Here is a 55,532-nt window from a genome sequence, read left to right as displayed (position 1 = left end):
CAGTGGATTGGTGCCGATCGCGTTGGACGGCAAGATGCTGCGTGGTGCCTTTACGCGCCAAAGCGACAGCCACGCATCTCGTGTCGGTGTTCGCCCACCGTGCCCGATTGGTGCTCGGTCAACTCGCTGTCGCCGAGAAAAGCAATGAAATTCCCTGCGTACGTGCCCTGCTCACGCTGCTGCCGGGTAGCTTGCGGTGGCTGGTCACCGTGGATGCGATGCATACCCAGGTCGTCACCGCGAAGTTGATCTGCGCCACCTTGAAGTCGCACTACCTGATGATCGTCAAGTCCAACCAAGCCAAAACGCTTGCGCGTATCACCGCGCTGCCCTGGGCCGAGGTGCCCACAGCCGCTACCGACGACTCCCGCGGCCACGGCCGTGTCGAGACCCGCACCCTGCAAATCATCACCGCTGCACGAGGAATCGGCTTCCCCTACGCAAAACAAATCATCCGGATCACTCGTGAACGCTTGATCACCGCCACCGACCAGCGCAGCGTGGAGGTGGTCTATGCCATCTGCAGCCTGCCGTTCGAGCACGCCCACCCTACCGCGATCATGACCTGGATGCGTCAACACTGGGGAATCGAGAACAGCCTGCACTGGATACGCGACGTCACCTTCGACGAAGACCGTCAAAGGGCACATACCGGAAACGGCGCACAGGTCCTAGCAACGCTACGCAACACCGCGATCAATCTGCACCGCCTCAACGGCGCCGACAACATCGCCGAAGCCTGCCGGATCACCGCTTTGACCGCCAACCGCCGCCTAGACCTCCTCAATCCACAATTCCCCAGCTCACAAGCCTGCTAATCAACAACGCCGGAGCCCTGCCTCAGTGTTATGACTTACCCTTGGTGCCCTTCGACAAGGCGCCACCGTTCGTGGTGGCCGATGTCGGCGCCAACCCGATGCAGTACGGCAACCCGCAACTGCTCCTGAACTCCGACGCGCTCAAGCAACTGTTGTACGGCCCGATCGATGGTCCACCACGCAACACCATGCAGATCGGGCAACCCGGATGACCGGCTCACGCGCGATGATCATCAAGTTCGGGGCGTTCGCCGCGGTGATGATCGTGCTGACGGTCTTTCTGTTCTTCATCTTCGGGCAGTACCGAACCGGCTCGACAAACGGTTATTCGGCCCTGTTCAACGACGTTTCACGGCTCAAGCCCGGCGAAACCGTGCGGATCGCCGGAGTCCGGGTGGGCACGGTCAACAGCGTCTCGCTGTGGACAGACAAGAAGGTCCTGGTGAAATTCGATGCTGACCGCAACATCGTGCTCACCACCGGCACCCGCGCCGTGGTGCGCTATCTGAACCTGGTCGGTGACCGCTATCTCGAACTGGTCGATGGCCCTGGCTCCACGAAAACGCTGCCCGCCGGATCACAGATCCCGATTGAGCGCACCGCCGGTGCCCTCGATCTCGATCTGCTCTTGGGCGGACTGAAACCCGTTACCCAGGGACTCAATCCGCAAGACGTCAATGCGCTCAGCGCGTCACTGATTCAGATTTTCCAGGGCGAGGGCTCAACACTGGAATCACTGCTGTCCAAGACGTCTTCGTTCACCAACGCGCTGGCGGACAACAACGAAACGGTGCAGGCGCTGATCGACAATCTCAACGTCGTGGTAGACACCGTCAACAGGGAAGGCACCAAGTTCTCCGGCGCTATCGACCGCCTGGAGCGGTTGATCAGCGCGCTGTCGCAGGACCGCGACACCATCGGTGCCGCGATCACCGCGCTGGACAACGGCACCACATCGATCGCCGATTTGCTTGGCCGCGCCCGCGCGCCGTTGGCCGGCACCGTGGATCAACTGAATCGGTTGGCCCCCTTGCTGGATAAAGACAAGAACCTCATTGATATTTCGCTGCAGAAGCTGCCGGACAACTACCGAAAGCTGACGAGGCTCGGTTCCTACGGCGCCTGGTTCCCGTACTACTTGTGCGGACTAGCGCTGCGGGTCTCCGATCTGCAGTACCGGACGGTGGAAGTGGGCATCACCCACCAGGTCACCGGGAGGTGCGCGGAACCGGATGCTTAAGTATCGCGGAGCAGGTCTCATCCGGGCCGGATTCATCGGCGCGGTGCTGATAGTGCTGGTCATCGCCGTCGGGCTGAACCCCGAACAGCTGCTACAACGAGCCACCGCCGTGCGCTACCAGGCGCTGTTTTCTGATGCCGGCGGCCTCGCCGTCGGCAACGATGTGACGGTATCGGGTATCAAGGTTGGCACCGTGTCGGGAATGTCGTTGCAGCGTGGCGATGTTCTGGTGACATTCACCGTCAACGGCGGTGTTGAGCTCGGGGCAGACAGCACCGCGCACATCAGGACGGGCTCGCTGCTAGGCCAGCGGGTGCTCACCGTTGAATCCGCGGGCGGCCACACGCTGCGTCCGATGGCTGTGATCCCGGTATCGCGCACATCATCGCCCTATTCGCTGTCGGAAGCCGTCAGCGACGCGGCGACCGACATCGCCGGCACCAACACCGATGCGCTCAACCAGTCCCTTGACACCTTGTCGGAGACGCTGAATCAGATTGCGCCGCAGCTGGGCCCCTCGTTCGACGGGCTGACCAGACTGTCGCAAGCCCTCAACGGCCGCAACCAGACGCTGGGCGAGCTGCTCAGAGGAGCCGCTGACGTCACCGGCATCCTGTCGCAACGCAGTCAGCAGCTCAACACGCTGATCCTCAACGCCGATGACCTGCTGTCCATGCTGGTGGCCCGGCGGCAAGCGATTGTGCGGCTGCTGGCCAGCACATCTGCGGTGGCCAAACAGCTGTCGGGGTTGGTCCACGACAACGAAAGCAAGCTCGCACCGACACTGGAGCGGCTGAACGCCGTGACCGCGATGCTGGAGAAGAACCGGGACAACCTCGCCAAGGCGTTGCCGGGACTGGCAAAGTACGAGCTGACCCAAGGGGAGACCGTCTCCAGCGGCTTCTACTACAACCCGTTCATCCCAAACTTGTTCACAATTCAATTCTTCCAGTGGTTCATCGACTATGCGTTCGGCTTCCGTGCCCACGGTGCCCCCGGTCAGCCGCCGGACAATGCCGGGCCGCGTGCCTTGTTCCCCTTCCCCTTCAACCAAAACCCGGGTGGGTCGCGATGATGCGGCTCGAAGGCGCTGCGCGCAGCAAGGTCAAAGCTGTGCTTGCGGTGGCCCTGGTCGGGCTAGTCGTCGTTGGTACCGGAGTTGCGCTGCGCAACACCTTCTTTCGTCCCACCACGATCACCGCCTATTTCCCCACCGCCACCGCGATCTATCCCGGCGATGATGTGCGCGTCTCGGGCATGAAGGTCGGCACCATCGCCGCTATCCGCCCCGACGGGACCAAAGCGAAGATGATTCTGCACGTCGACCACAACGTGCAGATTCCGGCGGACGCGAAAGCGGTGATCGTCGCCCAGAACCTGGTGGCTGCCCGCTATGTCCAGCTCACCCCGGCCTACCGGTCGAGCGGCCCCGTCATGGCTGACGGCGCCCTGATACCGCTCGAGCGCACGGCGGTACCCGTCGAATGGGACGAGGTGGAAGACCAACTGATGCGCCTGGCCACCGAGTTGGGGCCCAACAGCAAGGTTTCCAGCCCATCGATATCGCGGTTCATCGACAGCGCCGCCGACGCGCTGGGCAACGGCAACGGCGATAAGCTACGCCAGACGCTGGCCGAACTGTCCGGGGTGGGGCGTATCCTGGCCAACGGCAGCGGAAACATCGTCGACATCATCAAGAACCTGCAGACGTTTATTGGGGCCCTGCGGGACAGCAACGTTCAGATTGTCCAATTCAACGATCGGCTGGCCTCGCTCACCAGCGTGCTCGACGACAACAAGTCCGACTTGGACGCGGCGTTGACCGACCTGTCCAGCGCGGTCGGCGAGGTGCAGCGATTCATCGCGGGCAGTCGTGATGCGACCGCCGAGCAGATCACGCGGTTGGCCGACCTCACTCAGATTCTGGTCGATAACAAGATGGCGCTGAAAAACGTCTGCACGTCACGCCGAACGCGCTTGCCAACGCCTACAACGACTACGACCCGGATGTCGGGAATGTGCGAGGCGGGGTCGGGATCCAGAACCTCACCAACCCGGTGTTCTCCATCTGCTCACAACTCGGCGCCATGGAGAACGTCACGTCGGTCGAGTCGGGCAAGCTGTGCGGCCTGTATCTGAGCCCGGCGTTGAAGGTGTTCAACCCGTTGATGTACTTCAACTTCAACTATTTCCCGATTCCGATCAACCCGATCCTGGCCCCGGCCTTCGACCTGCAAAACGTCGTGTACACCGAGCAGCGGCTGGCCCCCGGCGGCGAGGGGCCGAAGCCCATAGCGCCCGAGTTGCCGCCCGCGGTGTCGGCCTACACCGGGCTGCCGGGCGACACTCCGGAGGCGCCACCGCCCCCGCCGCCGCCGGCGCGGATACCGGGGGCCGCGATGCCGGAGCCGCCGCCGCCGAGCGTGCCGGCCGAACCGTCGCCGCCCCCGGCGAACTTATCGGACATGCTGCTTCCGGCGGAAGGGCCGCAGCCATGACGGCGTCAACCGCGACGCCGGCGCTACGGCGGCTGTTCGTCATCGGATGCTGCGTCATGCTGGGGGTGACCGGATGCGCGCTCAACGGGCTCAACTCGTTGCCGTTGCCGTTGCCGTTGCCGGGTGCGGTGGGGCGTGGGCCGGGAGCCAGCGTCTACCACGTTGAGATCGCCAACGTGGGCACCCTGGAAGCAAATTCGCCGGTGATGCTCAACGACGTCATCGTCGGCAGCATCAGCAAGATGACGGTGCGGGGTTGGCACGCCGACGTGGAGATCTCGGTACGGCGCGGAGCGGTGATCCCGGACAATGCGGTGGCTAGCGTCGGCCAGACCAGCCTACTGGGATCCATGCACCTGGCCTTGAATTCGCCGTTAGGCCAGGTGTCTGACCAACGGCTGCAACCGGGCTCCACCATCCCGCTGAGTCGGTCGTCGACCTATCCGTCGACCGAGCAGACGTTGTCCTCGCTGTCGGTGATCCTCAACGCCGGTGGGCTGGGGCAAATCGGGGACATCATTCACAATTTCACCGCGGCGCTATCCGGGCGTACCAGTGATATTCGTGATCTGCTGGTGCGTCTGGACAGATTCGTCGGCACATTCGACGAGCAGCGCGACAACCTGGTGGCGTCGATCCAGGCACTGAATCGGCTCGCCGGTACGCTGGCCGGCCAGCGCGACGTGATCACCCAGGCGCTGCAGAAGATTCCGCCGGCGCTGGATGTTCTCATCCGGGAGCGGCCGCGGATCACGGCGGCGCTCGACAAGCTCGGGACGTTCAGCGACACCGCCACCAGACTGGTCAACGACGCCGGATCCGACTTGGTGCAGAACCTGCAGAACCTGGGGCCGATGATAAGTGCTCTTGCCGACATCGGACCGGACCTCGACGCCGCCATCGCCTACGCGCCGACGTTCCCGTTCACCCAGGGCTTCATCGATCGCTATATCCGGGGCGACTACGTCAACGGCTACTTCATCATCGACTTGACGAATGCGGGGCTGCGCAAGAGCATCCTGCTGGGTACGCACTGGGGCCGGTTGGGCGCCGAGGGCGTACCGGCTCCGGGGGATCCGGAATACCTGCAGTTCAAGTTCGGAGCTCCGATACCGCCTGGCCCGCCACCGGCGGACGCGCCACCGCCCGGGGACCCCGCGCCCGGCCCCCGCCCGATTCGGCGGTTCCGATTCCGGGCGCGACTCCGGCCGAGGCCGCGCCGACGGACGGGGGTCCCTAGATGTTGACCCGGTTCGTGCGCATCCAGTTGGCGATCTTCGCGATTGTGGGAATGGTAGGTGTGGCGGTGATGGCGGTCTGGTACATCCAGGCCCCGACGCTGCTCGGTATCGGCAAAATGACTGTGACGCTGGAACTGCCGGCCACCGGTGGCCTCTATCGCTTCAGCAACGTGACCTACCGTGGCGTGCAGATCGGCAAGGTCACCGCGCTCGGCCTGACCTCCAGCGGCGCGAAAGCTACTCTGGCTCTGGATGCTTCGCCGAAGATCCCGGCGGATCTGAAAGCCGAGGTGCGCAGCATCTCGGCGGTGGGCGAGTACTACGTGGATCTGCGTCCCCGAACCGACTCCCCGCCCTACTTGCATGATGGCTCGGTGATCGCCAGGGACCGCGCCGTGATTGGCCAGCCGATTGGCCCGGTGCTCGATCAGCCCAGCGCCCTGATCAACAGCATTCCCAAGGGTAAGCTCAGCACGTTGCTCGACGAGTCGTTCAACGCATTCAAGGGGGCCGGTTACGATTTCGGATCGCTGTTCGACTCTTCAGCACAGCTGTCGGGTGACCTCAATGGCATCGCCGATCGTACCCGGACCCTCACCGAAGACAGCGGGCCATTTCTGGACGCGCAGGCGCAAACCACCGATTCAATTCGGTTGTGGGCACGCAGCCTTGCCGGGGTCAGCGGCCAGCTGGCCACCAACGACCCGCAGATACGCACCCTGTTGGAGCGTGGCCCGGGTGCCTTCAACGAGGCATCAAAATTGCTGGATCAGATTAAGCCGACGCTGCCGGTGCTACTTGCCAATCTGACCACCGTCGGTCAGATCGCGGTGACCTACCATGCCTCGGCCGAACAGATCCTGGTGCTGCTGCCGCCGTTCACCGCCGCGATTCAGTCTTTCCTGGGCACCAAGAGCCCGGTCGGCTTGGCCACTGGTGCGTTCAACCTCATCATCAGCGATCCGCCCGCGTGCACGGTCGGCTTCCTGCCGCCGAGTCAGTGGCGTAACCCGGCCGACACCACCATCGTTGACACCCCGGACGGGCTGTACTGCAAATTGCCGCAGGACTCCCCCATCGGAGTGCGCGGCGCCCGCAACTACCCGTGTATGGGTCAGCCCGGAAAGCGGGCGCCGACCGTCGAAATCTGCGAGAGCGACCAACCATTCGAGCCACTGGCGATGCGCCAGCACATCTTCGGTACCTATTCGTTGGATCCCAACCTGATCGCGCAGGGGATCCCGCCCGACGACCGGGCCAACTGGAACCGCGAGAGAATCTTCGGTCCCGTGGAGGGCACGCCGCTGCCTCCGGGCGTGGGCCCGCCGGAGGAAACGGTGATGCCGCCGGGACCGCTGGGCCCGCCATCACCGATGGGGGAGGTTTCGCCGATTGCGCCCATCGACGTGCCGTCCACCCCGCCTCCCGCACCCATCGACGTGCCGTCGGCTGCACCGAGCGGACTCGGCCGGGCTGCGGCACGGCCCGGCCCATCCGTGGCTTTTGCCCAATACGACCCGCACACCGGTAGTTACGTCGCCCCCGATGGTCAGGTGTACCGCCAGACGGATCTGATTGTTCCCGACACGCCCAAAGCGCCCAGAACGTGGAAGGACATGCTTCCCACCTGAAGTCCGTTGCGCGGCTTAGCCGCCGGGCACGCCGGTCAGCCGATCTTGTCCAGGCGGAACGGCTGTTCGACATACAGCGGGGCGTTATTGCCGCACGCGCCGCTGGGGCCGGTGGTCTTCTCGCGACCGGCCAGAACCGGCGAACCAAGTTGGGTTTCACCGGTGTCGGGGTTGGCGGGATAGAAGTAGATGACATCGTGGCCGGTGAAACTTGTTCCTTCGGAACACGTTTCCCAATTCGGCAGGTCTCGTTTGACGGTCCACAATTGGCCGTCATGCATGGTCAGCGGTGCGGTCCAGCCCTGATCGCTGGTGACCTGGCCACTGCAATCCTGGGCGGTGCTGCATGAAGAGGTGATGGTCCAGGTGCTGCGTACCACCGGCTCGTCGTGATAGACGGTATTGGTTCTGGCCCAGTCACCGATCACCGTGGCGGTATAGGTGCCATTGATGGCGGGATCGTAGGCCCATGCCGAAGGTGCCGAACCCACGCCGCCGAGTATCAGTGTTGCGCTTATCGCTACGCCCATGGAACGCATCACTTGCTCCTCGATGCGCTATTTCGCCGATTTCGAGTGAGATTCAAAGACTAACACCGTACGTGCATCCGACGGTATGGCAGAGCATCCAGACATGGCAATCACATGGGATCGAATCTCTCGATAAGCCAAGAACTATTGACCTTTGTCAGCGTTACCCGAATGCTGCTCGACGTCACAATCGGTTCCGGCTTCTGCTTGCTGGCGGTCTTCTGTTTGACAAATACCAGCACGACAGCCGAATTCGGTTGCAGCTCAGCCACCGCCGCCCGGACCACGCTGGCCGTGGTGGTGACTCGGCCGCGCTGCGCGGCGGGGCCGACGACCTGATCTGCGAACTGTCGGTAATACGTCAAATAGTTGTCGGTGAGGCGGGATCTGGCGTTGGCGAAATCATGGTCGAGGGTGTCGGGGGAGTAGGACAACAGAGCCACAGCGCCGTCGCTGGCCGCGGTGACAACCTGTTGTGCCGCCGCATCATCGGTCTGTAGATCCACTCGGTAGACGAAGTAGAAGTAGCCGGCGCCGAAAGCGACTGCCGCCACCAGTGATGTTGTCAGCAGGATTGCGCGCCAACGCCGCAGGCAACGACGCGTCCAGCGCTTAACTGCTGCGGCACCGGCGACTTTCACGGGACGAATTCAACTTTGGAGATCTTGAGCTGGGTGCCGTCGCGTTCGACGTTGACGACGATGCGCCAAGACCGTGTTTCGGGCTTCGTCTGATCGGGCTTGACGATGTCAGACTTAGCCGCAATCAGCACGATTGCCGAGTCGTCGGTCATGGACTCGACGGCGACAGCTTGGACGGCGCCTTTGATATGGACTTTGGACTGCTCGACCGCCTTGACGAAGTCCTCGGCGCTCATCAATATGCCGGCCTTGAATATCCCGGTAGTGCTGTCGACGAAGCGCTGCACGTCGTCTCTGGCCTTGCTCGAGTCAATCGACATCATTGTCAGGACCGCGTTCCGGGCCGCAGCCGAATACGCTGCGGCGCGCTCGCGTTGCGCGACGGCGTTGTGGTGGTGCCACAGTAGAAACCCGCTGGCACTCAACGAGGCGCAGATGACCACAAGCGCGCCCGCGGCCGCCAAGGCCTTTCGGCTGTGGCGACGTCCTCGCCCGCGGCGCGTTGGTGTTCTCGTGGGTTCCTGTTCGTCGGGGGCGGCGCTGGCATCGGGATCGGTTGAGGCCGCTTCGGCGAGTTCGCGAAGCCGGGTGGCGCGGGCACGAGCGGAATCGGCGCGGGCCTGTGCCCACGCGAGTAGGTCTGCTTCGGCAGCCGCGTCGGCTGCGCCGGTGACCCCTGCCTCCGGATCCTCGGTATCGAGCGTCTGTGCTGGAAGCTCGCGCGGCGGCATGGATCACCTCCTGGTCCGCACCTATCGGAGAGCCACATTATCACTGGCAAATAAGAGGTCTGGAGCGATTGCTACCGCCGGTGAATCAGTGGCTCTCCGTGAAACAGAATTTACTTCCCAATTTCAGTCGCCGCTGTGGCAAAGTGATTTTGTGCGATTCATTGTGGCATCGGTCGCCGCAGTGCTGGGTTCAGCAATGTGGGCGGGCCTGCCGGTGGCGCCGTTGGCCGTCGCCGAGCCGAGCACGTGCGACTACCCGGATTGCACACCAGGTATTAGGCCGCACGTTGTGCTCGGTGCGCCGTGTGACAGCACCACCTACTACGTATTCGGGACTGCCGACTATTACGTGTCGTTCGCCACACAGCCGGGGCGGCTGATGTTTTGCGGCTCGCCCAGAAGATATGAGCCCTGGTGGTTCCGGTCGCCGCCAATGGCCGGCATCAAGGACGAGAACTCCTCGTGTACCGATTTCCCGGAGTATTACGTTGCGCAAGCGCCAGATGGGCTGTTCCTGGTGTGTGTTGCCCACGACGGCAGACAAGCCTGGGAGCGCGGCGACACCTAATCCGTGCGAGCGGTGCACGGCCGAAGCTAGGGCAGCATGTTCGGGATCTCGGGCCAATCTTGGAAGGGGCTCGGCCCGAAGTAGTCGCGGTCGTGCAGCGTGCCGTCCATGTCGCGGTGATGAGCGTCATGGCAAGTGGTGGGATCCCATTGCGGTCCCCAGGCCGGGTCGAACGGCTGGCCCGGACACCAGTGGTATCCCACAAACGGCCAGGGCGGATCGTCCGCGTGGGCCCTGGCTGCAGCGCCCACACCGATGAGCCCGAACCCGGTGAGCACCATGGTCGTCGCGGCGACCGACCGAGCGACTTTGCTCATGGTGGAAACGTTACCGGAAAAGGCGTTCCCGTTGGGGGCCGTTGTCGGTTGACTCCGGTTGATGACCGGGACTAGCTGGATTCGAATTCACCTGTAGCGCTGTGGTGTAGGTGATTTGGGGCGGCAGTGGGACTCATCACCCCGGGGCGCTGCTGGGTAACGGGGACGGTGAGGGGGACGGCGATCCGTAGGGCGCGGACTAGCCTTCGCCGGTATCCATCAGCCGACTTGTGATGCGCCGTAGCTGGGTACGCAGCGTCGCGTCGTCGACATCGGCGACCAACGGGTGCAACACGCCGACGGCTATGGCGCCGGACAACATGGCCGCCAGCACGCGGGTGTCTTGGCCCGCATCGCCAATCAGGACGCCATAGAGCCGCTCGATGAACCGCTGAAACGGCTGTTGCTCGGCCAGCAGCCGGACGATGACCGGATCGAACTGCAGGGTGCTGGCGGCGCCGCGACGCTCGACGGCCAGCTCGATGACGCGATCCAGCAGCAACTCACGCGCCTGGGAAGGATGGTCGTGCGCCTCGGCGGCTTCCAAGGTCTCTTCCAAGCCGCCGAGTTCGCGTTCGGTGAGCGCGATGACGATCTGTTCCTTCGTCTTGAACTGGTGATAGACGGCCGCCTTGGTGACGCCGACGGCGTCGGCGATCATTTGCAGCGAGGTCCCGCCCACGCCGTGCTCGGCGATCAAGCCCAGCGCGGCGTCCAATATGCGCACCTGCGCGGCGCTGCGTGTGATGACACGAAACTGGTTGCGGGACTGGGAGGACACCACACCGGGAGCCTAGCCGATCGGCTATTGACCGAAAATAGCCGATCGGCTAGTTTCGCTGACTAGCGGGCCGGGAAGGAGTCACCGGTGGGCGAGGTCGGCGAAAGCCAGGTAGATGCGCGGGGGGTGCGCAGACGCACCGACGGCGAGCTGATTCTGTTGTGGACCTTGCCCGCCGCGTCGGTCATCTGGGTGGCCGCGTTCCTCTTGTTTCCGGGGTTCCTCCCACCCATGTCGCCGATGATGCCCGCGGAGCGGGTGGCCGCGTTCTACCGCGATCCGGCGAACCTGCCACGCATCCGCTACAGCATGATCCTGTTCAACTGGTTCGGCGTCTGCCTCATCCCGATCCTGATCCTGCTCGTGTTGCAGATCCGCAGGATGGCTCATCGCACGCCGATCTTCTCCTACTGCATGCTCGGCTGCGTGGCCGGCGGCCCAACACTTTTCCTCATCGCCAACGTCTGTTGGCTGCTGGCCGCCTTTCGTCCGGAACGGGAACCGCAGCTGACGCAGCTGCTCAACGATTTTGCCTGGATCACCTTCACCACCGTGGTCCCTTTCCTCATCGGACAGAGCGTGATCCTGGCCCTGGCGATCTACTTCGATGACCCCGCGCATCCGGTGTTGGGGCGCTGGGTGGCGCATTTCAACATCGTTGTCGCGGCCGCGCTGACCCCGGCGGCATTCGTTGGGCTGGCATTGACCGGTCCGCTGGCGTGGGACGGGGCGTTGTCGTTCTGGCTGAAGAACATTGCCATCGTGGTGTGGATCGTGGTGTGGATCGTGGTGATGGGCGTGGTGTTGGGCCGGTGCCTCTACCGGGAACAAGCGCAATGCCGGCAGTGAGGGTGTCAACCGGTGACCGGCTGGGGGCGCCAGCCGGGGGTCCCGCGGGGCCACTGCCACGCCGGATCGTCTGGCAGTGTCGGCACAACCCGAAGCGCGAGCTGTGGCTGGCCTGGGGGACACTGGTTGTCTTCTACAACATCTTTTTCGTGGTGTTCTTCCTCGTCACCCGAACCCAGCCGCCGCCGGATCCCGGGTGGGATGACTCCCGGGTCGCGCAGTGGTTCCAGGACAACCACTTTGGGATCCTGGCCGGGTTTGCCGTGATGTTCGTCATCACCGCCATGACGACGATGAGCAACGCCCTGATCGCCTATTCGATGCGCCGGATGTCCATCAGCCGGGCGTTCGCGTATTCCTACCTGATCCTGTACTCGCTCAGCGCGATCCCGGGCATGCTGCTGATGTGCATCGCGCTGACGGTCGCAGCGATGCGCCCCGGCCGTGACCCGAGGCTGACCCACTGGATCTACGACTTCGCCTTCCTGTCGTTCGTCGGCACCATGGGCGTGTTCCTGATCGGCTCGCTGGTGTGGATGCTGGCGATTCTCATCGACCGCAACCGGGTGTTCCCAAAGTGGTTCGGATATCTCAACCTGTGCAACGCACTCACCGAGATCGTCGTGTCGCCGGCGTGGATCTTCCGCGGCGGCGTATTGGCGTGGAACGGTCAGATCGCCTGGTGGCTCGACATGGTGGTATTCGGCATCTATACCGGGGTTTTCATCGTTCTGCTGAGGCGGATGATCCAGCGTGAGGACTTCGGCACCGGGCTGCTGCCGGATCTCCCGGTGCGAGAGCCGGCGTAGCGATGACCGAGTTTTCCGGTACCGGCACGCGGCAGGATGCGGACAGGCAACCCACGTTCGTGCCGGGCCAGCCCGACATGTGGGCGTTTGTACTGTTCGAAACGCTGTTATTCACGGCGTATTTCGGGTTCTACCTGTTCTATCGGGGGCGAAGTCCTGAACTGTTCTCGAGCGCCCAGGCGCAGCTGGACCTGCGCATCGGCACCTTCAACACCCTGGTGTTGTTGCTCAGTTCGTGGTCGGTAGCGCGATGCGTTCAGGCGGCTCGGGCCGGCGCATACCGACGGGGGTTGCGGGACGCCTTGCTCACGGCGTGTCTCGGTCTGGTGTTCATGGTGTCCAAGGTGGCCGAGTGGGCCAAAGCGGCCCCGCTGGGAAACGGACTGGCCGGTAGCGATTTCTTCACGTACTATTACTTTCTCACTGGAATCCACTTAGTCCACCTATTGATCGGCTTCGTAGTCCTGGGCATCATCGTGTTTGAACTACGTGGTCCGGCAACGAGATCGCGGCGAACCCAGGAGCTGGTGGAAACCTGTGCCACCTACTGGCACACCGTGGACTACCTCTGGGTGCTCATTTTTGCGCTGCTGTACGTGGTGAGGTGATCGGTGGGGCAGAAATTCAATACCAGGCTGTTGGTCGTCTGGGTGATTCTGGCGTCGCTCACGCTGACCTATCTGTGGATGGACCGCTACATCGACCCCGGATCGCCAAGTCCCAGCAGGGTGCTCACGGCAAGCGTGATCGTGATCGCCCTTGTCAAGGTGCGCATCATTTTTCGGGAGTTCATGGAGGTGCGTCAGGCCCCGAAACTGCTGCGCCGGCTAACCGACGCGTGGGTGATTCTGATCGGCATCAGCCTGTTCGGGAGCTACGCCGTAGGGCTGGCGCTCGGGTAGCCCGGACGGAATCGAGCGCTAGCCCGCGGGAGTGAAAGTGATGTGGAGTTCGGTGAGTCCACGCAGTATGTAGGTCGGCTCGTAGGTATACCGACGGTCGTCGGCGGGGCCGTGCCGGTCTTCGTTGATGGCGATGTCGTGCATCCGGTCCAGAATGCGCTCCAGCGAGACGCGACCCTCCACGCGTGCCAGTGGCCCTCCCGGGCAGGAGTGCACTCCGCGGGCGAAAGCCATGTGCTCGCGAACATTCGGGCGATCCAAACGAAATTCATGGGGGTCCTCGAACCGGCGTGGGTCGCGGTTGGCAGCGCCGGGCAATACCATCACGACGGTGCCGCTTGCGATATCTAGCCCACCCACTGTGGTTCTCTTGCGAGCCAGCCGGGAGTCGCTCTTGACGGGGCTATCTATCCGCAGTGATTCCTCGATGAAGTTTGTTATGAGGCTGCGGTTTTCGTGTAGCTGGCGCTGGATGTCCGGCCGGTCGCCGAGTACGCGCATGGCGGCGCTCAGCAGCTTGGCGGTGGTTTCCTGACCGGCCGCGAACAGGAAGGTGGCCCATCGAACCACGCCGATGATCTCCGGCGTCGAACCGTCCGGGTAGGTCGCGGTGGCCAACGCTGTCAATACGTCGTTGCGCGGTTGGCGCCGCCGGTCCTCGATGTAGGCACTGAACTTGTCGTCGAGCCACTGCAGTGGGTTGACGCCCACCGATTCATGGTCGAGTGCGCCGACTCGACCCATCCGGTCGGCGCCCAGCACAACACGGAAGTCCTTGCGGTCGTCCTCGGGTACGCCGAGCAGGTCGGCGATCACCAAAGTGGCAAAGGGCTTGGCGTATTCACTGATGAACTCGCATTCGCCGGCGCCGAGAAACTCATCAAGCTGGCGATCGGCCAGCCTCCACATGAACTCCTCGTTCTGTTTGAGCCGGCTGGGGGTCAGTAGCCGGCTCAGAATCGACCGCGCCCGACTGTGCTCCGGTGGGTCCATGGTGACCATGTGCTCGTACATCGGAAACTGTTCGCGATGGGCGTCGATCTGGACGTTGACGTCGTCACCGTTGGGTGTGAAGGGCAGCGGCGGGAACGGGCCACCGAGCGCGACGCAGTTGGAAAAGGAGTCGGTGTCCTTGTATACCGCGGTCGCCTCCTCGTAACCGGTGACCGCGACGACGCCGTACTGAGGTAGCCGCAGTACCGGGCTTTGGCGTCGCAGGTAGTCGAAGTAGGGATGTGGGTCCGGGATCAGGGACGGGTCAGTGAAGAAGTCGATGGATTCGTAGCTGCTCATTGCGTGCGTGCCTCCCATGGCCGGCTGGCGCCGCCGGAGAATCCCATTTCCGCTGCGCTGAGCACCTGCTTAGCATGGCGGTAATGTCACGGTCAAGGGTGCGCGCGGCGATACGATCGTGGCGAGCCGTCCGGTTTCTTGTGGAGAGTACGGAGCAAAGGCATGACATCGGCCCGTCGGATCGGGGCGCCTGACGCGAAGAATCGTGGCGTGCTCCTCGACACGGCCGAACAACTCATGATCGAAGAGGGCTACGCGGCGGTGACGTCGCGCCGGGTGGCGAGTGAGGCCGGACTCAAGCCCCAGCTGGTGCACTATTACTTCCGCACGATGGAGGAGCTGTTCCTCGAGCTGTTCCGCCGCCGCGCCGAAGCGGGTCTGCGTGCGCAGGCCCAAGCGCTGCAGTCACCGAAACCGCTGTGGGCGTTGTGGAGACTGGGCAGCGATCCGGCTTTTGCGCGTATTTCGATGGAGTTCATGGCCTTGGCCAATCACCGCAAGGCGTTGCGGGCCGAAATCGCCCACTACGCGGAGCGGTTCCGTGATGAACAGCGACGGGTGATCACCGCGGCACTGCAGCGCTACGGCGTGGACAGCCAGGATGTTCCGCCGGTGGTGTGGACGGTTCTGATGGCCAGCCTGTCGCGCTTTCTGGTGCTGGAGAAGGCACTTGGCATGTCTGGTGGTCACGCCGAAACGATCGAGTTGGTGGAAAGCTACCTGCGCCGGTTAGAGGGCGAGCCCTAGGTTCACCAGATTCGTAGCGAACAGAGGACGCCGCGGGGTCCGTCTTTGGACACCTTGACCACCCCGTCCACCGCCAGGTCGCAGTGAAACTGCGGCGTGCCCTGTTGCCTGCCGGTGCTCGCGGTGACCACCGCCCATTGGTCGGGGTTGGCCAGCATGACCTGCATGGTCCACGGCTTCCCTGGTGCGATATCGGCCTGGATGTTCGGGGTGAACTGATAGTTGTTGTGGCTGTAGTCGGAGAAGGCTGCGGGGTCTTGGTCCCCGTAATAGATGTCGGCGTAGATGGGGCTCTTGGCGGAGACGGTGTAGGTGACCTGATGCATGGGCGGGTCGTCCGCGTATGACTTGGGCGCGCCGGCAAGTGCACCAGTCATGGTTGCAATCGCGGCGACCGTAACCGATCGCAGGACCGGTTGCCTGTTGCTGGTCATGTCGCTCCTTCGGCTCCCGGTCCACGGTTGGGGGTACGGTTCATCACCCGCTCTGCGGCTTGCCAGTGCGCATCCTCAACCCATAGCCGGGCAAAGGACGCTATCGCCTCATCTGGTGAAGTTCCGTTGATTACGCGTTTGACCTCGGCCGCCGGACGCCGTGCCAGCGATCTGGCCAGCGACCGCCAGCCGCCGTCGGTCGAGTCGAAGGACGCACGCGGGAACACCAGATCCACCAAGCCAATTCGCTCGGCCTCAACGGCATCGAGTGCAATCCCACTGCCCGCCAACAGCAGCGCCTTGCTCTTGCCGACCACCGCGGCCAACCGCTCGGCGCCGCCCCACGCCGGCATGATCTCCAGCAGCACCTGATTGAAGGCGATCTTGATATCGTCGGCGGCCACCCGGATATCGGCCGCGACGGCGACCTCGGCTCCACCCCCGAATGCGTGTCCGTTGAGGGCGGCGATCACCGGTGCCGGAAACGTGGCGATCTGATCGCAGATGGACCGCATCCGCTTCGCCATTGCCGAGGCGTCTTCCAGGGTGCGCAGCGCGCTCAATTCCTTGAGGTCGCCGCCGGAGACGAAAGCTCGATCGCCGGCGCCCTTGATCACCAGGGCCTGTGCTCCCGCTGCCGCGTCGAGTGCATCCTGCAGCTGTGCCATGGTCTCCAAACCGATGGCATTGCGTGCGTGGGGGCGATCGATGGTCAGTACGGCTAGCCCGGTGTCGAGCTCATCAAATTCCAAGTCCACCATGTGGTCAATGCTCCTGAACGCGCCATCAAAGAACAAAATCAGTGCTCGGATAACTGCCCGCCGGTATAGGCATACTCTTCAACGGAGAATAGCATCATCGCTGCAGGTCCAGAAGGCGCGTCGCGCGGAATCGAGGTGGCCGGGTGCGCAATCCGATCAAGCTGGCGTTCGTGTGTCTGCTCGCGTCAGCCGGTCTGACCGGCTGCGGCTCGTCGTCGGGCTCGCAGCTGGCCAGCACGGCGTCGATGACCGTCAACGGCGCCGACGTGCAGCCACGCGTGGTGCGGTGCACCCAGATCGAGTGGTACCGGACCATCCAGATCGGAGACCAAGCCTCCGGGGTCAGGGTCCTGATCGACCAGGGGGCGTGGCCGATGATCGCGAAGTCGGTTCGCATCACCAATCTGGGGGGCTTCACCGGGATGTACGCCCAGGGCGACGGCGGCGACGCGGGCCTGCACTTCAGCGATGGCCGATTCACCATCACCGGGAACGCCGACGGGTACAACACGGACAAGCCCGCCGAGCCCACGACGGCCGCATTTCGGATCAGCGTCAACTGCTGACCGGGCGCAATTGCGGGTAGCACGCGCAGTGACGCCCGTTGCGGCCGCCAAGATATGAGAATAGTATTCTCCTGAATCGCGAAGGAGAATTCCATGTCATCGGCTGCTCTGTCATATCCGCTCTTCGACGCGGACAACCACCTCTACGAAACCGAGGAGTCGCTGACCAAGTACCTGCCCAAGCAGTACCGGGGCGTGATCCAGTACGTCCAGGTCAACGGGCGCACGAAGATCGCCATACGCGGCCAGATAAGCGATTACATCCCCAACCTCACCTTCGAGGTGGTGGCCAGGCCCGGGGCGATGGAGGAGTACTTCCGGATCGGCAACCCGGATGGGAAGAGCCGGCGGGAGATCTTCGGCGAGCCGATGCGCTCGATTCCGGCGTTCCGCGAACCCGGCCCGCGGTTGGAGCTGATGAACGAACTGGGCGTCGACCGATCGTTGATGTTCCCCACCCTGGCCAGCCTCATCGAGGAGCGGATGCGCGACGATCCGCTGCTCATCCACATAGTGGTGCACGCACTCAACGAATGGCTGCACGAGGAATGGGGCTTTCGCTACCAGGACCGGATCTTCACCGTGCCGGTGGTCAGCCTGCCGATCGTGGAGAAGGCCATCGAAGAACTGGACTGGGTGGTCGAGCGGGGTGCCCGCGCGGTCTTGGTGCGCCCGGCTCCGGTGCCCGGATATCGCGGCCCGCGGTCGTTTGCGTTGCCGGAGTTCGATCCGTTCTGGCACCGCTGCGTCGAGCACGACGTGCTGGTCGCCATGCATTCCTCGGACTCCGGGTACGCCCGCTACACCGCCGAGTGGGATGGCGGCGACAAGGAGATGCTGCCCTTCCAGACCAATGCGTTCTCCATGCTCAACGAGTGGCGCCCGGTCCAAGACGCCGTCGCGTCGTGGGTGATTCACGGCGCGTTGTACCGCGTTCCGCGGCTCAAGGTCGCGGTCATCGAGGCTGGCTCCAAATGGCTGTTCCCGTTGCTCGATCAGCTGGCTGATGTTTACAAGAAGACTCCGGAAAGCTTCCCCGGCGGCGACCCGGTCGAAGAGATCAAGAACCGCATCCACATCAGCCCGTTCTACGAGGACGGCATCGCGGATCTGATCAAGCTGATCGGTAGCGACCGGGTGCTCTACGGCTCGGACTATCCGCACCCGGAGGGGCTCGCGCAACCCCGGCACTACGCCGACGCGCTGCAGGACCTCAGCGTCGATGACCAGGCAAAGATCATGGGAGGCAACCTCGCTCGGCTGATGTCGGTGTGAACGAATGGCAGACCATCCCCGAGATGGTCTTGAGCGCGGGTGAGCGTTTCGGCGATGCGGAAGCCATCGTCGACGGGTCGTTGCGGATCACCTTCACCGAGCTGACCGATCGGGTGCGCCGCGCCGCAGGTGCGTTCGCGGCGATGGGCATCGACAGGGGGGACCGCGTTGCCGTCTGGGCGCCCAATTCGGCCGAGTGGATCATCGCCGCCTTCGGGCTGCTGACCGCTGGAGCGGTGCTGGTCCCGGTCAACACGCGCTTCAAGACGGACGAGGCCGCCGACATCATCCGGCGCAGCGGGGCCAGGGCGGTGCTTTTCGAAAAAAGGATTCTTGGGAATGGATTTCACCGTTCCAGACGGCATCCCGGCGATCGATCTGCGCTCCGGCTTCCTGGAGTGCGGCAAGCCGTTCGAGCGTGCGGTCAGTGGATCCGACATCGCGGACATCGTCTACACATCGGGTACCACCGGGCGGCCCAAGGGCGTGATGATGGATCACGCGCAAACATTGCGCCACTACGCCCATTGGTGTGATCGCGCGGATCTGCGCACCGGCGACCGCTACCTGATCGTCAACCCGTTCTTCCACATCTTCGGGTACAAGGCCGGCTGCATCGCGTCGCTGATCAGGGGCGCCACCATCATTCCGGTACGTGTCTTCGTCCTCGACAACGTGCTGGAATTGATTGAACACGAGCGAATTACGATGCTTCCTGGGCCTCCGACGCTGTACCACTCGCTACTGTCCGCTCGAGGTCGGCGGGACCTGTCGTCACTGCGGGCGGGGGTGACCGGCGCCGCGGATATCCCGGTGGAACTGATTCGGCGGGTGCGCACCGAGTTGCCGTTCCAGACCATCATGACCGGCTACGGCCTTACCGAGGCCGGAACGGTCACCCTGTCCAAGCCGGAGGATTCGTTCGAGGACATCGCCACCACCGCGGGTCTCGCGTGCGACGGCATCGAGCTGGCGACCGCCGACGACGGCGAGATCTTGGTGCGCGGATACAACGTCATGAAGGGCTACCTCGACGATCCGGTTGCCACCGCCGAAGCCATCGACGGCGAGGGCTGGCTACATACCGGAGACCTCGGCACCATCGACGAAACCGGCCGGCTGCGCGTGGTCGGCCGCAAGAAGGACATGTTCATCGTCGGCGGCTTCAATGCCTACCCGGCCGAGATCGAGGGCTTTCTGATGGAGCACGAGGCGGTCGCACAGGTGGCCGTCATCGGCGTTCCCGACGAGCGGCTCGGACAGGTCGGTAAGGCGTTCGTGGTTCGCCAGAGCGGCAAAAGTGCGCTCAGCGCTGAGGATTTGCTGGGTTGGTGCCGGGAACGGATGGCGGGATTCAAGGTCCCGCGTTCGGTGCGCTTTGTCGATGCGTTGCCGCTGAATGCGACCGGAAAGGTGGTCAAGGACCTGCTCCGCTAGGGCGTGGCTTCGCGATATGCTGCGCGTCGAGAAGCATATTTCCGCAAGTAAAAGCTACTTTTGTCTTTGGTGTAGCTTTGGACTAGGAGCCGCCTTGGGGGGCCAAACGACAACGTGGCTCTCCAAGGTTCGTCGAGACGAGGGGTCGATGCCGCGAGATGTGAAGTTGCGCAGCAGCGGAATCCGTCGTTGCGCGCCGGCGGTATCGAATCCGGGGGCCGGGCTCGACTCTGCCGATGACCGATTCGGGGTGGCGCAGTTGCGCATCCAGCGATGCACACAGCGCTGCTGTCGGCCGGGTGTGGTGTGAGCACCGGCATCGGAAACGGCGCGGCTGATCCGAGATCCGCCCCGGTGGACGAGGACGAAATCGGCGGCACCGCTGCCGAAATGCGGGCGTTGGCCGACGAGGCTGAGGCCGAAGCCGCAGAAGCGGAGGCCCTGGCGGCCGCCGCCGGTGCCCGTGCGCGCGCCCTGCAACTAAGACGTCGCGCCGAACGCGCCGAGGCCGCAGCGGAAGTTGACGCTGCTTGTGAAGCCACCCATGAAGGCGCGGCGGATGGGCAGGCGACCGCTTCGCGCAACGGTGCCGAAGAGCCGACTGGGAATTCGGCCGATGTCCTCGAGTCCGACGACGTCGCCGAAACCGAAGAGCTGCGCGCCGATGACGACGAGCCGGTAGCCGCCGGCTCGGCCAAGGCCGATGAGTCCGAGGCCGACGAGCTTGCCGATGAGTCCGAGCGGTCACGGCGAGGTCTGCTGAGGCGCCCCAAACTGTCCACCCTCACCGCTGCGCTCGCCGTGCTCGTCATTCTCGCCGCGCTGGCCGGCAGCGCGTACATGGTGCTGCAGCATCGCGATGCGACCCGGCAGCGTGAACGAGTGGCCGAATTCGCCGCAGCGGCCAGGCAGGGCGTTATCACCCTGACATCGCTGGACTTCCAGGACGCCAAGCAGGGGATAGGGCGCATCCTCGACAACTCCACCGGCTCGTTCAAAGACGAACTCCTCAAGTCCTCCGACGACTTCATCCAGGTGGTGCAACAGGCGCAGGTGGTCGAGCAGGGAACGGTCCAAGCCGTCGCCGTCGACAGGAACTCCATGACCGATGACTCGGCGGTGGTGCTGGTCGCCTCGACATCGGAAGTCACCAATGCCGCCGGGGCCAAGAAGGATCCCCGCAAGTACCGGCTGATCGTGATCATCACCCGAGACGGTGATCAGCTCAAGATGTCGAAAGTCGAGTTTGTGCCGTGACCGCAGAGCAGACCTCGGGCGAACAACAGAAGCCTGACGAGGATCCGGGGCCGGAGCCGCTCGAGCGCCGTCGGGCCTGGTTGCACAAGCTGACGCCGGGCAAAGTCGTCGTTGCCGTGGTGGGGCTGCTGGTGGCGGCCGCACTGGGGTTGCTGGCGGCGCTGTTCGTGTTCTCCTACCGGCCAGATCGCGAAGTCGATGCCCAGGCCGCCGGGGCCGCCGTCTCGGCCGCCAGCGACGGGGCGATCGCCATCCTGTCCTATTCTCCGGACACCCTCGACCGCGATTTCTCCTCGGCCAGGTCGCACCTCACCGGCGAATTCTTGTCCTACTACGACCAATTCACGCAGCAGATCGTCGCACCGGCGGCCAAGCGGAAGTCGGTGAGGACCAGTGCGGTGGTGCTTCGCGCCGCCATTTCCGAGTTGCACCCGGACTCGGCGGTGGTACTGCTGTTCGTCAACCAAACCACCCAGAGTGCAGATCGTCCCGAACCGGCATTGACTTCCAGCAGCGTCCTGGTCAAGCTGACGAAAGCTAATGGAAAATGGCTTATCTCATCGTTTGATCCGGTCTAGGTTAGGTCTGGAACCGGTGTAGGGGATGCTGCTGGTGACGGGAACTCGGCGATGACGAACGACATCCACTCGATGGTGATCGCATCGGACTATCGCGTGCCCGATCCAACCAGGGTGTGGCCGCTGCTGGAACGCAACAAGTCCGCGCTCGCCGATATCGGTGCACACCACGTTCTCGTGTACGCCTCAACACATGACTACGGCCGCGTCCTGGTGATGATCGGGGTGCACAGCCGCGAGCCCGTCGTCGAGCTACTTCGTTCGCGGGTCTTCTTCGACTGGTTCGACGCGGTAGGCGTCGACGACATTCCGGCGGTCTTTGCCGGTGAGATCGTGGACAGGTTTGTCGTCGGGGCGTCGGGGTCCGGGGCAGCGGCGGCCCCGGGAGTCGTGGTGGCCGCGATCGCCTCGGTCGACGACGTGGCGACGCTGATCGCCGAAGTCGCCCCGGCGATGGAGCGCTTTGTTGCCGCCGGTATCCGAAAGACCTGGGTCTTTCAGGCTTTCGACGACAGCCACGAAGTGCTGATCCTGCAGGAGTTTCCCGACGAGCAGCGGGCCCGCGAGTGGATCGATCACCCCGACGCCGCGGCCCAATGGCTTCGGGGTGCCGGGATAGGCGCATACCCACCGCTGTTCGTGGGCCGGCTCTCCGAGATGATGCGGATCGCTCCGCAGTGAGTTGATCGCCGCAATGTTCGTGTGCCTGTGCAACGGCGTCACCAGTCAGATGGTGGCCGATGCCGTTGTCGCCGGCGCCACGACTACCCGGGAGGTCGCGCGAGCCTGCGGAGCGGGCGCGGACTGTGGGCGCTGCCGTCGCACCGTTCGGGCGATCATCGCCTCGTCAAGTGGCGATCGGGCGGCCCACCCGGCCTAACCTGTCGGTGCTCGTCAGCTGCGTCCGCCGCACTCGGGCGGTGATAGCGATCCGACGAGTTCGTCGAGCAGCGGTGGAACGTCGAGCCGAGGCAATACCGCCTCGACGACGACCATGCGGTCCCGCTGCTCGGCGGCCGCGGTGAGTGCATCGTCGAGCTCGCCGTAGTTTTCGGCCCGCATCGCCAGGTGGTTGGTGACTCCCAGCGCACCGGGGACATCGGTCCATCTCCAGCTGACAATGTCGTTGTACGTAGCGGTCTCGCCGTGAATCGCCCGTTCGACGGTGTAGCCGTCATTGTTGACCACCACGATGACCGGCGACAGGCCCTCCCGGGAGAAAATCCCGAGTTCCTGCACGGTCAACTGTGCGGCCCCGTCGCCGATCAATAGCACCGTCCGGCGATCGGGATGGGCCACCGCCGCTCCCAGCGCCGCGGGCAGCGTGTAACCGATTGAGCCCCAGAGGGGTTGACCGATGAAGGTGACGCCCTGCGGCAATCGGTGGTCGGCCATGCCGTAGAACGACGTGCCCTGATCTGCCAGCACCACGTTGCCCGGTGTCAGGGCTTCGCAGAGCCGGTTCCACAGCATCTCTTGGTTGAGTGGCTCGTCGCGCCCCGGGGTGGGCGGGCCCGGCTCGGCCGGGGGTACCGCCACCGGGGGAGAGCTGATCCCGCGCTTGGTCAGGATTGTGGCCACGGCCTGCAGCGCGGCGCCCATCTCCAGTGGTGCGAACACCTGGTCCGCCACGCTGCTTTGGTACTGCCCGATATCGATGGTGCGGGCCGGGTCAATCCGCTGGCTGAAGAATCCGCTCACCATGTCGGTGAATACCACCCCGGCTGTGACCAGCACGGGCGCCTGCTCGATGGCCTTGCGCACCGGTTCGGCGCTGGCGGCCCCGGCGTAGATGCCGAGGAAGTTGGCTGAACTCTCGTCTAGCAGGCTCTTTCCCCACATCAAGGTCGCGTGGGGTACCACGTCGGCGGACAGCAATGCCTCTAGCTCCTTGATCGCTTGCAGGCGATGGACCAACAGGTCGGCCAGGACGGTCAGCTGGTGGTCACCGATCAGGTCGGCGGCAGCGCGGGTGAACAGCGACAGCGCGCGTGGGCTGGTTCCGCCGGCCAGCGGAGGCAACGGGGCGCCGGGCGGTTCGGTGGGGAACCGCGCCACGTCGGTGGACAGTAGTAGGTACCCGGGCCGTTTTTGCTCGCGCACCTCGCAGAGCACTCGGTCGATCTCCCGGCATGCCGTCGCTGGCATGAGATTGGCTTGCGCGCAGGTGATTTCGCGGCTGATTCGGAAGAAGTGCTCGAAGTCGCCATCGCCGAGCGAGTGGTGCAACGCCCGGCGGGCGCCCTGGGCGTCCTTGGAGGGTCCGCCCACGATGTGCACCACCGGTACGTGTTCGGCGTAGCTGCCCGCGATGGCGTTGGTCGCGGAAAGCTCGCCGACTCCGAAAGTCGTTACCACCGACGACATTCCACGTAGCCGTCCGTATCCGTCGGCGGCGTAGCCGGCGTTGAGCTCATTGGCGCTGCCCACCCAGCGGATGATCGGATGGGCGACGATGTGGTCCAGGAATTCCAGGTTGTAGTCGCCGGGAACCCCGAAGATCTCCGAGACACCGAGTTCGGCCAGACGGTCGAGCAGGTAGTCGCCGACGGTGTAGACGGGGTCAGTGGCGGCATCATTTTCGAGCAGGGTCACGACGACGACGCTACGCCGTTGAAACTATTCCGGTTGGGCCGCCGCTTCGCTATCGTGCGGGCCATGGCAATCAAAGAAACCCGCGACATCGTCATCGAAGCCAGCCCCCAGGAGATCTTGGACGTCATTGCTGACTTCGAAGCGATGCCCGAATGGTCTTCGCCGCATCAGAGCGCCGAAATTTTCGAGACCGGAGCCGATGGTCGGCCCAGCCAGGTGAAGATGAAGGTCAAGACCGCGGGTATCACCGACGAGCAAGTGGTGGCCTACAGCTGGGGCGACAACAAGGTGAACTGGTCGCTCGTCAGTTCGGGCCAGCAGCGTTCCCAGGAGGGGAGCTACCTCTTGACGCCGGAGGGCGACAAGACCCGGGTAAAGCTCGAGCTGGCCGTCGACGCGGTGGTGCCGCTGCCGGGATTCGTGCTCAAGCGTGCGGTGAAGGGCACGGTGGAGTCCGGCCTCGATGAGCTGCGCAAGCAGGTGCTGAAGGTGAAGAAGGGCTGAGTAGCCACGGTGGCGGGTGGGGGACCCCTGGCGGGGGTGAAGGTCATCGAGTTGGGGGGCATCGGCCCCGGCCCACATGCCGGGATGGTGCTCGCCGACCTGGGTGCTGACGTGGTGCGGGTGCGCCGGCCCGGGGGTCTGCAGATGCCGGCCGAGGACCGCGATCTGCTGCATCGCGGAAAACGGATCGTCGACCTGGACGTCAAAAGCCAGCCGCAGGCCTTGTTGGAGTTGGCCGCCAAGGCCGACGTGCTGCTGGATTGTTTTCGGCCGGGCACCTGTGAACGCCTGGGAATCGGGCCCGATGACTGCGCCGCGGTAAACCCGCGATTGATCTTCGCGCGCATCACCGGCTGGGGGCAGGACGGCCCGCTGGCGCCGACGGCCGGCCACGACATCAACTATCTGTCGCAGACCGGTGCGTTGTCGGCGCTGGGCTATCGGGACCGGCCACCCACGCCCCCGCTGAATCTGGTTGCCGACTTCGGCGGCGGTTCGATGCTGGTGCTGCTTGGCATCATGGCCGCGCTCTACGAGCGGGAGCGGTCGGGCAAGGGGCAGGTCATCGACGCCGCGATGGTCGACGGGGTCAGCGTGCTGGCTCAGATGATGTGGACCATGAAGGGAATTGGCAGTCTGCGCGACGAGCGCGAGTCCTTTCTCCTTGATGGGGGTGCCCCGTTCTACCGCTGTTACGAGACTTCTGATGGCAAACACATGGCAGTGGGGGCCATCGAGCCGCAATTCTTCGCGGCGTTGCTGGCCGGACTTGGTCTGTCGGCCGCCGAGGTGCCGTCTCAGCTCGACATCGCCGCCTACCCCAAGATGCGCGAAATGTTTTCGGAGCGGTTCGCCAGCCGAACCCGTGACGAATGGGCCGCGGTCTTCGCCGGCACCGACGCATGCGTGACCCCGGTGCTGACGTGGAGTGAAGCGGCAGCTAGTGATCATCTGCGGGCGCGCTCGACGGTGATTTCCGCGCACGGCGTGGAGCAGGCCGCGCCGGCGCCGCGGTTCTCCCGAACGCCGGCCGGGCCGGTGGGGCCACCGCCCGCCACGACCACGCCGATCGGCGAAATCAACTGGTAACTAGTTATTTGCACCGAACCCGGTTCGTGGCCCGGGCAGCGTTGCTAGCTTGAACTTGGTGGCCGTAAAAGCAGCGCGGGAATTCGTTATTGATGCGCCCCCGGAAGTGGTCATGGAGGCGCTGACAGACGTCGGCGTCTTGGTCTCCTGGTCACCCCTGCACAAGAGTGTGGAAGTCATCGACTACTACCCGGATGGCCGTCCGCATCACGTGAAGGCCACCATCAAGATTCTCGGGCTCGTGGACAAAGAGATCCTGGAGTACCACTGGGGCCCGGATTGGGTGTGCTGGGACGCGGATCAGACCTTCCAGCAGCGCGGTCAGCACGTCGAGTACACGGTCCGGCCCGAGGGACTCGACAAATCGCGGGTGCGGTTTGACATCACCGTCGAACCGTCAGGGCCGATCCCGGGATTCATCGTCAAGCGGGCTAGCGAGCACGTGCTCGACGCCGCGGCGAAGGGGCTCAGTGAGCTGGTCGCCAATCGCGACGCAACGGATCAGGCCAAGTAGCTTCGTCTCACCTGAAACCTAGATTTTGGTTGCTAGTTTGGTGGCAGTGGCCATACAAGCGTCGGGTGAGATCGTCATTGATGCGCCCCCTGAGGTGATCATGGAGGCGCTAGCCGACATGGGCGCGGTGCCGTCGTGGTCGGTGGTGCACAAGCGTGTCGAGGTCGTTGACCATTATCCGGACGGCCGACCTCACCACGTGCGGGTCACCATCAAGGTCACCGGGATCGCCGACACCGAACTGCTCGAATATCACTGGGGGCCGGACTGGATGGTCTGGGATGCCCAGAGGACCGTCCAGCAACACGGTCAGCACGGCGAGTACAACCTGCGCCGCGAAGCGGACAACAAGACGCGAGTGCGCTTCAGCATCACGGTGGAACCCTCAGCTCCGCTACCCGAGTTCTGGGTTAATCGTGCGCGCCGAAAGATCCTGCACTCCGCGCTGGAGGGATTGCGCAAGCGTGTGATGGGTACGGCTGACTAGGCCGCGTCACGCAGTGCGGCCAGCCGCTTGATCGCCTCGTCCAGGGTGTCTTCGCGTTTGCAGAAGGTAAAGCGCACCAAATGATTCCAGATATCGGCTTGGGTTGAAGCATGCTCGGCCACCGGATCGCAGAAGGCCGACATCGGGATGGCGGCAACCCCCACCCTCTCGGGCAGCGCGGCGCAAAACGCCGTGCTGTCGTCGTAGCCGAGCGGCCGCGGGTCGGCGCACAAGAAGTAGGTGCCGTGGCTGTCGTGTACCCCGAATCCGATCTCACTCAGGCCCGCGGCCAGCCGATCGCGTCTGGCCTGTAACGAAGTCCGCAGCGCTACGACCCAGGCATCCTCGGAATCCAGTGCCAGCGCCACCGCGGGCTGCAGCGGCGCCCCGCCGACATAGCTCATGTAATGCTTTGCCGCGCGCACCCCGGCGATGAGTTCTTTTGGGCCGCAAGCCCATCCGATCTTCCATCCGGTGCAGTTGAACATCTTGGCCGCGCTCGAGATCGTGACCGTGCGCTGCGCCATCCCGTCAAACCCGGCCAGGGGCAGGTGTTGGTGCCCGGTTGGCGAGGTGAACACCAGATGCTCGTACACCTCATCGGTGATCACCAATAGGTCTGCGGCCACCGCAATCTCTGCTATTGCCGCGAGCTCGGCACGGCTGAGCACCGCGCCGGTGGGATTGTGCGGGGAGTTGACGATCAGTGCGCGGGTCTTGGGTGTCACGGCGCGTCGCAGCGCATCGGCATCCAGCGCGAAGCCGCGGCCGTCGGGTACCAGCGGCACGGCAACTCGCTTCGCGCCGGCCATTGCTATCACCGGTGCATAGGAGTCATAGAACGGTTCGATCAACAGCACTTCCGAGCCGGGTTCGACCAGTCCCCGGACCGCGGCCGCGATGGCCTCGGTGGCGCCGACCGTGACCAGCACCTCGGTATCCGGGTCGTATTCGACACCGAAGCGTCGTCGACGCTGGGCGGCGATGGCCTGGCGCAGGGCCGGGATGCCCATTCCCGGCGGATACTGGTTGGCGCCCGCGGCGATGGCCTCTTGGGCGGCCTTCAACATCGCCGGCGGTCCGTCCTCGTCGGGAAAGCCTTGGCCAAGATTGACCGCACCAATGCGCGCGGCCAATGCCGACATTTCGGCGAACACCGTCGTCGCGTAGGGCTGTAGCCGCGACACCGTCATGTCGGTCGAGCCTAGCCCGAGCGGCGATGCGCGCCGTCGCGCGGCGTGGGGCGCACGCTGCCGCGGGCGGTGATCAGCGGCGCGGACCGCTCCAGCAACCTCGGCCCAACCAACAGGTTGGCCGAGGCCCCTGTTAGTGTGCCTGTACTGGACCCCGTCTTGATGACGGATCTGAACCCCAATTTTTGTGAACAGGAAGTCGACATGTCCGAAGAAGCCTTCATTTATGAGGCCATCCGCACGCCGCGTGGCAAGCAAAAGAACGGATCGCTAAACGAGGTCAAGCCGATAAGCCTGGTCGTTGGCCTGATCGAGGAGCTGCGCAAGCGCAACCCTGACCTCGACGAGAACCTGATCAGCGACGTCATCCTGGGCTGCGTGTCGCCCGTCGGTGACCAGGGCGGCGACATCGCCCGCGCCGCGGTGCTGGCCTCCGGGATGCCGGTCACCTCCGGTGGCGTGCAGCTCAACCGGTTCTGCGCATCGGGTCTGGAAGCGGTGAACATGGCCGCCCAGAAGGTGCGTTCCGGCTGGGATGACCTGGTGCTGGCCGGTGGTGTGGAGTCGATGAGCCGGGTGCCGATGGGTGCCGACGGCGGCGCCATGGGGCTTGACCCGGTCACCAACTACGACGTCATGTTTGTTCCGCAGGGCATCGGCGCCGACCTGATTGCCACCATCGAGGGCTTCTCCCGCGACGACGTCGACGCCTATGCGCTGCGTAGCCAGGAGAAGGCCGCCGAGGCGTGGTCGGGCGGCTACTTCGCCAAGTCCGTGGTGCCGGTCCGCGACCAAAACGGTCTGCTGATCCTCGACCACGATGAGCACATGCGGCCCGAGACCACCAAGGAAGGCCTGGGCAAGCTCAAGTCGGCCTTCGAGGGCCTGGCGGCGATGGGCGGTTTCGACGACGTCGCGCTGCAGAAGTACCACTGGGTGGAAAAGATCAACCACGTGCACACCGGCGGCAACAGCTCCGGCATCGTCGATGGCGCCGCGATCGTGATGGTCGGCAGCGAAAAGGCGGGGGCAGCGATCAACGCGACCCCGCGCGCCCGCATCGTCGCCACCGCGACCAGTGGCGCCGACCCGGTCATCATGCTGACCGGCCCGACCCCTGCCGCCCGCAAGGTGCTCGACCGCGCCGGCCTGACGGTTGATGACATCGATCTGTTCGAGCTGAACGAGGCGTTCGCGTCGGTGGTGCTGAAGTTCCAGAAGGACCTCAACATCCCCGACGAGAAGCTCAACGTCAACGGTGGGGCCATCGCGATGGGTCACCCGCTGGGGGCGACCGGCGCGATGATCCTGGGCACCATGGTCGACGAGCTGGAGCGCCGCAACGCCCGGCGCGCATTGGTCACGCTTTGTATTGGTGGCGGCATGGGTGTCGCGACGATCATCGAGAGGGTTTAAGTAAATGGCCGACAACACAATTCAGTGGGACAAGGATGCCGACGGCATCGTCACGCTGACCATGGACGACCCGTCGGGGTCGGCCAACGTCATGAACGAGGCCTACATCGAGTCGATGGGTAAGGCGGTGGATCGCCTTGTTGCCGAAAAGGATTCGATTACCGGAGTGGTGATCACCAGCGCCAAGAAGACCTTCTTCGCCGGTGGTGACCTCACATCCATGATCCAGGCCGGTCCGGAAGACGCCGGGCAGTCCTTCGACACGGTCGAGACGGTCAAGCGGCAGCTGCGAACCCTGGAGACGCTGGGCAAGCCCGTCGTCGCCGCGATCAACGGCGCGGCACTCGGCGGTGGCCTCGAGATTGCGCTGGCCTGCCATCACCGCATCGCGGCCGACGCCAAGGGCAGCCAGCTGGGTCTGCCCGAGATGACCCTGGGCCTGCTGCCCGGTGGCGGCGGGGTGACCCGCACCGTGCGCATGTTCGGTATCCAGAACGCCTTCGTGAGCATCCTGTCCCAGGGCACCCGGTTCAAGCCGGCCAAGGCCAAGGAGATCGGGCTGGTCGACGAGGTGCTGCCGACGGTCGAGGAGCTGGTGCCCGCCGCCAAGGCGTGGATCAAGGCCAACCCGGATTCCCACGAGCAGCCCTGGGACAAGAAGGGTTACAAGATCCCGGGCGGCACTCCGTCGTCGCCGGGGTTGGCTTCCATCCTGCCGTCGTTCCCGGCCTTGCTGCGCAAGCAGCTCAAGGGCGCTCCGATGCCGGCCCCGAAGGCCATTCTGGCCGCCGCGGTCGAGGGTGCGCAGGTCGATTTCGACACCGCCAGCCGCATCGAGAGCCGCTACTTCGCCTCGCTGGTCACCGGCCAGGTCGCCAAGAACATGATTCAGGCGTTCTTCTTCGACCTGCAGGCCATCAACGCCGGCAAGTCGCGGCCGGACGGCATCGGCAAGACCCCGATCACCAAGATCGGTGTGCTCGGTGCCGGCATGATGGGCGCGGGCATCGCCTACGTCTCGGCCAAGGCCGGCTACGACGTGGTGCTCAAGGACGTCAGCGCGGAGGCCGCCGCCAAGGGCAAGGGCTACTCCGAGAAGCTGGTGGCCAAGGCACTCGAGCGCGGTCGCACCACCCAGGAGAAGGGCGACGCGCTGCTGGCTCGCATCACCCCGACCTCGGACCCGGCCGACCTCAAGGGCGTGGACTTCGTCATCGAGGCCGTGTTCGAAAACCAGGAACTCAAGCACAAGGTGTTCCAGGAGATCGAGGACATCGTCGAGCCCAACGCGGTGCTGGGATCGAACACCTCCACGTTGCCGATCACCGGTCTGGCCACCGGGGTCAAGCGCCAAGAGGACTTCATCGGTGTCCACTTCTTCTCCCCGGTCGACAAGATGCCGCTGGTCGAGATCATCAAGGGTGAGAAGACCTCCGACGAGGCCCTGGCCCGGGTGTTCGACTACACCCTGGCAATCGGCAAGACCCCGATCGTGGTGAACGACAGCCGCGGCTTCTTCACCTCCCGGGTCATCGGCACCTTCGTCAACGAGGCGCTGGCGATGCTCGGTGAGGGTGTCGAGCCGTCGTCGATCGAGCAGGCGGGATCGCAGGCCGGCTACCCGGCCCCGCCGCTGCAGCTGTCCGACGAGCTCAACCTGGAGCTGATGCACAAGATCGCTACCGCTACCCGCAAGGGTGTCGAGGACGCCGGTGGCACCTACGAGCCGCACCCGGCCGAAGCGGTTGTCGAGAAGATGATCGAGGTTGGTCGGTCCGGTCGGCTCAAGGGCGCGGGCTTCTACGAGTACCCCGAGGGCAAGCGTGCCGGCCTGTGGCCGGGCCTGCGGGAGACGTTCAAGTCGGGCACCTCGGAGCCGGCGCTGCAGGACATGATCGACCGGATGTTGTTCGCCGAGGCGCTGGAAACCCAGAAGTGCCTCGACGAGAACGTGCTGATGTCGACGGCCGACGCCAACATCGGATCCATCATGGGTATCGGCTTCCCGCCGTGGACCGGTGGTAGCGCGCAGTACATCGTCGGCTACGAGGGTGCGCTCGGCCGGGGCAAAGAGGCCTTCGTGGCCCGCGCCCGCGAGCTGGCCGCCAAGTACGGCGACCGCTTCCTGCCGCCGGACTCGCTGACCTAAGCGTCAGGCTTGGCGAGCAGACGCGGAATCGCGTGCGACCCACGGTCGCAATGCGATTCCGCGTCTGCTCGTGCCTATCCGGGCCGTGGTGGGGCGTATTCCTTGAACCGCATTGAGTCGTAGAGCCGCACACCCTTGGTGTTCAGCTTCGCGACCGCTTTGGTGAGGCCACCGGGCAGCATTGAAACCAGCTGCGCACCGTGGGTCAGCGCCCACACTCCGGCTTTCGATCGCGGAATGAGGCTCACGGCGACCCCGCTGGCAAAGGTGCGGCTGCGACTTACCGGGTCGGCCATCTCTCGCTCGTAGGCGGCGAACGCTCGCGCGTAGTCGCCGCCCGCTTGGGCCGGTTCCCCGGCCAGTATGTAGGCGCCGAGCACCGACAGGCTGGTGCTGCCGCCGACCGCGGGCCCCGGGCAGTAGCCGGCGTCGCCGACCAGTGTTACCCGCCCGCGCGACCAGGTGTCGAGCTGCAACTGGGTGATCGAGTCGAAGTAGAACGCTGGTGTGCGGTCCAGCTCTTCGAGCCAAAGGTCCACCTGCGGATGCATTCCGGCGATCGCTTCACGCAATAATTCCTTTTGCCGCAAGACATCTCGGTAGTGGTATCGCAGTTCCTCCTGGGTGCGGAACAGGAACAGCAGGCGCGCGTCGTCGAGGGGCGCTGCGGTGTAGACCGCTGCCATCCGGCCGGGCCCGACGTGACCGACCATCTCGCCGTCGTGTGCCAGTCCTTTCGGCACCGACACCACCGCGAGGTACCCGCCGAGGAATTGAGTGTGTCCGGCGTCTTCGCCGAAGACCAGGCGCCGCACGTTGGAGTGCAGCCCGTCGGCACCGACCACGATGTCGAAGCAGCGTGGCGCGGCCTGCTCGAAGCTCACCCGTCCGTCCGGCGAGATGGCTGTGATCGAGTCGCCGAACAGGTATTCGGTGTCATGGCGGCTGGCCTCGTAGTAGATCGCACTGAGATCGTCGCGCATGATCTCGACATGCTGGTCGGACGTGGCGCCGAAGATCTTGGCGAGATTGACGCGAACTGGCCGCCGCGCGCCCTCGCGATACCAGGTCAGGGTTTCGGTCCCGGTGGCCAGCGCTTCGATCTTCGATAGCACGCCCATCTTCGTCGAGATCTCCATGGACGGCCGGAACAGGTCAACGGCATGGCCGCCGGCCTTGCGCAATTGTGGCGCCCGCTCGACGACGGTGACATCGAATCCGTAGCGGCTCAGCCAAAATGCCAGTACCGAACCGGAGATGCTGGCGCCCGAAATCAAGATCCGCACGTCGACCTCCTACTTACTTAACGTTCGGTAAGGCTAACATGGGGTGCTTACCTAACGGTAGGTCAGATAGCCTCGTGTGGTGACCAAGCCCAGGTCGGACACCAGGCGGCGGATCCAGGAAGTCGCTCGCGAACTATTTCTGCGCCAAGGTGTGCGGGGCACCAGCTTGCAGGACATCGCAGACCGGCTGGGGATCACGAAGCCGGCGCTGTACTACCACTTCGCGTCACGCGAAGACCTGGTGCGCAGCATCGTGGTGCCGTTGATCGAAGAGGGCGAGCGATTTGTCGCGGAGCGTGAGCGGCTTGCCGACGGCAATGTCCGCGGCCTGCTCGAGGGGTACTTCGATTTCCACTACCGGCATCGTCAGGACCTGATGCTGGTGGTGGTCGAACTGACGTTGCTGTCCGACCTCGGTCTGATCGACACCGTGCTGGCCTGGCGGGAGCGGCTCGGTCGGCTGGTGTTCGGCGCGGCGCCGACGCTCGGTCAGGCGACCCGGGCGGTGCTGGCATTTGGTGGATTGCAGGACTGTTGCATGCAGTTTCCGGACGAGCCCTATGCGCAACTGCGGCAGTACTCGGTGGAGGCGGCGTTGGCCGCGCTTGGTGTTTGACGCCGGGCTCGGGGCGGGTGCTTGGTGCCCGCTCCAAATTCGGAGGCCGCCGGGCATATAGTCCGAGCTATGCGCTTTGGTCTCTTCATTCCGCAAGGCTGGCGAATGGATCTCGTCGGCATCGCGCCCGAGCAGCACTGGGCGGTGATGCGTGACCTGGCTACCTACGCCGATGCCAGCGCCTGGGACTCACTGTGGGTCTATGACCACTTCCATACCGTGCCATTGCCCAGTGACGAGGCCACCCATGAGGCCTGGTCGCTGATGGCGGCCTACGCGGCGGTGACCTCGAGGATCAAGCTCGGCCAAATGTGCACCGCGATGAGCTACCGCAATCCGGTATATCTCGCCAAGGTGGCGGCCACCGCCGACATCATCTCCGGCGGGCGCATCCAGATGGGGATCGGCGGTGGCTGGTACGAACACGAGTGGCGTGCCTACGGCTACGGATTCCCTTCGGCCGGGGTGCGGTTGGGCCGGCTGGACGAAGGCGTGCAGATCATGCGGGACGCCTGGCGCGACGGCAAGGTCAGTTTTGACGGCAAGCACTATCAGGTCGACGGCGCGATCGTCGCGCCGAAGCCGTTGCAGAACAATGGAATTCCATTGTGGGTTGCCGGTGGCGGGGAGAAGGTGACGTTACGTATGGCCGCACAGTACGCGCAGTACACCAACTTCACGCCCCAGCCCGAACAGTTCGCGCACAAGTCGCAGGTGTTGGCGGAGCATTGCCGCAAACTGGGCACCGAATTCGACGCCATAGTGCGATCGGCCAACTTCACCGCCGTCTTGGGTACCTCGGAAGCCGACGTCAAAGATCGGCTGGGGCGAGTCCGTGACCGTCTGGTCGGCTACGTGCCCGAGGCCGTGGCCGATTCGATGGTTGGCGGCCTGCCGGATTCGGCGACGGGCACGCCCGAACAGGTCATCGAGCGACTGGCGCAGATTCGTGACCTTGGGTGCGAATACGCGATCTGCTATTTCCCGGAAGCCGCGTATGACCGCTCCGGCATCGAGTTGTTCGAGCGTGAAGTGATTCCCGCGCTGAGCTAGCGGCCACCGCGGCTGCTGGGCCCCGGTCTACTGATTCGGGATCGAAGCCGGGCCGCGCACCGTGCCCTCGACATAGCCGTCGTGCAGTCCGCGATCGATCTCTCGTTCCGTCGCGCTCGGAATGTGAACTGGCAGTTCGGTACAGCCGTTGCTCAGGCTCTGCAACGGGCTGGCGTCGGCGCCGGCAGGCGCGGTTCCGGCAACGCAGTCAGCCGCGCTGGCCGATGCCGCTGCGCTCACACCGAAACCGACAGCGATGGCAGCGCCGACAAGTAGTTTCGCGACCAGGGCGGTGGACTTTTGGTTGAGTGATCCCAGGGGCAGAGCGCGCGCATTCGGGAAGGACATGAAGACTCTCCTTTCGGGGCCGGCACGGCCCGGGCGAGTTGGTGTGGGAAACGCCAGAACTGCCTACGGGCGAGATGGCGCTGGTGGTTGTGAGGGCGGTCCCGGCGAACGGTGCCGGGCGGCCAGGGGGACAGAGGTGCGATGGTCGCGCCGAAGCGGCGGGCCTGAGCGGCGGTGGGTATGCGGTGCTACGTCACAGCGGCGCGATTAGCGCTGCGCCATCAGCAACGGGCCACGCAGAGCCGCATTAGCGAATCTTGACCGCCCGCAGCATTGGCGGGCTTGGCGGTATGGGTGAGGTTGGGCGCCAATTCCATTGCGAAAAGCGATGCCGGCTGCGGCGACCAGACCAAGTTCGGTGATAGAGGAATCCAGTTCGGCGGCCGACCACGCGTCATCCACGTGCTGTGGAACGGCTTGGTGTGGGTTGGTACCGAGCCTGATGCCGTGGCGTTGTCAACATGGCTCACGGCCGGGGAATCGGCATGTAGTTGTGTTGACCCGAGGGCCCCGGAATGCGGGCTGTGGACTGAAATCCCGTGTGACCATGTCACCGGTTCGGGCAGCGAGGCCGCAGAGAACTTGGGGCGCAACGCCCAACCTGCGATCAACGCAACAAACACACTCAGCGCCGCGGCAACCACGATGGCTGACTGCCATCGCTGGATGCGCCGATCGCTGCGGGTGCTCATAAACGCCCGAATGTACAACACGACTCTTGGGCGGCCAATGCCCTGAGCTGTGAAAACGAGCAAAGTCAGGTGTGTGTTCTACCTACCCCGGCGCGAGCAGACGCAAAATCGCACCAAACGGGGCTCCGTTGGTGCGATTTTGCGTCTGCTCGCCAGGCTAGATCGCCGGGCCCAGCAGGTCGTCGGCGTCGCGGATGATGTAGCCATAGCCCTGTTCGGCCAGGAATCGTTGCCGGTGTGCGGCGTATTCGGCGTCCAGGCTGTCGCGGGCAACCACCGAATAAAACATTGCGCCACCGCCGTCGGACTTGGGGCGCAGCAACCGGCCCAACCGCTGTGCTTCCTCCTGACGCGAGCCAAAGGTCCCCGAAACCTGCACCGCCACAGAGGCCTCCGGCAAGTCGATGGAGAAGTTGGCCACCTTCGACACCACCAGGGTGGCTATCTCGCCACGCCGGAAGGCGTCGAACAGCGCCTCTCTTTCCCGAGTTTTTGTCGCTCCCTGGATGACCGGAGCATCAAGTTCGGTGCCCAGCTCTTCGAGTTGATCCAGGTAGGCCCCGATCACCAGGGTCTGCTCGCCGGGGTGCCTCTGCAGAATCGACTTCACCACAGCGATCTTGGTGTGCACCGTCGAGCACAGCCGGTAGCGTTCCTCGGGCTCGGCGGTGGCGTACGTCATGCGTTCGCTGTCGGTCATGGTGACCCGGACTTCGACACACTCCGCTGGGGCGATCCAGCCCTGCGCTTCGATGTCCTTCCATGGCGCGTCGTAGCGCTTGGGGCCGATGAGGGAGAAGACGTCGCCCTCGCGGCCATCTTCGCGGATCAGCGTCGCGGTCAGGCCCAGTCGCCGCTTGGACTGCAGGTCGGCGGTCATCCGGAACACCGGTGCCGGCAGCAGATGCACCTCGTCGTAGATGATCAGGCCCCAGTCGCGGCTGTCGAAGAGCTCGAGGTGGCGGTACTCGCCCTTGGAGCGGCGGGTGATCATCTGGTAGGTCGAGATGGTGACCGGCCGAATTTCCTTGCGTTCTCCGGAGTACTCGCCGATCTCTTCCTCGGTGAGCGAAGTGCGGGCCACCAGTTCGCGTTTCCACTGCCGCGCGGCGACGATGTTGGTGACCAGGATCAGCGTGGTCGCCTGGGCCTTGGCCATTGCGGCCGCGCCGACCAGTGTCTTGCCCGCCCCACACGGCAGCACCACCACGCCGGAACCGCCGGCCCAGAAGGAGTCGGTGGCCAGCTGTTGGTAGTCGCGCAGCTCCCACCCGTCGGGCTGCAGGCTGATCGGATGTGCCTCGCCGTTCACGTAGCCGGCGAGATCTTCTGCGGGCCAACCGATCTTGAGCAGCAGCTGCTTGACCCGGCCTCGCTCGCTGGGGTGGACGATTACGGTGTCGTCGTCGATGCGGGCGCCCAGCATCGGCGCAATCTTCTTGTTGCGCAGCACTTCTTCGAGCACGGCCCGATCCAGGCTGATCAGCGTCAACCCATGCGCGGGGTGCTTGACCAGTTGCAGCCGGCCATAGCGGGCCATGGTGTCGACGATGTCGACGAGTAGTGGCTGGGGTACCGCGTAGCGCGAGTGGGTGATCAGCGCGTCGACCACCTGCTCGGCGTCGTGGCCGGTCGCCCGGGCGTTCCATAGGGCCAGCGGTGTGATCCGGTAGGTGTGCACGTGTTCCGGTGCGCGCTCGAGCTCGGCGAACGGCGCGATGGCCGCGCGTGCGGCGCCGGCCTGCTCGTGGTCGACCTCGAGCAGAACCGTCTTGTCGGATTGCACGATCAGGGGTCCGTCGGTCATGCGTGCCGCCCTTCGTCACAGCAGGGTGCTAGCCGCACCGCATCGCCATCTGGGTGGTCACCGAAGTGGATCATGGGATCCATTATTGGCCGTCGGCCGAGACGACCGACGTGATGCGGTGCACAGCGAAGTCACGCAGCTTTCCCGAGGTGGAATCGATGGCGGTCAACTGACCGCCCCGGATGACGATGGGGGACACCACTCGCTGGGTGGCCACGCCCGCGGCGTCGAGGTAGCCGATTACCAGGGTGGCCTGGTCCTTTGCGGCGCGCTGCAGCAGCGACATCGCGACGGCCGGATCGATGCGGATATTGCCGCACGGTGCCGAGGTCACCGTGCGCAGCACCTCGATGATGCCGTTCAGCGTCTCACCGCTGGGCCGCGCCGGGGGCCGATAGGGCCGGCGTTGGTTGGGCGCGGGAACCCGGGCGCCGCGGGGCCGGACGTCGACAATCGCGCCGGTGGAGTCCTCGGCAGCGGGGGCGAAGCCCGCACTGCGCAGGGCGACGAGGACCTCGCCGATCGGGGCGGGTGAGACCGCCACGGTCGGGGCCAGGGCGCGCAGCTGCACCGCCTCGGCGGCGGGTGCCGCTACGGCTTGGGCTAGCAACGCGGGGTCTTCGCAGCGCACGAACGAGGTGGCCATGCCGATGCGGAGTTGGCCGTGCCGGCGCGCCACGTCGTCGATGAGGTAGGTGAGCCCCTGCGGGACCGGTGTCTTGGAGTGGTCCGCGAAAAACGTGTGCATCCAGCCGCGGGTCTTGCCGATGTCGAGCGCATGCCGGATGGATTGGTCGCTGACCCGGTACACCATCGCCGCACCGGCCGATTCGATGGTCGCCACGGTTGCCAGTTCATCGGCGAGGTCGCGCTGCAGCGGACCGGGTACCACGACGGTCAGGTCCGCTTGGACCAGAAAATGGTCGATCGGCTTCGGCAGCGCCGCGGCCATTGCGGCAATCACGGCGGCGGGGTCGCCGCCGTGTTCCAGCAGGGTGCGCCCGGGCTTGCTGATCGCGCCGCGCCCGACCAGCCCCAGGGCCTCGCTCTCGGCCAACAGATCCGAGATCGGCTCCGGCTGCAGTCTTCGGCTCCATCGCGGGCGCTGCCAGATCAAAGCGGCCGAAGCCGTCACCGGATCGACACCGGCGCCGGCGGGTAGCTCAGCGAGCATGCCCAGCAGCAGCCGGCGATCCAATGGCGCTGCAGTCGAGAACAGCGAATCAGACAAGGCGCTATAGGGCTTGGCGTCGGGGCCCCGGCTGTCGATCAACGCCGGGCGGCCGGGCAGATCGAGCCACGCGGTGGCCAGTAGCTGCCACCGCTCGGCCGGTGACATCGTGGTGAACCGGTCGGCGGTGGCCGTCGGCGCCCAGTACGGTCCGTCACCGTGGTCGGGCAGCGGATCGGGCATGCCGCTGGCGATCAGTCCGGCCGCCGCCGCCACCTCGAGGATCGAGCCTAGGCGCGCCTCGTCGATTCCGACCGCCTTGGCGATCCGCTTGATCTCACGCACCCCGAGTCCACCGCTGCGCAGCTCGACAACCGGCATGGTGCCGAGGTTCTCCAGCAGTGCTTCCACCTCACGCAGCAGGTCGATCACCGCTCCGGCGGCCGCCGCGTCGACGTCCTCGGGGGTGGTGGTGGAAACCACCGGGTCGGGTGCACTGAGCTGCATCGGACCGGGCCGTTCGCCGCGGAGCACCTGGCCGACGTGGCGGGGCAAGATCACGGTGTCGGCGTCGATGCGCCGCAGCAGTCCCATCGTCAAGAGCTGCGGCACCGGGCGGTCCGGGGCGGCACCGGGTGCGGCGTCGCGGGTGCGGCCCATCGGCGACCCCTCGAGCAGTTTGTCCAGCACGTCGCGTTGCGGCTGGTCCAGCCCGGCGATCAGTTCGGCAATTTGCTCGCCGGTTCGTGAGTTGTCCTCGAGAGTTGCCTGCCCCGGGTGCCAGGGCAGCGCGGTGCCGGCATCGGCGGCGATCCGAACGGTGGTGTCGCCCCAGGCCAGGGCGCGCAGCTTGAGGTCGGTGAGCGCCTCGGTCAGTTCGGCCTGGGTGGCGCGCTCACCGATTAGCGACACCAGCTTTGCGATCGGCACCGGCTCGGTGTCGGCCAGCAGCACCAGCAACGCATCGAGCACCGCCAACCGCAGGAAGTCGAGTTGTTCGGTCGCAGCCTTGACCGATTGACGGGCCTGGGCCCGCGCGGCCAGCGCTGCGATGCTGCCAGGTGGCGGCTGGGCAAGGTCCGGCCGCAGCTCGAGTAGCGTGATCAGCCGCTCGTCGGGCAATTCGGCCAGCCAGGACCCCAGCGGGATTTCCGGGGTGTGTTCGGTCATTGCTGATCAGCGTAGGCCCGACCGGTGACCTTGCGCCGCGGACGGCAGGTAAACCTGTCAGAATGGACGCCGTGGCTGACATTGCTGAAGGCAAGGCGGGTAAGAGCAAGTACGTGGACAACGGCTGGCCGACCACGGATCCGGATGACCACGCCGTGAGCGAGCTGGTGACCGACCGAACAGGGGCGCTGTCTCCGTTCGGTGAGGTGGTGTTTCCGCTGGCCGCAGACGATCTGCCCTACCTGCACCCGGTGACAGTCGTCAACAGGTAGTCGTTGGGATGGCCGAGCCTCCCAACGCATCCAAGGCCCCCGCGGCATCGGCGACACCCGGGGCAGGCTCTTATCCCTCAGGTGGGCTATCGCATCTGGATGAGCGGGGAGCCGCGCACATGGTCGACGTCACGGAGAAGGGGGCCACCAGACGCACGGCTGTTGCTGCGGGCTTTCTGCGCACCTCGACGGAGGTGGTGGCGCTGATCTCGAGCGGCGGCCTGCCCAAGGGGGATGCGCTGGCCACCGCGCGGGTGGCGGGAATTCTGGCGGCCAAACGCACCAGTGACTTGATCCCGCTGTGTCATCAGCTCGCCCTGACCGGTGTCGACGTTGATTTCACCATGGCTGAGGCGGATGTCGAGATCACCGGGACGGTGCGCAGCACCGACCGAACCGGTGTCGAGATGGAGGCACTGACCGCTGTCAGCGTCGCGGCCCTTACGCTCTACGACATGATCAAAGCGGTCGACCCAGCCGCTCGTATCGACGATGTCCGGGTGCTCAGCAAACAGGGCGGGCGCAGAGGAAGCTGGTCGAGGTGAGCACGGCTCGCTCGGCCCAAATCATCATCGCTTCAACGCGTGCGGCATCCGGTGTGTACACCGATGAATGCGGGCCGATTATCGCTGAATGGCTTGAGCAACGCGGCTTTTCGCCGCTGGAATCCAAGGTGGTCGCCGACGGTAACCCGGTCGGCGAGGCGCTGCAGGACGCGGTCGAGGCCCAGGTGGACCTGATCATCACCTCGGGCGGCACGGGGATTTCGCCTACCGACTCGACCCCGGAGCAGACCGTGGCGGTGCTGGACTTTGTGATCCCGGGATTGGCCGACGCCATCCGGCGCGCCGGCCTGCCGAAGGTTCCGACCTCGGTGTTGTCCCGAGGGGTGTGTGGTGTGGCCGGCCAAACCTTGATCGTCAACCTGCCTGGTTCACCTGGCGGCGTTCGGGACGGGTTGGATGTGCTCGCCGACGTCGTGCACCACGCGCTCGATCAAATCGCTGGCCAAGACCACCGGCGATGACGCAGGTTGTGCGGGCCCTGCTGACCGACCAGCCGATCTCTCTGGCCGAACACGAGGAACTGGTGGGCCGGCCGTCGGCGGGAGCTGTCGTCGGTTTCGTCGGGGTGGTGCGCAACCACGATGGTGGCCGGGAAGTGTTGCGGCTGGAGTACTCCGCGCACCCGTCGGCCGGCCAGGTGCTAGCCGAGGTGGTGGCCGATGTCGCCCAACACGCCGCCGGTGTGCGCGCGGTCGCGGCCAGCCACCGAATCGGGGTCCTGCACGTGGGCGATGCAGCCTTGGTGGCCGCCGTGGCTGCCGATCATCGCGAGGCCGCGTTCACCACGTGCGCGAAGTTGGTCGACACGATCAAGGCGCGGCTTCCGGTGTGGAAGCACCAGTTCTTCGGTGATGGTTCCGAAGAATGGGTGGGTTCGGCCTAACCCGCTCGGCTTTCCGCGCCGGTCGGTTTAGGGGTGACCCTGTCTCAGGCGAAGACGGCCGGCTGCGCGAGCGCGTCGAGCGCGTCGTTGCCGCTGATGTTCTGTCCCACGATCGCCTGCCACAACTTCTTGGTGTAGGCGACGGTCGAAGCCTCGTGGACGTCCACCGGCGGTGCCAGGTCTTCGGGGGCCGGCGGCAGGTCGGCCGGGGCGGGCACGTCGTTGCCCACCAGCTCCACCGGGGGCGCCACGTCCTCCGGCGCCGGCGGCAAGTCGGCCGGCGCGGGCGCGGCCACATCCTCAGGCGCAGGGGGGAGGTCCTGCGGCGCGGGCGGCAGGTCTTCTGGGGCGGGGGGCAGGTCGGCCGGGGCCGGGGGTGCCAGGTCTTCGGGGGCCGGCGGCAGGTCTTCCGGAGCGGGCGGCAGGTCGGCCGGAGCGGGCACGTCGTTGGCCGCCAGCTCTACCGGGGGTGCCGGGTCAGCCGGGGGCGGGACGTCATCTCCGGGGGGCGGGGCCAGCGGTGCCGGCTCGCCGTTGATTCCGGGGGCGTCGAGCGGGGCATCCAGCGCGGCCGGAGCGGGGACGTCGCGGGGAGTGGCGGCCGACAGGCCGTGTCCGCATACCGGCCAGGCTCCGCGGCCCTGAGTGGCCAGGACGCGCTCGGCGACCGCGATCTGCTCTTCGCGACTGGCCAGCTGCGCGGATGGCGCATATTCGCCGCCACCGTGGGAGGCCCAGGTGCTCTGCGCGAATTGGACGCCGCCGTAGTAGCCGTTGCCGGTGTTGATCGCCCAGTTGCCGCCAGACTCGCAACGGGCCACCTGGTCCCATTCGCCGTCGGTGGCCGCGGCCGCGTGGCCGGCAAGGGCGATACCACCGCCGCCGAGCACCGCGCCGGTGAAGGCGATCTTGGCGACGCTGGCGTTCGAGGTAGTGGGCTTACAGTGACGTCCACTCATACGTTCAGTAATTCCTCTCGGTACACGCCTGCGAGGTCAGCTGTCGGGTTCGGGTTGGAGAGGTTACCCGGCCAGCGTCGTACTACATCTGTGGGACGACGTCGGCTTCACCCCAAGGGCCGTGAAGGGCCCGGTCCGATCTCGGTGGACCTGGCGGGTCCCCCGCCTCCATCCGTGGGTCGGAATCCCCCGCCTACCGGATGGAGCTCGGCGCGTTGTAGGGAGGGCAGGCAAGTCAGTTGGGTTCGGTTGACCAGCCCTGAGAGACGGTAGCGGTTTCAGGCGTTCTCGTCACGCACGAAGTAATGAGGTGTTTTCCGCGCAACCGTGGGCTAAAACGCCAGGAACGACCATTGTTTCCGCAGCTCATAGCGTCCCGACATCACCTCGTGTCCCGGTTGTTATCGTTCCGTTACGTGAGGCAATTCACAGGGCTTAGCCGCCGGCGAATGGCGGGACTACGTCAACCGTGTCGCCGGTGGATAACGCGGTGGCGTCATTTCGGACAGCAATTCCGTCCCTGAGGTAAGAGCATCGGCCCAACACCGTCGCCAGCCGCGTGCTCCGGCCGGCCAGCGTGTCGACCAACTCGGCAACGGTGGCGTCAGGCCGCAACCCGACCGTTTCGCACTCGATCCCCGCCGCCGCCCGTGCGGCCGCGAAGTAACGAACGGTGACCTCGATCCCGGCGGGCTGATTGGGCACGGGCGCCTTCGGGCTAGCCACCGATCGCGCTCATGGGGCGCTGGGGCTGGACGAAATCCGGGTTGTTGATCCCGTGGCCGGCCGGTTTGGCCCACATCGCGCCGCGCCACGCCGCTTCGATCGCCTCGTCGCCGGCGCCGGCGCGCAGCAACCCGCGAAGGTCGGTTTCCTCGGTGGAGAACAGGCAGCTGCGGACCTGACCGTCGGCGGTCAGCCGGGTGCGGTCACACGTCGAGCAGAACGCGTGCGAAACCGAGGCGATGACCCCGAACTTACCGGCGGGCGTGTCAGGACCGGCGTCGACCAGCCAGAGCTCGGCAGGAGCCGAGCCGCGTGGCGCTGGATCAGGCCGAAGCCGGAAATGGGGTTGCAGCGCCGCCAACACATCGTCGGAGCCCAGCAGCGCGTTGCGCCGCCACTGATGTCCGGCGTCGAGTGGCATCTGCTCGATGACCCGCAGCTGGTAGCCCTGCTCCAAACAGAATCTCAGCAACTCGACGACGTCTTGGCGGCCCGTCTCGGGGTCCAGCACGGCGTTGACCTTGACCGGAGTCAAACCGGCAGCCCTGGCGCCGGCCAGGCCGTCCAGCACATCGGTCAACCGGTCTCGGCGGGTGACGGCCGTGAAGTGGGCGCGGTCCACGGTGTCCAGCGACACGTTGACCCGGTCCAAACCCGCCTCCGCCAATGCCGCTGCCCGCTTCGCCAGACCCACACCATTGGTCGTCAACGAGATTTCCGGGCGGGGCCGCAGTTGGGCCGCTGCCGCGACCACCTCTTCGAGATGCCGGGCCAACAGCGGCTCGCCGCCGGTGAACCGCACGCTGGTGATCCCGAGCCGGGTAACCGCGATGCGGAGCAGCCTGGCCAGCTCCGCCGGTCCAAGCAGCTGCTCGCCGGGCAGCCAGTTCAGGCCTTCCGCGGGCATGCAGTAACCGCAGCGCAGATTGCAGCGGTCGGTTAGTGACACCCGCAAGTCGGTGGCGGACCGGCCAAAGCGATCCAGAAGCGGACCATCGCCCGGTGCGTCGGATGCGATCGCCGAGCCTTCCGACCGGCCACGCACCGTCGGGACGCCCAGCGCGGTCACCGTCATCGGGCCACCCGCTCGTATCGGGTCGGCCAGTCGGCGGAAACAATCTCCTTGCCCAGCGGAACCAGTGACACCGGGATCAGCTTGAGGTTGGCCAGCGCCAGCGGGATCCCGATGATCGTTATCGCCATCGCCACCGCGCTGACCAGGTGCCCGATGGCCAGCCAAAGCCCGAACAGCAGGATCCAGATGACGTTGCCGATCAGGGCGCCGGTTCCAGCGCTGGGCTTTTCGACGATCGTTCTGCCGAACGGCCACAACGCGTAGGACGCGATCCGCAACGCCGCGAAGCCGAACGGAATGGTCACGATGAGCAGAAAGCAGATCAGCGCCGCGACCAGGTAACCCAGGGCCAGCCAAAGGCCGCCGAACACCAGCCAGATAACGTTCAGTATTAGGCGCATATCTCCTCCAGCAGTGGTGCCAGCCTACCGAGTGCCGGATAAACAGGGATGCTTGGCGGGCCAGCATCCGAGTAGGATCTGTGATCGTCCTCGCGTGCTGCGCATGCGGGACGCATCTTTTTGTTGTAAACCCAGTGATCCGTCAGACAAGCAGGTGAGAGCAGTGCCGACCGGCAAGGTGAAGTGGTACGACTCCGACAAGGGGTTCGGCTTCCTGTCGCAGGAGGAGGGCGAGGACGTCTACGTTCGCTCCTCTGCGTTGCCGGCAGGCGTCGAGGGGCTTAAAGCGGGGCAGCGGGTGGAATTCGGTATCGCGTCCGGGCGGCGCGGACCGCAGGCGTTGAGCCTCAAATTGCTCGACCCGCCACCGAGCCTCACCCGCACCCGCCGCGAGGCCGTTGAGCACAAGCACAGCCCCGACGAGCTACACGGCATGGTCGAGGACATGATCACGCTGCTGGAGAGCACCGTGCAGCCAGAGCTGCGCAAGGGGCGCTACCCGGACCGCAAGACCGCCCGGCGGGTCTCCGAGGTGGTCAAGGCCGTGGCGCGGGAGCTCGACGCTTAACCGTTGGCGCAATACGTCCGCTCGGGCATCGAATCGGGTTGACGTCAGGGCTTTTTCAAAGTGGCTGGCCCGCTGGCCGCGTTCGTCATCGTCGGGCACTTCCGCTTGCCGTTGTGCGCCGTAATATTGCCTGCGTACGGCACCAGGTTTTTCCTATCGCGGTGAAGTCGTAGCGCGGAGGCAACGATGGCACAGCAGGCGCAGGTCACCGAGGAGCAAGCGCGAGCTCTTACCGAGGAATCTCGTGAAAGTGGCTGGAATAAGCCATCTTTCGCGAAGGAGCTATTCCTCGGACGCTTTCCGCTGGAGCTGATAAATCCCTTCCCCCGGCCGTCGGACGCCGAGGAGGCGCGCACCGCGGCGTTTCTGTGCCGGCTGCAGGAGTTTCTCGGCACCATTGACGGCAGCGTCATCGAGCGAGACGCCCAGATTCCCGATGAATACGTCAAGGGCCTGGCCGAACTGGGTTGCTTCGGCATGAAAATTCCGTCCGAATATGGCGGATTGAGCATGTCGCAGGTTGCCTACAACCGCGCGCTGATGCTGGCATCGACGGTCCACACCAGCCTGGGCGCGCTGCTGTCGGCGCACCAATCGATCGGTGTGCCTGAGCCACTGAAACTCGCCGGAAGCCCCGAGCAGAAGAAGAAATTCTTGCCGCGGTGCGCCGCCGGTGCCATCTCGGCCTTCCTGCTCACCGAGCCCGACGTCGGATCCGATCCGGCCCGGCTGGCCTCGACGGCCACACCGATCGACGACGGTCAGGCCTACGAACTCGAGGGGATCAAACTGTGGACCACCAACGGTGTGGTTGCCGAATTGCTGGTGGTGATGGCCCGGGTGCCCAAGAGTGAGGGGCACCGGGGTGGAATCAGCGCATTCGTGGTCGAGGCCGATTCACCCGGAATCACCGTCGAACGGCGCAACAAATTCATGGGACTGCGCGGCATCGAGAACGGCGTAACCAGGCTGCACCGCGTGCGGGTGCCCAAGGAGAATCTGATCGGTCGGGAGGGGGACGGTCTGCGGATCGCGCTGACCACCCTCAACACCGGGCGGCTGGCGATACCCGCGATGGTGACGGGGGCGGCCAAATGGTCGCTGAAAATTGCGCGTGAGTGGTCCGGCGAGCGAGTGCAATGGGGCAAGCCGCTGGGCAAGCACGAGGCGGTCGCCGGCAAGATCTTGTTCATCGCCGCCACCACGTACGCGCTTGAAGCGGTGGTGGAGATATCGGGTCAGATGGCTGATGAGGGCCGCAACGATATCCGCATCGAGGCGGCGCTGGCCAAGCTGTGGTCCAGTGAGATGGCGTGCCAGGTCGCCGATGAGCTGTTGCAGATCCGGGGCGGGCGTGGCTATGAGACCGCCGAGTCACTGGCTGCGCGGGGTGAGCGTGCGGCACCGGTGGAGCAGTCGTTGCGTGATGTTCGGATCAACCGGATCTTCGAGGGATCCAGCGAGATCATGCGGTTGCTCATTGCCCGCGAAGCGGTAGACGCGCACCTGACCGCCGCTGGGGATCTGGCCAAACCCAACACCGATCTTCGGAAGAAGGCGGCAGCCGCGGTTGGCGCCAGCGGGTTCTATGCAAAATGGTTGCCGCAGCTGGTATTTGGTGAGGGACAGCGGCCCAAGGCGTATCACGAGTTCGGCCCGCTGGCCGCTCATCTGCGATTCATCGAACGCTCGACTCGCAAGCTGGCCCGAAACACCTTCTACGGGATGGCCCGCTGGCAGGCCAAGCTGGAACAAAAGCAGGGCTTTCTCGGTCGCATCGTCGACATCGGTGCGGAATTGTTCGCCATGTCCGCGGTATGCGTGCGGGCCGAAGCCCAACGGGTCGCTGATCCGATCGTCGGACGGCAGGCCTACGAGCTGGCGGAGGCATTCTGCGGGCAGGCGACTCTGCGGGTGGAAGCGCTGTTCCACGGGTTGTGGACCAACACCGATGTCGGCGATGTCCGCCTGACCAACGACGTGTTGGAGGGTCGGTATGCCTGGCTGGAGGATGGAATCATCGATCCTTCCGAGGGCACCGGACCCTGGATTGCGCATTGGGAGCCCGGGCCGTCCACGCAGCCGAATGTGGCTCGGCGCTTCCTGCCTGACTCGACGTCAGCCGAGGCGAAGCTGTAAGGCTGTCCACCCATGGGCTCATATGTTGCCGGCGCCGGTGAATTCAGCCGCGACACCAACTACATCACCACCCGCATCACCGCCGACGGGCGCGACGGCTATGCGGTGCAGCCCGGTCGCTATCGCCTCATCGTTGCCCGGGCTTGCCCGTGGGCCAACCGCGCCATCATCGTGCGCCGCCTGCTGGGTTTGGAACCCGTTCTTTCCATAGGCTTTTGCGGACCCACCCATGACGCGCGCAGCTGGACCTTCGACCTTGATCCCGAAGGTCTGGACCCGGTGTTGCAGATCCCGCGACTACAGGACGCCTACTTCAAGCGCTTCCCGGAGTACCCCAAGGGCATCACCGTTCCGGCGATCGTCGATGTACCGACCGGCGCGGTGGTCACCAACGACTTCGTGCAGATGACCTTGGACTTGTCCACGCAGTGGGCCGCCTACCATCGCGACGGCGCCCCGCAGCTGTACCCGTCACGGTTGCGACTCGAGATCGACGAGGTGAGTCAGCGGATCTACACCGAAGTGAACAACGGCGTGTACCGCTGTGGCTTTGCCGGCTCACAGCAGGCGTACGAGGCCGCTTTCGATCGGCTGTTCGGCGCATTGGACTGGTTGAGCGATCGTCTGGCGAGTCGACGCTATCTGGTGGGGGACACCATCACCGAGGCCGACGTGCGGCTGTTCACCACGCTGGCCCGTTTCGATCCGGTGTACCACGGTCATTTCAAGTGCAATTGGTACAAGCTCAGCGAGATGCCCGTGTTGTGGGCGTACGCTCGTGATCTGTTCCAGACCCCGGGATTCGGCGATACCGTGGACTTTGTCCAAATCAAGCAGCACTACTACATCGTGCACGCCGACATCAACCCCACCGGGATTGTTCCCAAAGGCCCCGATCTGGCTGGCTGGTTGGCGCCGCACGGACGGGAAGCGCTGGGCGGCAGGCCCTTCGGTGATGGCACGCCGCCCGGGCCGCCGGTCGCAGGGGAGCGGGTCCCGGCCGGTCACGGAGCCTAGGTTCTGCGCACGAGCGCGTGTCGAACCTGCGCCACGACGATGTCAGGCCGGTTTTTCAGTGTCTGCGCGTTGACTCGAACAATCGTCCACCCGCACGCTTCGAGTTCGGCCGATCGATCGAAAGCGTCGCTGCGCGCCGCGTTATTCCACTGACCTGCGCTGTCAAATTCGACGCCGACTTTGCATTCCGGCCAGCCCATGCCGATCCGGGCCGCCACCGCGCCCCAATCGTCGAGTACCTTGATCTCGGTTTGGGGCGCTGGCAGGCCAGATCGAATGATTAGCAAGCGAATTCGCGTCTCATAGGGCGAATCGGCGCCGGCGTCGACCAGCGGTAGTGCCTGACGTAGCTGGATCAACCCTCGAGCACCGCGATGTCGCTCGGCGAGCATCTCGACGTCGGCCACCTTCAGCTCGGTGGCACGCGTCAGTGCATCGAGTCGAATCACCGCTGTGGTCAGTCCTTTTCGCCTTCCGAGGTCGAATGCCGTGCGCGCCGGAGTGGTCAGGGCGATGCCGTCGCGCACGCATACCTCGTCCTCATCGAGGCAGGCGCTGTGGGAAATGATGCCGCGCGCCTTGTCCCGGCCCCGTCGGTTGAGTTCGGCCGGTAGCCAATCGTCGATCCATCCCGTGCGGTGCAGCGCCGCGGCGGACAGGCCCACCGCCGTTGCGGACCGCCCCGACCACAACCACGCGGCGATGGCCCGCGTCACCGCCGTCAGCTTCTTCCCGCGGGGGATGTACACGTTGCGGTGAACCATCTCGAAGTGGGTCCGCAACCGGTGTGGTGTGACGGCTCCGGCGGCTAGTGCTTCAGTGCCCCGGAACGGCCAGTCCAAAATCTCCATGCCGACACGGTGCCTGGCCGTACCGACACGTCCGAGCGAATGTCGAGTTGTTGGGGGTCCCGCGAAGATCTGCCGACGGCGCGCCGCCCGGTGAGCCAATGAGGTGGCTAGAAGACCACGCGCACCGACCATTCCGCGTGCGGTGCCTCCCGCAGTTCACCGGAGGGATCGACCACCAACGTCAGCAACTGCACGACCACCCCGGTGAGCCGCCCGCGTTGCGGGTCGACGGTGGGGATGGTGACAGCCAACCGACTGTTCGGCCGGAAGATGACGGCGGTGGTATTGGTCGGGTCGTCGTAGAGCTGCAGCAGCCGCCACGGTGCCCGGGAAATGGCCTGCGGGACCGACAGCTGGACCGGATAGCGTTCGGTCACCGGCAGTTCGCCCTGAGTCTGCGGCGTCTGGCACTCGTCGAGCCTGAGCACGTCGCAGTACATGTATGGACCTACCCGGGTCAGGTGCCCGTGTGAGTACAGGCTGATCTCGGGCCGTTGTGGACCGGAATTGCGTGCCAGTAGCCAGGCGCCGACGCCCGCGCTCGCCGACAACCCCAGCACCACGACTGCGATCAGCGCAGTCATCCAGCGTTTCACTGCGGTCCCACTCCCGCCGTTGCGGTCCCCCGGCGCGTGGTCTCCTGCTCGGCCATGACGGGACGGTTGCCCCCGAGGCCGGGTATCAGCGAGTCGCCCCGAAAGCTGACAATTGTTTGTGCCAGACCCAGGATCAGCAGCGCGCTGACCGTGGTGAAGCCGATCCACAGGTCGGTGTAGATCAGCACGCCGACCGCCCCGCCCAGGACCCATGCCAGCTGCAGGGTCGACTCCGAGCGGCCAAAGCCCGATGCCCGCGATTCCTCCGGGAGGTCGTGTTGCAACGACGCATCCAGTGAGGCCTTGGCGATCGCACTCGAGCCCGACGTGACCAAGGTGGCGATGGCGGCAGTCACGAGGTTGCCGGCCACCGCGGCCGCCAGCGCGAAAGCGGTGACCACCACGGTGCAGCGCACTACCAGCACCGCCGGCCTACCCAGCTGTAGGCGAGCGCTGGCGAAGTTTCCGGCGAAATTGCCGATTGCGGCCGCCGCGCCGATCAAGCCCAGCATCCCCAGCTGAACCCACCCGTTGGCATCGTGGGCCTTGGCGACAAACGCCGGGTACAAGAACAGGAAGCCGACCATCACCTTGATGGTGCAGTTACCCCACAGCGAGGTAATGATGTTGCGGCCCAAGGGTTGTCGCAATGCTCCGCTGAGATTCTTGACTTCTTCGGGCCAGCTTCGGCGTTGCCTGTCACGGTCGCGGTGGTAGCTCAGTGTCGCGGGAACCTCGCCCGCGGTCACCTCGACCCAGCGCGGAATGCGCATGGACAGCAGCGCACCGGCCACGGTGACCGCGACAACGACGAACAGCGCTCCCGGCAACTCGAACAGGCGGGTGCAGGCGAACTCGACCCCCGCCGCGACGGCACCGCCGGCCATGGTCCCGCCGAGCAGGCCGAATACCGTCAGGCGGGAGTTGACTCGCACCAAGTCGATGGACGGCGGCATCACCCGGGGCGTCATGGCACTGCGCAGCACGCTGAAGGACTTCGACAACACCATCATGGCCAGTGCGCAGGGATAGAGCACCCAGGACGGGAAGCTTCCGCTGGCCCCGTCGTAGTTCATGATCAGCACCAAGGCCAACACCGTGCGAAGTCCGAACGAGAGCGCCAACGCGACGCGCCGGCCGTGCTGCAGTTTGTCCAGCGCGGGACCGATCAACGGGGCGACCACGGCGAACGGAGCAATCGTGATCAGCAGGTAGAGGGCCACCTTGGATTTGCTCTCGCCGCTGGCCGCCGCGAAGAACAAGGTGTTGGCCAGTGCTACAGCCATCGAGGAGTCGACCGCGAAGTTAGCCATCGTCGGCCACGTCAGCGCGGTCAACCCCGACTTGTCGGCGCCGTCGGCGGTCGCGGCGCGCTGGACCATCCAGTACATCCGCGAACCCATCTCCCGGCTGCGCATTGCCGCGGCGCGGGTGACGGTGATCCGTTCACCGCTGCTGAGACCGCGCGGGGGTGGTGGGGGCGCCTCGTTCCCCTCCGCGTCGTCTTCGGATTCCGGCTCCCGGTCCAGCGGCGGGAGGTAGCGGTTGGCGCTTGGCATGGGCGGTGGACGGCGCGTGCGACGGTTGCCGGGGCCGTCGGTGGGGTAGTTCGCCATCCCCGGGTGCTCACTGACCGATCCGTTTCGGGTGCGGCGGCCCGGGGACGCGGCCATTCGGCCCTGGTGATCACGCCGCCATCCAGACACAAATCAATTCTGTCCTATCTCGCCGCCCCGTGTAGGCAACCGGGTGTGGCTCGCCTCCCGTGTCTTCCGGCAGTATGGGAGTCGCTTGCAGAAAGGAAAGGGAATGTGACCGGACCCTTTGAGGACTCGACGGAATCCTCCGCGACGGCCGTGGCCGAGTGGCCCGAAGAGCTGGCGCCGACGCTCACGGGTGCGGTTGCGCTGGCCAGGGAGGCTGTCGAGGAGTTCAGCGGCGCCGAGGCTGTCGGAGATTACCTGGGCGTCAGCTACGAAGATCCCAATGCCGCCACCCACCGATTCCTGGCGCATCTGCCCGGCTACCAGGGCTGGCAGTGGGCCGCAGTGGTGGCCAGCTACGTCGGTGCCGATCGGGTCACCGTCAGTGAGGTGGTGCTGGTCCCGGGCCCAACCGCGCTGCTGGCGCCGGCCTGGGTGCCGTGGGAGCAGCGGGTACGGCCGGGGGATCTAAGCCCGGGAGACCTGCTGGCGCCGGCGAAGGACGATCCACGGCTGGTGCCGGGTTACGCCGCCAGCGGTGACGCTCAGGTCGATGAGACCGCGGCAGAGGTCGGGCTCGGCCGGCGCTGGGTGATGAGCGGTTGGGGCCGTGCCGAGGCGGCGCAACGATGGCACGACGGAGACTGCGGCCCCGACTCGCCGATGGCGCGATCGACCAAGCGAGTGTGTCGAGACTGTGGGTTCTTCCTACCGCTGGCCGGATCGCTGGGCGTGATGTTCGGGGTATGCGGTAACGAACTGGCGGCCGACGGACGCGTTGTCGACAAGCAGTACGGTTGCGGCGCGCACTCGGATACCCCCGCTCCGGCGGGCACCGGCTCACCGATGTACGAGCCGTATGACGACGGAGTGCTCGATGTCGTGGAGAAGCCGGCCGAGTCGTCGGACTAGCCTGCTTCGGCGGCAGCCTTGATCCTGGCCAGCGAGGTGTTCATGCCTTCGACCAGCTCACGTTCAAAGTTCGTGTTGCCGCCGAGCAGGGCATTCACCGACATGCTCGAGAATGCGCTGACGCCGTTTTCGGCGTGACGGCTCTCGGTCAGCCGGGTTCCCGCGCCGTGCGGCGCCAGCTCATAGCTCCAGATCGTGCGGTTGGTATCGACCCGGAATGCTAGCTTCTGCTCGGGGATGACCTCCACGATTCGGGAGCTGGTGGGCCAGAACAGGCGGTTGCGGCGGTTGAAGTTCAGGGTGCGGGTGTCCTGGCGCAACGGGCCGAATTGGTGCATCCAGCGGCACTGCGGGCTCCACTCGGGCATCCGTCGCAGATCGGATATCAACGCCCAGACCATCGAGGGTGGCGCGTCGATATCAATGTGCGTTTGCAACAGCGGAGATGCCATGGGTCCTCCCGGGTAGGCAATTACTAGTCGATTTGCTGGTCGAGGTAGGTCTCGAGTCCGGCCTGAGCGCCGCGCGCACCGCGGCGGGCAGCGGCAAGCTGCCAGACGAAAAGGCAGGTACCGAACAATCCCACCACCAGTCCGGCCACCGTCACTGGACGCCAGCCCTGCAGACTGGGGACCAGGAACGCCGCCATGGCCGCGCCCAACCAGGCGAGCGCTCCGACCAAGATGACCGGCCACACCTCGAGCAGGACCGCCGGTAGCGGAGGCGGTTCGGGGCTTTGGTCGGGCTCGATACTCATCGTGTCTCCAAGATAGCCAAGTCGCCATCCAGGCGGCCGTGCGGATGCAGGTGGGTTTGCCCTCGCGCCGACGGCGGGGTCGTTCTCGTGTCCGCGAGCGCCCCATCGGCCCAGGCCGCCCCGGGCGCGGCCAGGCTTCGGTAAGCGGTGTGCCAAAGCGGTCGCGGGCGGTCGCGCCGAATCCTGGCCGTCGGACACGGCGGGCATGGGTTTGCCGTTCTGAACCCGCGCCATTGCGTTCCGATGTAACCTCGCGCTGTGCCTGACAGCGATGGGCGGCTGGCTAGCGACTTGTCGTTGGCAGTTATGCGGTTGGCCCGCCAACTTCGATTTCGGAACCCCTCGTCGCCGGTGTCGTTGTCTCAGTTGTCGGCATTGACCACGTTGGCCAATGAGGGCGCGATGACACCCGGCGCGTTGGCGATCCGCGAGCGAGTCCGCCCACCGTCGATGACTCGGGTGATCGCTTCCCTGGCCGACATGGGTCTGGTGGATCGCACGCCGCACCCCGTTGACGGCCGCCAGGTGCTGGTCTCGGTGTCCGAAGCGGGTGCGGAGCTGGTCAAAGCGGCGCGGCGGGCCCGCCAGGAATGGCTGGCCGAGCGCTTGGCGACGCTGGACGGCGACAAGCGCGACATTCTGCGCAACGCCGCCGACATCATGATGGCGCTGGTCGACGAAAGCCCGTGACCGCGCACAGCCATGTTCGCGACGTCGATGTGCGAGATGTCAGCGATCCCTACGACCCGTGCCTCGATGATTTCCGCGACCTCAACAGCATCGACCGCCGGCCCGACCTGCCGTCGGGCAAAGGGCTGGTGATCGCCGAGGGCGTGTTGGTCGTCCAGCGCATGCTGGCGTCGCGGTTTTCGCCGCGCGCGTTGCTGGGGACCGATCGCAGATTGCTCGAGCTGAAAGAAGACCTGTCCGGCGTTGGGGCACCTTACTACCGGGTCTCCCCGGACGTCATGGCGCAGGTGGTCGGGTTTCACCTCAATCGTGGCGTGTTGGCCGCCGCGAGCCGGGTGGTCGAGCCCAGCGTTGGGCAAGTCGTGGATGGCGCCCGCACCATCGCTGTTCTCGAAGGTGTCAATGACCACGAGAATCTGAGTTCGATCTTTCGCAACGCGGCCGGCCTGGGCGTGCATGCGGTGATTTTCGGCAGCGGCTGCGCCGATCCGCTGTACCGCCGCGCGGTGCGTGTCTCCATGGGGCACGCGTTGCTGGTGCCCTACGCGCGCGCAACCGATTGGCCCGCGGAGCTTGTCGCACTGAAAGAACGCGGATTTCGGCTCTTGGCGCTGACACCCAAGGGCGACGCTCGTGCGCTGCCCGAGGCGATGGACGCCGTGGGCGATCAACCGGTTGCCTCTCTGGTGGGCGCGGAGGGACTGGGACTGACGGCGGCTGCGCTGCGGATCAGCGACCTGCGGGTGCGCATCCCCATGTCGCGGGGCACCGACTCGCTCAACGTGGCGACGGCGGCCGCTTTGGCCTTCTATGAGCGGGCTAGGCTCGGCCAGTGACTGACGAACGCGGTGAATCTGTCCCCTGGGCTGCGGGTTTGGCGGTGGCCGCCTTTGTCGCAGCGGTGGTAGGGGTTGGCGATGCGGTGCTCAGCATCGGGCTCATTCGCGTGCATCCGCTGCTGGCGGTCGGTCTCAACATCGTGGCGGTCGGCGGGCTGGCACCGCCGCTCTGGGGCTGGCGGAACACCCCGGTGCTGCGCTGGTTTGTGCTGGGAGCGGGGGTGGGTGTGGCCGTGGCGTGGTTGGCGCTGATCGGCCTCGCCGGATTGGGCAGCCGCTAGCGCTGGCCGCTCGAACGCACCCCGAGCAGCACGTCCTCCCAGGCCGGGATGGCCGGCTTGCCACGGCGGCTGCTGGCCGGTTGTTCGGCCGGAGCGGGCGGGGTCTGCTTCGCCGGTTTGGCGGGCTTTGCCTGCTTGGCCGGCTTTGCGGATTCGTCGAAGGCCAGGTGCGAGACCGGTGCCAGGGGCCGTAGCGGTGCCTTGTACTCCGGGTCGATTAGTTCGCTGGCCGCGTCGTCGATCGCGGTGACCGTGCCGCCGTGGGCTCCCGGGGCGAAACGGAAATGCGCGAGGTTGTCCGAG

The 55,532-nt window shown here is 65.3% G+C and carries 58 protein-coding genes, 5 pseudogenes and 1 riboswitch (2 of these 64 cut by a window edge); of the genes and pseudogenes, 39 read left to right on the top strand and 24 right to left on the bottom strand.

Going from position 1 to position 55,532, the window contains the following annotated elements; genetic code table 11:
• The 7 genes and pseudogenes from CKW46_RS25875 to CKW46_RS25845 all read left to right on the top strand — a co-directional run.
• A pseudogene (locus tag CKW46_RS25875) lies at window positions 1-818 on the top strand (ISAs1-like element IS2404/ISMul1 family transposase) (it extends 386 nt beyond the left edge of the window).
• A 20-nt stretch (window positions 819-838) separates the two neighbouring features.
• A pseudogene (locus tag CKW46_RS25870) lies at window positions 839-1,030 on the top strand (MCE family protein); the annotation flags it as partial.
• The gene (locus CKW46_RS25865; protein WP_117437876.1) at window positions 1,027-2,058 is read left to right on the top strand and encodes an MCE family protein; all 1,032 of its coding nucleotides are present in this window, start codon (window positions 1,027-1,029) and stop codon (window positions 2,056-2,058) included. The pseudogene CKW46_RS25870 and the gene CKW46_RS25865, both read left to right, overlap by 4 nt.
• Window positions 2,051-3,133: an MCE family protein gene (locus CKW46_RS25860; RefSeq protein WP_482052565.1), complete on the top strand. Its 1,083-nt coding sequence runs from the start codon at window positions 2,051-2,053 to the stop codon at window positions 3,131-3,133. Before CKW46_RS25865 ends, CKW46_RS25860 begins: the two co-directional genes overlap by 8 nt.
• A pseudogene (locus CKW46_RS25855) lies at window positions 3,130-4,556 on the top strand (MCE family protein). Before CKW46_RS25860 ends, CKW46_RS25855 begins: the two are co-directional and overlap by 4 nt.
• Window positions 4,553-5,796 (top strand): annotated as a pseudogene (locus CKW46_RS25850) (MCE family protein). Before CKW46_RS25855 ends, CKW46_RS25850 begins: the two co-directional pseudogenes overlap by 4 nt.
• Complete coding sequence (locus CKW46_RS25845; RefSeq protein ID WP_482052564.1) at window positions 5,797-7,428, top strand: MCE family protein; 1,632 nt, start codon at window positions 5,797-5,799, stop codon at window positions 7,426-7,428. It begins immediately after the preceding pseudogene.
• A 35-nt stretch (window positions 7,429-7,463) separates the two neighbouring features.
• Here the strand turns inward: CKW46_RS25845 and CKW46_RS25840 are convergent, their stop codons facing one another.
• The 3 genes from CKW46_RS25840 to CKW46_RS25830 form a co-directional block, all read right to left on the bottom strand.
• The gene (locus CKW46_RS25840) at window positions 7,464-7,967 is read right to left on the bottom strand and encodes an Rv2253/PknI dimerization domain-containing protein (protein WP_117437873.1); all 504 of its coding nucleotides are present in this window, start codon (window positions 7,965-7,967) and stop codon (window positions 7,464-7,466) included.
• Between the two features lie 101 nt (window positions 7,968-8,068).
• A complete protein-coding gene (locus tag CKW46_RS25835) occupies window positions 8,069-8,512 on the bottom strand; it encodes a twin-arginine translocation pathway signal (protein ID WP_232022658.1) in 444 nt (147 codons plus the stop codon).
• Window positions 8,513-8,595: 83 nt separating this feature from the next.
• Window positions 8,596-9,330 (bottom strand): Rv1363c family protein, encoded by a 735-nt coding sequence (locus CKW46_RS25830; RefSeq protein ID WP_117437872.1) that lies wholly within the window; start codon window positions 9,328-9,330, stop codon window positions 8,596-8,598.
• A 151-nt stretch (window positions 9,331-9,481) separates the two neighbouring features.
• On the opposite strand from CKW46_RS25830, the gene CKW46_RS25825 reads away from it, so the two are divergent.
• Window positions 9,482-9,898, top strand: coding sequence for a hypothetical protein (locus tag CKW46_RS25825; RefSeq protein ID WP_117437871.1), 417 nt, complete (start codon window positions 9,482-9,484; stop codon window positions 9,896-9,898).
• Window positions 9,899-9,924: 26 nt separating this feature from the next.
• On the opposite strand, the gene CKW46_RS25820 is transcribed toward CKW46_RS25825, so the two are convergent.
• Window positions 9,925-10,215, bottom strand: a complete 291-nt coding sequence (locus CKW46_RS25820; protein ID WP_020726573.1) for an Mtp family mycobacterial-type pilin — start codon at window positions 10,213-10,215, stop codon at window positions 9,925-9,927.
• A gap of 199 nt (window positions 10,216-10,414) precedes the next feature.
• Window positions 10,415-10,933 carry a TetR/AcrR family transcriptional regulator gene (locus tag CKW46_RS25815; RefSeq protein WP_223161309.1) on the bottom strand — a complete coding sequence of 173 codons (519 nt, stop codon included), beginning with the start codon at window positions 10,931-10,933 and terminating at the stop codon, window positions 10,415-10,417.
• 150 nt (window positions 10,934-11,083) lie between these two features.
• Here CKW46_RS25815 and CKW46_RS25810 point away from each other — a divergent pair, with 150 nt between their 5' ends.
• From CKW46_RS25810 to CKW46_RS25795, 4 genes are read left to right on the top strand one after another with little or no spacing between them, the layout of a single operon-like run.
• Window positions 11,084-11,845: a hypothetical protein gene (locus tag CKW46_RS25810; RefSeq protein WP_117437869.1), complete on the top strand. Its 762-nt coding sequence runs from the start codon at window positions 11,084-11,086 to the stop codon at window positions 11,843-11,845.
• Window positions 11,833-12,654: a hypothetical protein gene (locus CKW46_RS25805; protein WP_015357138.1), complete on the top strand. Its 822-nt coding sequence runs from the start codon at window positions 11,833-11,835 to the stop codon at window positions 12,652-12,654. Before CKW46_RS25810 ends, CKW46_RS25805 begins: the two co-directional genes overlap by 13 nt.
• A gap of 2 nt (window positions 12,655-12,656) precedes the next feature.
• Entirely contained in the window at window positions 12,657-13,262 is a 606-nt protein-coding gene (locus CKW46_RS25800; RefSeq protein ID WP_015357137.1) for a cytochrome c oxidase subunit 3, read from the top strand.
• Window positions 13,263-13,265: 3 nt separating this feature from the next.
• On the top strand, window positions 13,266-13,556 hold the full coding sequence (locus tag CKW46_RS25795) for a cytochrome C oxidase subunit IV family protein (protein ID WP_015357136.1): 291 nt from the start codon (window positions 13,266-13,268) through the stop codon (window positions 13,554-13,556).
• An 18-nt stretch (window positions 13,557-13,574) separates the two neighbouring features.
• On the opposite strand, the gene CKW46_RS25790 is transcribed toward CKW46_RS25795, so the two are convergent.
• Window positions 13,575-14,849 (bottom strand): cytochrome P450, encoded by a 1,275-nt coding sequence (locus CKW46_RS25790; RefSeq protein ID WP_482052563.1) that lies wholly within the window; start codon window positions 14,847-14,849, stop codon window positions 13,575-13,577.
• A 162-nt stretch (window positions 14,850-15,011) separates the two neighbouring features.
• Between CKW46_RS25790 and CKW46_RS25785 the strand changes: the two genes are divergently transcribed.
• The gene (locus CKW46_RS25785; protein ID WP_015357134.1) at window positions 15,012-15,596 is read left to right on the top strand and encodes a TetR/AcrR family transcriptional regulator; all 585 of its coding nucleotides are present in this window, start codon (window positions 15,012-15,014) and stop codon (window positions 15,594-15,596) included.
• A 2-nt stretch (window positions 15,597-15,598) separates the two neighbouring features.
• On the opposite strand, the gene CKW46_RS25780 is transcribed toward CKW46_RS25785, so the two are convergent.
• Both CKW46_RS25780 and CKW46_RS25775 read right to left on the bottom strand, forming a co-directional pair.
• Entirely contained in the window at window positions 15,599-16,030 is a 432-nt protein-coding gene (locus CKW46_RS25780) for an Rv2576c family protein (protein WP_015357133.1), read from the bottom strand.
• A complete protein-coding gene (locus tag CKW46_RS25775) occupies window positions 16,027-16,791 on the bottom strand; it encodes an enoyl-CoA hydratase/isomerase family protein (RefSeq protein ID WP_015357132.1) in 765 nt (254 codons plus the stop codon). Before CKW46_RS25775 ends, CKW46_RS25780 begins: the two co-directional genes overlap by 4 nt.
• Before the next feature lie 143 nt (window positions 16,792-16,934).
• Here CKW46_RS25775 and CKW46_RS25770 point away from each other — a divergent pair, with 143 nt between their 5' ends.
• From CKW46_RS25770 to CKW46_RS25740, 7 genes and pseudogenes are all read left to right on the top strand, one after another.
• On the top strand, window positions 16,935-17,357 hold the full coding sequence (locus CKW46_RS25770) for a lipoprotein LpqH (protein WP_015357131.1): 423 nt from the start codon (window positions 16,935-16,937) through the stop codon (window positions 17,355-17,357).
• Between the two features lie 93 nt (window positions 17,358-17,450).
• The gene (locus CKW46_RS25765; protein WP_482052562.1) at window positions 17,451-18,632 is read left to right on the top strand and encodes an amidohydrolase family protein; all 1,182 of its coding nucleotides are present in this window, start codon (window positions 17,451-17,453) and stop codon (window positions 18,630-18,632) included.
• 23 nt (window positions 18,633-18,655) lie between these two features.
• A pseudogene (locus CKW46_RS25760) lies at window positions 18,656-20,069 on the top strand (FadD3 family acyl-CoA ligase).
• Between the two features lie 273 nt (window positions 20,070-20,342).
• Window positions 20,343-21,326, top strand: a complete 984-nt coding sequence (locus CKW46_RS25755; protein WP_482052561.1) for an Rv1363c family protein — start codon at window positions 20,343-20,345, stop codon at window positions 21,324-21,326.
• On the top strand, window positions 21,323-21,904 hold the full coding sequence (locus CKW46_RS25750; protein WP_015357127.1) for a hypothetical protein: 582 nt from the start codon (window positions 21,323-21,325) through the stop codon (window positions 21,902-21,904). Before CKW46_RS25755 ends, CKW46_RS25750 begins: the two co-directional genes overlap by 4 nt.
• A 51-nt stretch (window positions 21,905-21,955) precedes the next feature.
• Window positions 21,956-22,585 carry a fatty-acid--CoA ligase gene (locus tag CKW46_RS25745; protein ID WP_482052560.1) on the top strand — a complete coding sequence of 210 codons (630 nt, stop codon included), beginning with the start codon at window positions 21,956-21,958 and terminating at the stop codon, window positions 22,583-22,585.
• Window positions 22,586-22,598: 13 nt separating this feature from the next.
• Window positions 22,599-22,784 (top strand): (2Fe-2S)-binding protein, encoded by a 186-nt coding sequence (locus tag CKW46_RS25740; protein ID WP_011738661.1) that lies wholly within the window; start codon window positions 22,599-22,601, stop codon window positions 22,782-22,784.
• A 14-nt stretch (window positions 22,785-22,798) separates the two neighbouring features.
• On the opposite strand, the gene CKW46_RS25735 is transcribed toward CKW46_RS25740, so the two are convergent.
• Window positions 22,799-24,499: an alpha-keto acid decarboxylase family protein gene (locus tag CKW46_RS25735; protein WP_015357125.1), complete on the bottom strand. Its 1,701-nt coding sequence runs from the start codon at window positions 24,497-24,499 to the stop codon at window positions 22,799-22,801.
• Between the two features lie 63 nt (window positions 24,500-24,562).
• On the opposite strand from CKW46_RS25735, the gene CKW46_RS25730 reads away from it, so the two are divergent.
• The 4 genes from CKW46_RS25730 to CKW46_RS25715 are packed head-to-tail and all read left to right on the top strand — an operon-like array spanning window position 24,563 to window position 27,093.
• Window positions 24,563-25,003: an SRPBCC family protein gene (locus CKW46_RS25730; RefSeq protein WP_011738659.1), complete on the top strand. Its 441-nt coding sequence runs from the start codon at window positions 24,563-24,565 to the stop codon at window positions 25,001-25,003.
• Window positions 25,004-25,012: 9 nt separating this feature from the next.
• Window positions 25,013-26,092, top strand: a complete 1,080-nt coding sequence (locus tag CKW46_RS25725) for a CaiB/BaiF CoA transferase family protein (RefSeq protein ID WP_015357124.1) — start codon at window positions 25,013-25,015, stop codon at window positions 26,090-26,092.
• 58 nt (window positions 26,093-26,150) lie between these two features.
• Entirely contained in the window at window positions 26,151-26,606 is a 456-nt protein-coding gene (locus CKW46_RS25720; RefSeq protein ID WP_081435805.1) for an SRPBCC family protein, read from the top strand.
• A gap of 46 nt (window positions 26,607-26,652) precedes the next feature.
• Window positions 26,653-27,093 (top strand): SRPBCC family protein, encoded by a 441-nt coding sequence (locus tag CKW46_RS25715; RefSeq protein WP_036450535.1) that lies wholly within the window; start codon window positions 26,653-26,655, stop codon window positions 27,091-27,093.
• Here the strand turns inward: CKW46_RS25715 and CKW46_RS25710 are convergent.
• Window positions 27,090-28,286 (bottom strand): pyridoxal phosphate-dependent aminotransferase, encoded by a 1,197-nt coding sequence (locus CKW46_RS25710; protein WP_482052559.1) that lies wholly within the window; start codon window positions 28,284-28,286, stop codon window positions 27,090-27,092. The genes CKW46_RS25715 and CKW46_RS25710 overlap by 4 nt on opposite strands.
• Window positions 28,287-28,490: 204 nt before the next feature.
• On the opposite strand from CKW46_RS25710, the gene CKW46_RS25705 reads away from it, so the two are divergent.
• The gene (locus tag CKW46_RS25705) at window positions 28,491-29,702 is read left to right on the top strand and encodes an acetyl-CoA C-acetyltransferase (RefSeq protein WP_020729571.1); all 1,212 of its coding nucleotides are present in this window, start codon (window positions 28,491-28,493) and stop codon (window positions 29,700-29,702) included.
• 4 nt (window positions 29,703-29,706) lie between these two features.
• Window positions 29,707-31,851 (top strand): 3-hydroxyacyl-CoA dehydrogenase NAD-binding domain-containing protein, encoded by a 2,145-nt coding sequence (locus tag CKW46_RS25700; RefSeq protein WP_015357119.1) that lies wholly within the window; start codon window positions 29,707-29,709, stop codon window positions 31,849-31,851.
• Between the two features lie 74 nt (window positions 31,852-31,925).
• Here CKW46_RS25700 and CKW46_RS25695 read toward each other — a convergent pair whose 3' ends face one another.
• Complete coding sequence (locus tag CKW46_RS25695) at window positions 31,926-33,137, bottom strand: FAD-dependent monooxygenase (protein WP_482052558.1); 1,212 nt, start codon at window positions 33,135-33,137, stop codon at window positions 31,926-31,928.
• Between the two features lie 79 nt (window positions 33,138-33,216).
• Between CKW46_RS25695 and CKW46_RS25690 the strand changes: the two genes are divergently transcribed.
• The gene (locus tag CKW46_RS25690; protein WP_012396214.1) at window positions 33,217-33,753 is read left to right on the top strand and encodes a TetR/AcrR family transcriptional regulator; all 537 of its coding nucleotides are present in this window, start codon (window positions 33,217-33,219) and stop codon (window positions 33,751-33,753) included.
• A gap of 69 nt (window positions 33,754-33,822) precedes the next feature.
• A complete protein-coding gene (locus CKW46_RS25685; RefSeq protein ID WP_117437858.1) occupies window positions 33,823-34,806 on the top strand; it encodes an LLM class F420-dependent oxidoreductase in 984 nt (327 codons plus the stop codon).
• 27 nt (window positions 34,807-34,833) lie between these two features.
• Here the strand turns inward: CKW46_RS25685 and CKW46_RS25680 are convergent, their stop codons facing one another.
• From CKW46_RS25680 to CKW46_RS25670, 3 genes are all read right to left on the bottom strand, one after another.
• A complete protein-coding gene (locus tag CKW46_RS25680; RefSeq protein WP_015357116.1) occupies window positions 34,834-35,154 on the bottom strand; it encodes a hypothetical protein in 321 nt (106 codons plus the stop codon).
• Between the two features lie 849 nt (window positions 35,155-36,003).
• Complete coding sequence (locus CKW46_RS25675) at window positions 36,004-37,653, bottom strand: DNA repair helicase XPB (protein ID WP_117437856.1); 1,650 nt, start codon at window positions 37,651-37,653, stop codon at window positions 36,004-36,006.
• A gap of 82 nt (window positions 37,654-37,735) precedes the next feature.
• Entirely contained in the window at window positions 37,736-39,994 is a 2,259-nt protein-coding gene (locus CKW46_RS25670; protein ID WP_482052557.1) for a helicase-associated domain-containing protein, read from the bottom strand.
• A gap of 71 nt (window positions 39,995-40,065) precedes the next feature.
• On the opposite strand from CKW46_RS25670, the gene CKW46_RS25665 reads away from it, so the two are divergent.
• From CKW46_RS25665 to CKW46_RS25650, 4 genes are read left to right on the top strand one after another with little or no spacing between them, the layout of a single operon-like run.
• Window positions 40,066-40,266 carry a hypothetical protein gene (locus CKW46_RS25665; RefSeq protein ID WP_172607222.1) on the top strand — a complete coding sequence of 67 codons (201 nt, stop codon included), beginning with the start codon at window positions 40,066-40,068 and terminating at the stop codon, window positions 40,264-40,266.
• A gap of 8 nt (window positions 40,267-40,274) precedes the next feature.
• Window positions 40,275-40,811, top strand: coding sequence for a cyclic pyranopterin monophosphate synthase MoaC (gene moaC / locus CKW46_RS25660; RefSeq protein ID WP_482052556.1), 537 nt, complete (start codon window positions 40,275-40,277; stop codon window positions 40,809-40,811).
• Complete coding sequence (locus tag CKW46_RS25655; protein WP_011738645.1) at window positions 40,808-41,293, top strand: MogA/MoaB family molybdenum cofactor biosynthesis protein; 486 nt, start codon at window positions 40,808-40,810, stop codon at window positions 41,291-41,293. Before moaC ends, CKW46_RS25655 begins: the two co-directional genes overlap by 4 nt.
• Window positions 41,290-41,715, top strand: coding sequence for a molybdenum cofactor biosynthesis protein MoaE (locus CKW46_RS25650; protein WP_011738644.1), 426 nt, complete (start codon window positions 41,290-41,292; stop codon window positions 41,713-41,715). Before CKW46_RS25655 ends, CKW46_RS25650 begins: the two co-directional genes overlap by 4 nt.
• 44 nt (window positions 41,716-41,759) lie before the next feature.
• On the opposite strand, the gene CKW46_RS25645 is transcribed toward CKW46_RS25650, so the two are convergent.
• From CKW46_RS25645 to CKW46_RS25630, 4 genes are all read right to left on the bottom strand, one after another.
• Entirely contained in the window at window positions 41,760-42,674 is a 915-nt protein-coding gene (locus tag CKW46_RS25645; protein ID WP_482052555.1) for a transglycosylase family protein, read from the bottom strand.
• 9 nt (window positions 42,675-42,683) lie between these two features.
• Window positions 42,684-42,897: riboswitch (cyclic di-AMP (ydaO/yuaA leader) on the bottom strand.
• Between the two features lie 212 nt (window positions 42,898-43,109).
• Window positions 43,110-43,379 carry a MoaD/ThiS family protein gene (locus tag CKW46_RS25640; RefSeq protein ID WP_117437851.1) on the bottom strand — a complete coding sequence of 90 codons (270 nt, stop codon included), beginning with the start codon at window positions 43,377-43,379 and terminating at the stop codon, window positions 43,110-43,112.
• A 13-nt stretch (window positions 43,380-43,392) separates the two neighbouring features.
• Window positions 43,393-44,475: a GTP 3',8-cyclase MoaA gene (gene moaA, locus CKW46_RS25635; protein ID WP_482052554.1), complete on the bottom strand. Its 1,083-nt coding sequence runs from the start codon at window positions 44,473-44,475 to the stop codon at window positions 43,393-43,395.
• Complete coding sequence (locus CKW46_RS25630) at window positions 44,472-44,876, bottom strand: YccF domain-containing protein (protein ID WP_011738640.1); 405 nt, start codon at window positions 44,874-44,876, stop codon at window positions 44,472-44,474. The genes moaA and CKW46_RS25630 overlap by 4 nt, the downstream gene beginning before the upstream one ends.
• Before the next feature lie 163 nt (window positions 44,877-45,039).
• Between CKW46_RS25630 and CKW46_RS25625 the strand changes: the two genes are divergently transcribed.
• The 3 genes from CKW46_RS25625 (at window position 45,040) to CKW46_RS25615 (ending at window position 48,600) form a co-directional block, all read left to right on the top strand.
• Entirely contained in the window at window positions 45,040-45,444 is a 405-nt protein-coding gene (locus tag CKW46_RS25625) for a cold-shock protein (protein WP_012396202.1), read from the top strand.
• Between the two features lie 186 nt (window positions 45,445-45,630).
• On the top strand, window positions 45,631-47,583 hold the full coding sequence (locus tag CKW46_RS25620) for an acyl-CoA dehydrogenase family protein (protein ID WP_482052553.1): 1,953 nt from the start codon (window positions 45,631-45,633) through the stop codon (window positions 47,581-47,583).
• Window positions 47,584-47,595: 12 nt separating this feature from the next.
• Entirely contained in the window at window positions 47,596-48,600 is a 1,005-nt protein-coding gene (locus CKW46_RS25615; protein ID WP_117437848.1) for a glutathione S-transferase family protein, read from the top strand.
• Here CKW46_RS25615 and CKW46_RS25610 read toward each other — a convergent pair.
• The 3 genes from CKW46_RS25610 to CKW46_RS25600 all read right to left on the bottom strand — a co-directional run bounded on the left by CKW46_RS25610 (window position 48,597) and on the right by CKW46_RS25600 (window position 51,720).
• Window positions 48,597-49,451 (bottom strand): putative endonuclease domain-containing protein, encoded by an 855-nt coding sequence (locus CKW46_RS25610; protein WP_482052552.1) that lies wholly within the window; start codon window positions 49,449-49,451, stop codon window positions 48,597-48,599. The two genes, CKW46_RS25615 and CKW46_RS25610, sit on opposite strands and share 4 nt — an antisense overlap.
• A 107-nt stretch (window positions 49,452-49,558) precedes the next feature.
• Window positions 49,559-50,035 carry a DUF2771 domain-containing protein gene (locus CKW46_RS25605; protein WP_020729587.1) on the bottom strand — a complete coding sequence of 159 codons (477 nt, stop codon included), beginning with the start codon at window positions 50,033-50,035 and terminating at the stop codon, window positions 49,559-49,561.
• Window positions 50,036-50,043: 8 nt separating this feature from the next.
• Window positions 50,044-51,720: an MFS transporter gene (locus tag CKW46_RS25600; protein ID WP_482052551.1), complete on the bottom strand. Its 1,677-nt coding sequence runs from the start codon at window positions 51,718-51,720 to the stop codon at window positions 50,044-50,046.
• A 138-nt stretch (window positions 51,721-51,858) separates the two neighbouring features.
• On the opposite strand from CKW46_RS25600, the gene CKW46_RS25595 reads away from it, so the two are divergent.
• Window positions 51,859-52,662: a DUF3027 domain-containing protein gene (locus CKW46_RS25595; RefSeq protein WP_011738633.1), complete on the top strand. Its 804-nt coding sequence runs from the start codon at window positions 51,859-51,861 to the stop codon at window positions 52,660-52,662.
• On the opposite strand, the gene CKW46_RS25590 is transcribed toward CKW46_RS25595, so the two are convergent.
• Window positions 52,659-53,114, bottom strand: coding sequence for an SRPBCC family protein (locus CKW46_RS25590; protein ID WP_117437844.1), 456 nt, complete (start codon window positions 53,112-53,114; stop codon window positions 52,659-52,661). The genes CKW46_RS25595 and CKW46_RS25590 overlap by 4 nt on opposite strands.
• 23 nt (window positions 53,115-53,137) lie before the next feature.
• Window positions 53,138-53,419, bottom strand: coding sequence for a DUF2530 domain-containing protein (locus tag CKW46_RS25585; RefSeq protein ID WP_020786032.1), 282 nt, complete (start codon window positions 53,417-53,419; stop codon window positions 53,138-53,140).
• 258 nt (window positions 53,420-53,677) lie between these two features.
• Between CKW46_RS25585 and CKW46_RS25580 the strand changes: the two genes are divergently transcribed.
• Genes CKW46_RS25580 through CKW46_RS25570 form a run of 3 tightly spaced genes read left to right on the top strand, consistent with a single transcriptional unit; the run spans window position 53,678 to window position 55,229 of the window.
• A complete protein-coding gene (locus CKW46_RS25580; protein ID WP_020786033.1) occupies window positions 53,678-54,109 on the top strand; it encodes an Rv0880 family HTH-type transcriptional regulator in 432 nt (143 codons plus the stop codon).
• A complete protein-coding gene (locus tag CKW46_RS25575) occupies window positions 54,106-54,945 on the top strand; it encodes a TrmH family RNA methyltransferase (protein ID WP_015357100.1) in 840 nt (279 codons plus the stop codon). Before CKW46_RS25580 ends, CKW46_RS25575 begins: the two co-directional genes overlap by 4 nt.
• Window positions 54,942-55,229, top strand: a complete 288-nt coding sequence (locus CKW46_RS25570) for a DUF2537 domain-containing protein (protein ID WP_015357099.1) — start codon at window positions 54,942-54,944, stop codon at window positions 55,227-55,229. The genes CKW46_RS25575 and CKW46_RS25570 overlap by 4 nt, the downstream gene beginning before the upstream one ends.
• Here the strand turns inward: CKW46_RS25570 and sepH are convergent.
• A protein-coding gene (gene sepH, locus CKW46_RS25565) for a septation protein SepH (RefSeq protein WP_015357098.1) crosses the window boundary here: on the bottom strand, window positions 55,226-55,532 show its 3' end. The gene runs 485 nt beyond the window's last position; 307 of the gene's 792 nt are visible here — the last part of the coding sequence; the start codon falls outside the window, past its right edge; it ends in the stop codon at window positions 55,226-55,228. The two genes, CKW46_RS25570 and sepH, sit on opposite strands and share 4 nt — an antisense overlap.

Origin of the sequence: Mycobacterium liflandii (assembly GCF_022354805.1) — a bacterium.
GTDB classification, from domain to species: Bacteria; Actinomycetota; Actinomycetes; order Mycobacteriales; family Mycobacteriaceae; genus Mycobacterium; species Mycobacterium marinum.
This window is presented reverse-complemented; position numbering and strand designations above follow the sequence as displayed.

Coding starts and splice junctions, on each gene's coding strand:
- CKW46_RS25865 (WP_117437876.1), top strand. CDS start 1,027: ATGACCGGCTCACGCGCGATGATCATCAAGTTCGGGGCGTTCGCCGCG.
- CKW46_RS25860 (WP_482052565.1), top strand. CDS start 2,051: ATGCTTAAGTATCGCGGAGCAGGTCTCATCCGGGCCGGATTCATCGGC.
- CKW46_RS25845 (WP_482052564.1), top strand. CDS start 5,797: ATGTTGACCCGGTTCGTGCGCATCCAGTTGGCGATCTTCGCGATTGTG.
- CKW46_RS25840 (WP_117437873.1), bottom strand. CDS start 7,967: ATGCGTTCCATGGGCGTAGCGATAAGCGCAACACTGATACTCGGCGGC.
- CKW46_RS25830 (WP_117437872.1), bottom strand. CDS start 9,330: ATGCCGCCGCGCGAGCTTCCAGCACAGACGCTCGATACCGAGGATCCG.
- CKW46_RS25820 (WP_020726573.1), bottom strand. CDS start 10,215: ATGAGCAAAGTCGCTCGGTCGGTCGCCGCGACGACCATGGTGCTCACC.
- CKW46_RS25805 (WP_015357138.1), top strand. CDS start 11,833: ATGCCGGCAGTGAGGGTGTCAACCGGTGACCGGCTGGGGGCGCCAGCC.
- CKW46_RS25800 (WP_015357137.1), top strand. CDS start 12,657: ATGACCGAGTTTTCCGGTACCGGCACGCGGCAGGATGCGGACAGGCAA.
- CKW46_RS25790 (WP_482052563.1), bottom strand. CDS start 14,849: ATGAGCAGCTACGAATCCATCGACTTCTTCACTGACCCGTCCCTGATC.
- CKW46_RS25785 (WP_015357134.1), top strand. CDS start 15,012: ATGACATCGGCCCGTCGGATCGGGGCGCCTGACGCGAAGAATCGTGGC.
- CKW46_RS25780 (WP_015357133.1), bottom strand. CDS start 16,030: ATGACCAGCAACAGGCAACCGGTCCTGCGATCGGTTACGGTCGCCGCG.
- CKW46_RS25775 (WP_015357132.1), bottom strand. CDS start 16,791: ATGGTGGACTTGGAATTTGATGAGCTCGACACCGGGCTAGCCGTACTG.
- CKW46_RS25765 (WP_482052562.1), top strand. CDS start 17,451: ATGTCATCGGCTGCTCTGTCATATCCGCTCTTCGACGCGGACAACCAC.
- CKW46_RS25755 (WP_482052561.1), top strand. CDS start 20,343: ATGCACACAGCGCTGCTGTCGGCCGGGTGTGGTGTGAGCACCGGCATC.
- CKW46_RS25745 (WP_482052560.1), top strand. CDS start 21,956: ATGACGAACGACATCCACTCGATGGTGATCGCATCGGACTATCGCGTG.
- CKW46_RS25740 (WP_011738661.1), top strand. CDS start 22,599: ATGTTCGTGTGCCTGTGCAACGGCGTCACCAGTCAGATGGTGGCCGAT.
- CKW46_RS25730 (WP_011738659.1), top strand. CDS start 24,563: ATGGCAATCAAAGAAACCCGCGACATCGTCATCGAAGCCAGCCCCCAG.
- CKW46_RS25710 (WP_482052559.1), bottom strand. CDS start 28,286: ATGACGGTGTCGCGGCTACAGCCCTACGCGACGACGGTGTTCGCCGAA.
- CKW46_RS25705 (WP_020729571.1), top strand. CDS start 28,491: ATGTCCGAAGAAGCCTTCATTTATGAGGCCATCCGCACGCCGCGTGGC.
- CKW46_RS25700 (WP_015357119.1), top strand. CDS start 29,707: ATGGCCGACAACACAATTCAGTGGGACAAGGATGCCGACGGCATCGTC.
- CKW46_RS25685 (WP_117437858.1), top strand. CDS start 33,823: ATGCGCTTTGGTCTCTTCATTCCGCAAGGCTGGCGAATGGATCTCGTC.
- CKW46_RS25680 (WP_015357116.1), bottom strand. CDS start 35,154: ATGTCCTTCCCGAATGCGCGCGCTCTGCCCCTGGGATCACTCAACCAA.
- CKW46_RS25675 (WP_117437856.1), bottom strand. CDS start 37,653: ATGACCGACGGACCCCTGATCGTGCAATCCGACAAGACGGTTCTGCTC.
- CKW46_RS25670 (WP_482052557.1), bottom strand. CDS start 39,994: ATGACCGAACACACCCCGGAAATCCCGCTGGGGTCCTGGCTGGCCGAA.
- moaC (WP_482052556.1), top strand. CDS start 40,275: ATGGCCGAGCCTCCCAACGCATCCAAGGCCCCCGCGGCATCGGCGACA.
- CKW46_RS25650 (WP_011738644.1), top strand. CDS start 41,290: ATGACGCAGGTTGTGCGGGCCCTGCTGACCGACCAGCCGATCTCTCTG.
- CKW46_RS25645 (WP_482052555.1), bottom strand. CDS start 42,674: ATGAGTGGACGTCACTGTAAGCCCACTACCTCGAACGCCAGCGTCGCC.
- moaA (WP_482052554.1), bottom strand. CDS start 44,475: ATGACGGTGACCGCGCTGGGCGTCCCGACGGTGCGTGGCCGGTCGGAA.
- CKW46_RS25630 (WP_011738640.1), bottom strand. CDS start 44,876: ATGCGCCTAATACTGAACGTTATCTGGCTGGTGTTCGGCGGCCTTTGG.
- CKW46_RS25620 (WP_482052553.1), top strand. CDS start 45,631: ATGGCACAGCAGGCGCAGGTCACCGAGGAGCAAGCGCGAGCTCTTACC.
- CKW46_RS25615 (WP_117437848.1), top strand. CDS start 47,596: ATGGGCTCATATGTTGCCGGCGCCGGTGAATTCAGCCGCGACACCAAC.
- CKW46_RS25610 (WP_482052552.1), bottom strand. CDS start 49,451: ATGGAGATTTTGGACTGGCCGTTCCGGGGCACTGAAGCACTAGCCGCC.
- CKW46_RS25605 (WP_020729587.1), bottom strand. CDS start 50,035: ATGACTGCGCTGATCGCAGTCGTGGTGCTGGGGTTGTCGGCGAGCGCG.
- CKW46_RS25600 (WP_482052551.1), bottom strand. CDS start 51,720: ATGGCCGCGTCCCCGGGCCGCCGCACCCGAAACGGATCGGTCAGTGAG.
- CKW46_RS25590 (WP_117437844.1), bottom strand. CDS start 53,114: ATGGCATCTCCGCTGTTGCAAACGCACATTGATATCGACGCGCCACCC.
- CKW46_RS25585 (WP_020786032.1), bottom strand. CDS start 53,419: ATGAGTATCGAGCCCGACCAAAGCCCCGAACCGCCTCCGCTACCGGCG.